At 38.1% G+C, this 57,671-nt stretch carries 39 protein-coding genes, 5 tRNA genes and 1 pseudogene (1 of these 45 running past the window's edge); 37 read left to right on the top strand and 8 right to left on the bottom strand.

What is annotated here, in order from left to right:
* From EKM66_RS04160 to EKM66_RS04130, 7 genes are all read left to right on the top strand, one after another.
* Nucleotides 1–4,507, top strand: the 3' portion of a protein-coding gene (locus tag EKM66_RS04160) for a leucine-rich repeat domain-containing protein (RefSeq protein WP_125761972.1). The gene continues 980 nt to the left of window position 1, outside the view; 4,507 of the gene's 5,487 nt are visible here — the last part of the coding sequence; its start codon lies off the left edge, out of view; its stop codon occupies nt 4,505–4,507.
* Nucleotides 4,508–4,635: 128 nt separating this feature from the next.
* Nucleotides 4,636–5,472 carry a leucine-rich repeat domain-containing protein gene (locus EKM66_RS04155; RefSeq protein WP_125761970.1) on the top strand — a complete coding sequence of 279 codons (837 nt, stop codon included), beginning with the start codon at nt 4,636–4,638 and terminating at the stop codon, nt 5,470–5,472.
* 375 nt (nt 5,473–5,847) lie between these two features.
* A complete protein-coding gene (gene purR / locus EKM66_RS04150) occupies nt 5,848–6,690 on the top strand; it encodes a pur operon repressor (RefSeq protein ID WP_125761968.1) in 843 nt (280 codons plus the stop codon).
* Nucleotides 6,691–6,765: 75 nt separating this feature from the next.
* Entirely contained in the window at nt 6,766–8,154 is a 1,389-nt protein-coding gene (glmU, locus tag EKM66_RS04145; RefSeq protein WP_125761966.1) for a bifunctional UDP-N-acetylglucosamine diphosphorylase/glucosamine-1-phosphate N-acetyltransferase GlmU, read from the top strand.
* Between the two features lie 12 nt (nt 8,155–8,166).
* Nucleotides 8,167–9,147: a ribose-phosphate diphosphokinase gene (locus tag EKM66_RS04140; protein WP_125761964.1), complete on the top strand. Its 981-nt coding sequence runs from the start codon at nt 8,167–8,169 to the stop codon at nt 9,145–9,147.
* Between the two features lie 501 nt (nt 9,148–9,648).
* Nucleotides 9,649–9,843: a hypothetical protein gene (locus tag EKM66_RS04135; protein ID WP_125761962.1), complete on the top strand. Its 195-nt coding sequence runs from the start codon at nt 9,649–9,651 to the stop codon at nt 9,841–9,843.
* 88 nt (nt 9,844–9,931) lie between these two features.
* A complete protein-coding gene (locus EKM66_RS04130) occupies nt 9,932–10,963 on the top strand; it encodes a hypothetical protein (RefSeq protein ID WP_125761960.1) in 1,032 nt (343 codons plus the stop codon).
* A gap of 372 nt (nt 10,964–11,335) precedes the next feature.
* On the opposite strand, the gene mscL is transcribed toward EKM66_RS04130, so the two are convergent.
* The 5 genes from mscL to EKM66_RS04105 all read right to left on the bottom strand — a co-directional run bounded on the left by mscL (nt 11,336) and on the right by EKM66_RS04105 (nt 16,546).
* Complete coding sequence (mscL, locus tag EKM66_RS04125) at nt 11,336–11,755, bottom strand: large conductance mechanosensitive channel protein MscL (RefSeq protein WP_125761958.1); 420 nt, start codon at nt 11,753–11,755, stop codon at nt 11,336–11,338.
* A gap of 89 nt (nt 11,756–11,844) precedes the next feature.
* Nucleotides 11,845–12,522 carry an MmcQ/YjbR family DNA-binding protein gene (locus tag EKM66_RS04120; protein WP_164505030.1) on the bottom strand — a complete coding sequence of 226 codons (678 nt, stop codon included), beginning with the start codon at nt 12,520–12,522 and terminating at the stop codon, nt 11,845–11,847.
* 57 nt (nt 12,523–12,579) lie between these two features.
* A complete protein-coding gene (locus EKM66_RS04115) occupies nt 12,580–14,280 on the bottom strand; it encodes a glycerol-3-phosphate dehydrogenase/oxidase (protein WP_125761954.1) in 1,701 nt (566 codons plus the stop codon).
* A gap of 107 nt (nt 14,281–14,387) precedes the next feature.
* On the bottom strand, nt 14,388–15,728 hold the full coding sequence (locus tag EKM66_RS04110) for an HD domain-containing protein (RefSeq protein ID WP_125761952.1): 1,341 nt from the start codon (nt 15,726–15,728) through the stop codon (nt 14,388–14,390).
* Complete coding sequence (locus EKM66_RS04105; protein ID WP_125761950.1) at nt 15,728–16,546, bottom strand: lipoate--protein ligase family protein; 819 nt, start codon at nt 16,544–16,546, stop codon at nt 15,728–15,730. Before EKM66_RS04105 ends, EKM66_RS04110 begins: the two co-directional genes overlap by 1 nt.
* Nucleotides 16,547–16,612: 66 nt before the next feature.
* Between EKM66_RS04105 and EKM66_RS04100 the strand changes: the two genes are divergently transcribed.
* From EKM66_RS04100 to EKM66_RS04075, 6 genes are all read left to right on the top strand, one after another.
* Nucleotides 16,613–17,053 (top strand): DUF1934 domain-containing protein, encoded by a 441-nt coding sequence (locus EKM66_RS04100; protein WP_125761948.1) that lies wholly within the window; start codon nt 16,613–16,615, stop codon nt 17,051–17,053.
* 46 nt (nt 17,054–17,099) lie between these two features.
* Nucleotides 17,100–17,747: a DNA-directed RNA polymerase subunit delta gene (gene rpoE / locus EKM66_RS04095; RefSeq protein ID WP_125761946.1), complete on the top strand. Its 648-nt coding sequence runs from the start codon at nt 17,100–17,102 to the stop codon at nt 17,745–17,747.
* Nucleotides 17,748–17,908: 161 nt separating this feature from the next.
* A complete protein-coding gene (locus EKM66_RS04090; protein ID WP_125761944.1) occupies nt 17,909–19,522 on the top strand; it encodes a CTP synthase in 1,614 nt (537 codons plus the stop codon).
* 37 nt (nt 19,523–19,559) lie between these two features.
* The gene (locus EKM66_RS04085; protein ID WP_125761942.1) at nt 19,560–20,837 is read left to right on the top strand and encodes a UDP-N-acetylglucosamine 1-carboxyvinyltransferase; all 1,278 of its coding nucleotides are present in this window, start codon (nt 19,560–19,562) and stop codon (nt 20,835–20,837) included.
* 291 nt (nt 20,838–21,128) lie between these two features.
* Nucleotides 21,129–22,622 (top strand): ribosomal protection-like ABC-F family protein, encoded by a 1,494-nt coding sequence (abc-f, locus tag EKM66_RS04080; protein ID WP_125761940.1) that lies wholly within the window; start codon nt 21,129–21,131, stop codon nt 22,620–22,622.
* A 99-nt stretch (nt 22,623–22,721) separates the two neighbouring features.
* The gene (locus EKM66_RS04075; RefSeq protein ID WP_125587969.1) at nt 22,722–22,970 is read left to right on the top strand and encodes a type B 50S ribosomal protein L31; all 249 of its coding nucleotides are present in this window, start codon (nt 22,722–22,724) and stop codon (nt 22,968–22,970) included.
* 25 nt (nt 22,971–22,995) lie between these two features.
* Here EKM66_RS04075 and EKM66_RS04070 read toward each other — a convergent pair whose 3' ends face one another.
* Nucleotides 22,996–24,219 carry a multidrug efflux MFS transporter gene (locus tag EKM66_RS04070; RefSeq protein ID WP_125761938.1) on the bottom strand — a complete coding sequence of 408 codons (1,224 nt, stop codon included), beginning with the start codon at nt 24,217–24,219 and terminating at the stop codon, nt 22,996–22,998.
* Nucleotides 24,220–24,308: 89 nt separating this feature from the next.
* Here EKM66_RS04070 and EKM66_RS04065 point away from each other — a divergent pair, with 89 nt between their 5' ends.
* The 4 genes and pseudogenes from EKM66_RS04065 (at nt 24,309) to alr (ending at nt 28,951) form a co-directional block, all read left to right on the top strand.
* Nucleotides 24,309–25,673 carry a UDP-N-acetylmuramoyl-tripeptide--D-alanyl-D-alanine ligase gene (locus EKM66_RS04065; protein WP_125761936.1) on the top strand — a complete coding sequence of 455 codons (1,365 nt, stop codon included), beginning with the start codon at nt 24,309–24,311 and terminating at the stop codon, nt 25,671–25,673.
* A 79-nt stretch (nt 25,674–25,752) separates the two neighbouring features.
* Nucleotides 25,753–27,082, top strand: a pseudogene (locus EKM66_RS04060) (DEAD/DEAH box helicase); the annotation flags it as partial.
* A 348-nt stretch (nt 27,083–27,430) separates the two neighbouring features.
* The gene (acpS, locus tag EKM66_RS04055; RefSeq protein WP_125761932.1) at nt 27,431–27,799 is read left to right on the top strand and encodes a holo-ACP synthase; all 369 of its coding nucleotides are present in this window, start codon (nt 27,431–27,433) and stop codon (nt 27,797–27,799) included.
* Nucleotides 27,800–27,841: 42 nt separating this feature from the next.
* Nucleotides 27,842–28,951 carry an alanine racemase gene (alr, locus tag EKM66_RS04050; protein WP_125761930.1) on the top strand — a complete coding sequence of 370 codons (1,110 nt, stop codon included), beginning with the start codon at nt 27,842–27,844 and terminating at the stop codon, nt 28,949–28,951.
* A gap of 349 nt (nt 28,952–29,300) precedes the next feature.
* On the opposite strand, the gene cbpA is transcribed toward alr, so the two are convergent.
* Together cbpA and EKM66_RS04040 are read right to left on the bottom strand one after the other, a co-directional pair.
* Nucleotides 29,301–29,963 (bottom strand): cyclic di-AMP binding protein CbpA, encoded by a 663-nt coding sequence (cbpA, locus tag EKM66_RS04045; RefSeq protein ID WP_125761928.1) that lies wholly within the window; start codon nt 29,961–29,963, stop codon nt 29,301–29,303.
* A 186-nt stretch (nt 29,964–30,149) separates the two neighbouring features.
* The gene (locus EKM66_RS04040; RefSeq protein WP_056979753.1) at nt 30,150–31,133 is read right to left on the bottom strand and encodes an L-lactate dehydrogenase; all 984 of its coding nucleotides are present in this window, start codon (nt 31,131–31,133) and stop codon (nt 30,150–30,152) included.
* A gap of 145 nt (nt 31,134–31,278) precedes the next feature.
* On the opposite strand from EKM66_RS04040, the gene pth reads away from it, so the two are divergent.
* The 20 genes from pth to rpoC all read left to right on the top strand — a co-directional run bounded on the left by pth (nt 31,279) and on the right by rpoC (nt 57,545).
* Nucleotides 31,279–31,836, top strand: coding sequence for an aminoacyl-tRNA hydrolase (gene pth, locus EKM66_RS04035; protein WP_125761926.1), 558 nt, complete (start codon nt 31,279–31,281; stop codon nt 31,834–31,836).
* A gap of 280 nt (nt 31,837–32,116) precedes the next feature.
* Nucleotides 32,117–35,656: a transcription-repair coupling factor gene (gene mfd / locus EKM66_RS04030; RefSeq protein WP_125761924.1), complete on the top strand. Its 3,540-nt coding sequence runs from the start codon at nt 32,117–32,119 to the stop codon at nt 35,654–35,656.
* Complete coding sequence (locus tag EKM66_RS04025) at nt 35,637–37,193, top strand: putative polysaccharide biosynthesis protein (RefSeq protein ID WP_125761922.1); 1,557 nt, start codon at nt 35,637–35,639, stop codon at nt 37,191–37,193. Before mfd ends, EKM66_RS04025 begins: the two co-directional genes overlap by 20 nt.
* 2 nt (nt 37,194–37,195) lie before the next feature.
* Nucleotides 37,196–37,438: an RNA-binding S4 domain-containing protein gene (locus EKM66_RS04020; protein WP_125761920.1), complete on the top strand. Its 243-nt coding sequence runs from the start codon at nt 37,196–37,198 to the stop codon at nt 37,436–37,438.
* 95 nt (nt 37,439–37,533) lie between these two features.
* The gene (locus EKM66_RS04015; RefSeq protein ID WP_125761918.1) at nt 37,534–37,926 is read left to right on the top strand and encodes an FtsB family cell division protein; all 393 of its coding nucleotides are present in this window, start codon (nt 37,534–37,536) and stop codon (nt 37,924–37,926) included.
* 22 nt (nt 37,927–37,948) lie between these two features.
* A complete protein-coding gene (locus EKM66_RS04010) occupies nt 37,949–38,359 on the top strand; it encodes a S1 domain-containing RNA-binding protein (protein ID WP_125761916.1) in 411 nt (136 codons plus the stop codon).
* A 75-nt stretch (nt 38,360–38,434) separates the two neighbouring features.
* Complete coding sequence (gene tilS, locus EKM66_RS04005; RefSeq protein ID WP_125761914.1) at nt 38,435–39,766, top strand: tRNA lysidine(34) synthetase TilS; 1,332 nt, start codon at nt 38,435–38,437, stop codon at nt 39,764–39,766.
* Nucleotides 39,763–40,308: a hypoxanthine phosphoribosyltransferase gene (gene hpt / locus EKM66_RS04000; protein WP_125761912.1), complete on the top strand. Its 546-nt coding sequence runs from the start codon at nt 39,763–39,765 to the stop codon at nt 40,306–40,308. Before tilS ends, hpt begins: the two co-directional genes overlap by 4 nt.
* An 82-nt stretch (nt 40,309–40,390) precedes the next feature.
* Complete coding sequence (gene ftsH / locus EKM66_RS03995; RefSeq protein WP_125761910.1) at nt 40,391–42,619, top strand: ATP-dependent zinc metalloprotease FtsH; 2,229 nt, start codon at nt 40,391–40,393, stop codon at nt 42,617–42,619.
* A gap of 68 nt (nt 42,620–42,687) precedes the next feature.
* Nucleotides 42,688–43,569, top strand: coding sequence for an Hsp33 family molecular chaperone HslO (hslO, locus tag EKM66_RS03990; RefSeq protein ID WP_125761908.1), 882 nt, complete (start codon nt 42,688–42,690; stop codon nt 43,567–43,569).
* Nucleotides 43,570–43,652: 83 nt separating this feature from the next.
* A complete protein-coding gene (gene dusB, locus EKM66_RS03985; RefSeq protein WP_125761906.1) occupies nt 43,653–44,681 on the top strand; it encodes a tRNA dihydrouridine synthase DusB in 1,029 nt (342 codons plus the stop codon).
* Between the two features lie 52 nt (nt 44,682–44,733).
* Nucleotides 44,734–46,221 (top strand): lysine--tRNA ligase, encoded by a 1,488-nt coding sequence (lysS, locus tag EKM66_RS03980; protein ID WP_125761989.1) that lies wholly within the window; start codon nt 44,734–44,736, stop codon nt 46,219–46,221.
* Between the two features lie 485 nt (nt 46,222–46,706).
* Nucleotides 46,707–46,779, top strand: a tRNA-Val gene (locus EKM66_RS03975).
* Nucleotides 46,780–46,824: 45 nt separating this feature from the next.
* Nucleotides 46,825–46,907 (top strand) — tRNA-Leu (locus EKM66_RS03970).
* A 50-nt stretch (nt 46,908–46,957) separates the two neighbouring features.
* A tRNA-Thr gene (locus EKM66_RS03965) sits at nt 46,958–47,030 on the top strand.
* Between the two features lie 4 nt (nt 47,031–47,034).
* Nucleotides 47,035–47,106, top strand: a tRNA-Gly gene (locus EKM66_RS03960).
* A gap of 20 nt (nt 47,107–47,126) precedes the next feature.
* Nucleotides 47,127–47,200 (top strand) — tRNA-Pro (locus EKM66_RS03955).
* A gap of 292 nt (nt 47,201–47,492) precedes the next feature.
* The gene (locus tag EKM66_RS03950; RefSeq protein WP_125761904.1) at nt 47,493–49,985 is read left to right on the top strand and encodes an ATP-dependent Clp protease ATP-binding subunit; all 2,493 of its coding nucleotides are present in this window, start codon (nt 47,493–47,495) and stop codon (nt 49,983–49,985) included.
* Nucleotides 49,986–50,241: 256 nt separating this feature from the next.
* The gene (gene rpoB, locus EKM66_RS03945; RefSeq protein WP_125761902.1) at nt 50,242–53,847 is read left to right on the top strand and encodes a DNA-directed RNA polymerase subunit beta; all 3,606 of its coding nucleotides are present in this window, start codon (nt 50,242–50,244) and stop codon (nt 53,845–53,847) included.
* A gap of 29 nt (nt 53,848–53,876) precedes the next feature.
* Entirely contained in the window at nt 53,877–57,545 is a 3,669-nt protein-coding gene (rpoC, locus tag EKM66_RS03940; protein WP_125761900.1) for a DNA-directed RNA polymerase subunit beta', read from the top strand.
* Nucleotides 57,546–57,671: the final 126 nt, after the last annotated feature.

Here is a 57,671-nt window from a genome sequence, read left to right as displayed (position 1 = left end):
TACTAAAGAAGATCTGCTTGGTATAGAAGATTTGTATTTACCTGAGATTGGTATAGCTGATATAAAAGGATTAGAATTTGCAAGAAATTTACAGAGAATAAATTTTCGAACTAATAAAATTAGCAATATTTCAGAATTGAAAAATTTGTCATCACTTTACTACTTAAATCTACAGGATAATAAAATTAGTGACATTTCGGGATTGAATAATTTACCATTACTTTACTACTTAAATCTACAGGATAATGAAATTAGTGAAGTTTCAGGATTGAAAAATTTACCCTCACTTGTCGAATTACGTTTGCAAAATAATAAAATTAACAATATTTCAGAATTGAAAGATTTGCCCAATCTTACGGACTTGATTTTGTATAATAATAAAATTAGTGACATTTCAGGATTAGAAGATTTACCATCACTTCGTTACGTATATTTACATAGTAATAAAATTAGTGACATTTCAGGATTGAAAAATTTACCATCAATTAGTTACTTAGATTTGAGTGATAATCAAATCACAAATTTTGATTATTTAAATGAATATTTGTACTCAGTTTACTTGGGAGGACAGAACGTAACACTTGATGAATTAACTATAGAAAAAGAGGAAGATGGGAGTATTTCTATAGATTATAATTCACTATTTGGTGAAAATAGTGATGTTGAGTATGCAGGTGATGGATTTGATGAAGAAACACGTATCTTGAAGATACCAGCAGAAAATCTTTCAGATGGAATAATTGACTTACAATTTAAACTGTCTGTGCTTGTTGGTGGAATAAGGCGGGAGTCTGCTACCATTAATATCAAGCAACCCGTGGTATTTAAAACTGCGGAACCAGATATCTCTACATGGATGCCAGATGAAAATCTACAAAATGCCATCAAAGAACAACTTGGTGGGAAGGAACTAACTCAAGATAATCTTAAAGAGGTGAAATCTTTAGATTTAACTGAAAAAAATATAGAGAATCTAGAAGGATTAGAATTTGCTGAAAGTCTAACCGATTTGAATTTATCTGATAATCAGATTAGTGATATTACAACATTAGAGAGCTTACCCAAACTTTATAAATTATATTTGAACAATAATCGAATCAGTGATATTACAGCATTAAAGAATTTGTCATCACTTAATTACTTACGATTAGGCAATAATCAAATCAGTGACATTACAGCATTAAGTAGTAATACGAGTCTTCTTACCTTATTTTTGAACAACAATCAAATCAGTGACATAATGCCACTAAAGAATTTGAATGAACTTCTTATCTTGGATTTGGATAATAATCAAGTTGGTGACATTACCGCATTAAAAAATAAAGCAGATCTTATGCGTTTGCACCTGACTAATAATCAAATTAGCGACATTACAGTATTGGAAAACTTATTTTTACATTATTTGCATTTGGGCAACAATCAAATCAGTGACATTTCGGCATTTAAGGATATTTATCGTTTCGGAGAATTACGTTTGGATGATAATCAAATTACTAATTTTGATTATTTGCATGATACCCGTATAAAAACTCTTTCTATTGGAATACAGAATAGGAAACTTGATGAATTAAGTATAGAAAAGAGTTCAGATGGTATTATTTCTATAGATTATAGTTCACTTTTTGGTAAGAACAGTAATATTAATTATCTCGGTAAAGGTGATTTCAATATAAAAGATAATGTTTTAACAATATCTGAAGAAGAATTATCAGATGGAATGATAAAATCGCAATTTGAACTAACTGGAGAAACTATTGATAATGAATATGTTTCAACAGTAAGTATTGAGCACCCCATAGTATTTAAAACTCAGAGTCCAATTATTCATGTCAAAGATCAAACCGTGGATTTTGATTCCGATTGGAATAACAAAATGGGATTTGACGGTGCAACTGATGAGTACGGTTTTGATGTTGATTTTGATAATATAGAATCATCTGCTCCAGTTAATACCAAAGAACCTGGTGAACATGAAGTTAGTTATTGGTTCAAAGATAATCCTGAAAAGAAGTTCATTGCCACAATTACTGTAAGGGAAGATCCTGAAAATCCAGAGCCAAATATTTCTGAATGGATGTCAGATGAAAAATTGCAAGAGGCAATTAAGAAACAATTAAATGGGAAAAAACTAACTCAAGGCAATCTTAGTAAAGTAGAATCATTGGACTTATCTGGAAAAGGAATCGCCAGTATAGATGGCCTAGAGTTTGCTGAAAGCTTAATTGATTTGAATTTATCTGATAATCAAATAACTAACTTTGATGTTTTAGACGGTAAAAGTATTGAAACTCTGAATACTGAAGGACAAAAAGTTGAACTTAAAGAACAATCCGATGTTGAAAAAGGAACTGATGGTTGGATTACTTTGAGTATTGATTTGCCTTTCGGTGAAAACAGCACAGTTAAATATGCTGGTAATGAGGTAGAGTTCAATAAAGATACAGGTAAATTGAGAATTCCAGCGAAGAATTTAGAAGATGGAATAATTGATTTGGAATTCAACGTTAGTATCACTAATAATGACAAACCACATGATATTGTCGTGAATGTAAGTCAACCGGTAATATTTAAAACTCAGGATCCAGTTATTAATGTTGAAAATCAAGCTGTAGATTTTAATTCAAATTGGGATAATAAGATGGGATTCATTAGTGCAACTGATAAATATGGTGTCAATGTTGAGTTTGATGATATAGAATCTTCCGGAAATGTACAGACCAATATTCCAGGTGAATATGAAGTTGATTATTGGTTTAAAGGTGATGGTAATAACAAATTTACGGCTACTGTAGTTGTAAACGAAAATCCGGATAAGCCAGTCGATTATTCATGGATTCCAGATACCAAGTTACGTGAAGCTATTGAAAAACAACTTAATGGTGAGAAACTGACTACGGATAACATTAAAAATGTGAATACTTTAGAATTGTCAGGTAAAGGGATTACAAGCTTGAAAGGTTTGGAATTTGCTGAGAATCTGAATAACTTGAATTTATCTGATAATCAAATAACTGACATTTCAGATTTGAGTGAACTGGGTAGCTTGAATAACTTAAATCTATCAGGTAATGGAATCACTAACTTTGATGCTTTGAACGGTAAAAACATTGAAACTCTGAATACTGAAGGACAAAAAGTCGAACTTAAAGAACAATCTGATGTTCAAAAAGGAACTGATGGTTGGATTATCTTGAGTATTGATTTGCCTTTCGGTGAAAACAGCACAGTTACATATGCTGGTGGTGAAGGGGAGTTCAATAAGAAAACAGGTAAATTGAGAATTCCAGCGAAGAATTTAGAAGATGGAATAATTGATTTGAAATTCAACGTTAGTATCACTAACAATGACAAATCACATGATACTGTCGTGAATGCTAGTCAACCTGTGACATATAGGACTCAAAAATCAAACATTGTGACTGAAAACAAAGATGTAGAGTTTGGTTCAGATTGGAATCCATCTATTGGCTTTGTAAGTGCAATTGATAAGTATGGTGTAAGCCGTTCAGTCGGTGACTTACAAGCTGATGGGGAGGTTGATACTAATAAGCCGGCCACGTATACAATTACATATTCGTTTGCGAATGATCCGGAATACAAGATTGTTGCTTTGATAACTGTGTTGGATAAAGATCCAGATCCAACAGATCCAGATAATCCAGAAGAACCGGAAGATCCAGATCCAACAGACCCAGACAATCCGGAAGAACCAGAAGATCCAGATCCAACAGACCCAGACAATCCAGAAGAACCGGGTTATCCAGATCCAACGGATCCGGATAACCCGGAAGAGCCAGAAGATCCAGATCCAACAGATCCAGATAATCCGAGTGAACCGGAAGATCCAGATCCAACGGATCCAGACAACCCAGGAAACCCAGATCCAGTGGATCCAGAAAAACCAACACCGCCAAGTGTGGAGAATATCACTTCCACAAACATTATGACGGATAAACAATCTCTAAATATTTACGATAGTAATGGTAAGAATACAGGTGTAAAGAATCTAAGTGGAACTACAGATTTCAAGACGACTAAAAAGGCAGAAATTGACGGAGAAGTTTACTTCCAAATTTCTGATGATGAGTGGATCAAGGAAAGCGATACACAAGTCTTCCACGCTAATAAGTCTGTAGTAAGAACACATATTGGTTCATACAAAGAATTAGTAACGTTAACTGGAGAAAAAGTTAAAAACCGTGCTCTATCCTGTTTTAGTAACTGGTCAACGGGACGCTTCATCTATATCAATGGTGAGAAGTACTACCAAGTTTCAACTCACGAATGGATTCATGAAGGTCACGTAATCGAATACACTCCTTTAACAGGTGTAGTTACTCCAAGTGCAGATTCACAATTGTACGATGCAGAGGGTAACAAATCTAATCGTGGTTTGAAGAAGAACGCAAGTTTCTACACAGATATGACAGCCGAGATCAACGGTCAATTGATGTATCGTGTATCAACCAACGAATGGATTCCTGCGGATGCAGTGACGTTTGAATAGTTTCAATAATGAAGATTGCGAAAGCAATCCTTTTTTGCATGCGGTTGTGTTCTGACGTGACAAACTCGCAGGTAATTTTATAAAATTATTTATACGCTAAATAAATCACGATAAAGGAAGTGAACCAGATGAAGAAGATAAAAATAATCCTTATAGCTACAGCAGTGTCATTTGGAATAATATTTCTCGCTGCGGTTGCCACTAATTCACCATTCTTTGATAATGTCAGCCAACAAGCAACAACTCAAGCAGAATCTAATAGGCAAACTAAAACTATCAAAGATGAAGAACTAGACGATATTGATTCATGGATGCCAGACACATCCCTTCAACACGCGGTATCCCAGAACCTGATTGATCAAGTAATCATGACTCACGAACAGACTTTGACTGAAGCTAGGCTTAAAAAGGCAAAGGAATTGGACTTATCTGGTTCCGACATCGGTAATTTAGAAGGATTACAATATGCCAAGAATTTGAAGACATTAATAATCGAGGATACATCAGTAAAGAATATTACCGTTCTTTCTAAATTAAAAGGTCTCAATGAATTAACGTTGAGAGATAATCCAATCACAAATTATGATGTCCTAAATAAGACAAAAATAAACAATGTTTCAATTGAAGGCGAAGTCTATATAGACAGGTCAACAGTAACAAGCATGGATGGTAAAAGTATCAATCTAGATATGAATGATTACATAGGTAAGAAAGCCAAATATGACAAAGAACCAACAGTCACAATAAATGGAACAAATACACAAGCAACAATCAAACTAACTAAAAAAGAACTAAAAATCTCAAACTTCACGAAATACTCAGAAGTAGTAGGAGAATCATATGTAGGAACACTAACAGTAGATTTCACACAGAAATTCAAAGTAAAAGGTAATGACAACTACAAAAAAGTTGCAACAACAATAGAAATCCCATACCGACTACCGGTATCAGAAGTATCAAATTAAAAAGCTGCGACTAGCCGGAAGATGGGAGAGAATGAGCCAGCAGTTGTGGTGGTGTAGGACGGCAAAAGCCGGACGTACAGCACAGGACGAGTTTTGAAATTTGCGGTCCATGCAAAGTTCAAAATCGAGGTGAGAGACAACGGCTCGAACCGGTCCAAACAGCAGGCTCATTCTCTCCCATCTGGAGGCGGCAACAAAACAATATAATAGAAGAAACCATCTGTATTGAATCAAAAAACTCAATACAGATTTTTTATTTATCATAAAATCCACAAAAACACTTGAAAATCTTAACTTATTAGTGGAAAATGAATTGATTGTTGCGTAATTTACTTTATAATTTGAATTGATATACGTTTTTTAGGAGAGATATATATGAAAACACGAAGAAGCGAACGATTAATTGACGAAACGCGTCATTTACTAGAACGACCACATACATTAATTTCGCTGGCATTTTTTGCCAAAAGATATGAATCAGCTAAGTCATCCATCTCAGAAGATTTGGGAATTCTGAGAAGAACCTTTATGATTCGCGGAATCGGTGCCTTGGAAACATTACCAGGTGCCGGCGGTGGTGTGATTTTTACACCAGGAATCTCAAAGAAAGAAGCCACTGACTTCGTTGAAACAACTACTAAGAGATTAGAAGAACCTGACCGTATTTTGCCAGGTGGCTACTTGTATCTAACTGACTTGTTGGCTGATCCAGAAGTATTGAGGACTATCGGCCGCATGATTGCCACACAATATTCTCAAAGTTCGATCGACGTTGTTATGACAGTCGCAACTAAGGGAATTCCCATCGCTCAAAGTGTTGCCAATTTCCTAAATATTCCATTCGTAATGGTTAGACGTGATTCAAAAATCACTGAAGGTTCAACTATCAGTGTTAACTATGCTTCTGGTTCATCTGACCGAATCGAGAAGATGGAGTTGTCAAAGCGCAGTCTTCCAGAAGGTTCACGTGTGCTAGTTGTTGATGATTTCATGAAGGGTGGCGGTACTATCAATGGTATGCGCAGTCTGATCACTGAATTTAATGCGATTTTTGCCGGGGCAACTGTATTCGCAGAGAACATCAACGTTAAGTCCGAATTCAGAGATAATAAGGTAACTTCAATTTTCAAAGTTAACCAAATCGATACAATCAACCGTATTCTAAAGATGGAACCCGGCGATTATTTGGCAAAAACTGATTTTAGTTATTTTGAATAAAAACATAATTGAGTAGACTACCTGAATAATGCTATTATATATAAGGATATTTGAGTGACTGAAAGGGAGTTTCCAATGTCGAATCGTTATGTAATAATCCTTGCTGCTGGTAAGGGCACAAGAATGAAATCAAAATTGTACAAAGTATTGCATCCAGTAGCTGGTAAAGCTATGGTTGACCATGTTTTGACACAGGTTGAAAAAATGAATCCTGAAGTTGTTGAAACTGTTATTGGTAGTGGTGCAGAAAAGGTCCGTGATCTACTTGGCGACCGTACTAAGTACGCATTACAAGAAGAACAACTGGGTACTGCCCATGCTGTCCTACAAACTGAAGATGTTTTGGCTGGTAAGGAAGGTACGACATTGATTGTCAATGGCGATACTCCTTTGTTTACCGCCGAAACTTTCGAAAAACTATTTGCTTATCACGAAAAAGAACAAGCAGCTGTTACTATTTTGACAGCTCATGCTGACAATCCATTCGGATATGGTCGTATTGTTCGTGATGCAGATGGTAGTGTATCAAAGATTGTTGAACAAAAAGATGCCTCTGAAGATGAGAAGAAAATTCAAGAGATCAACACTGGTGTTCTTTGCTTCGATAACAAGTTATTGTTCGATAATTTGCATAATGTTAAGAATGATAACGCTCAAGGCGAGTACTACTTGCCAGACTTGATTGGTATGTTCAATGAACAAGGCAAGAAAGTCGCAGCTTATCAAATGGCTGACTTGAGTGAATCAATGGGTGTTAACGATCGTGTTGCTTTGTCACACGCTGAGAAGTTGATGCAAACTCGCATCAATGAAGCACATATGCGTGACGGTGTAACTATCGTTGACCCAGATAACACTTATATCGACGCTGATGTTCAAATCGGCAACGATACAGTTATCGAACCCAATACTAAGATTTTTGGTAAGACCGTAATTGGTTCCAACTGTTTGGTTGGTTCTGGTTCAAGACTTGAAGATGCTACTATTGAAGATAATGTCAAAATTATCAGTTCAACTATTGAAAGTGCAATTATGCATGAAGGTAGTGATATTGGTCCAAATTCACATTTGCGTCCAAAAGCTGAAATTGGCAAAGAAGTTCATGTTGGTAACTTCTGTGAGATCAAGAATGCTACAATCGGTGACCGTACTAAGGTTGGACACTTAACTTATGTTGGGGATGCAACTTTAGGTACAGATATCAATGTCGGCTGTGGTGTCGTATTCGTTAATTACGATGGTGTTAAGAAGTGGCACAGTAATATCGGTGACCACTCATTCATCGGAAGTAATTCTAATATCGTTGCTCCAGTTGAGATGTCTGATCATTCATTCATCGCTGCTGGTTCAACAATTACTAACGACATACCTAAGCATGCCATGGCAATTGCTAGACAAAGACAGACTAACAAAGAAGATTTTTGGAATAGATTACCATTATCAAAAAGTGAAGATTGGAAATAAGGGTGGAAATTAATGTCAGATCAAAATAACGAACGACCAATGAAAATTTTTGCGTTGAACTCTAACAAACCTTTGGCTGAAAAAATTGCTAAAGAAGTTGGAATTCCGCTAGGAAAGTCATCAGTTACACGTTTTAGTGATGGTGAAATCCAAATCAATATTGAAGAAAGTATTCGTGGTGCCGAAGTCTTCTTGATTCAATCAACTTCAGCTCCAGTTAACGATAACTTGATGGAACTTTTGATCATGGTTGATGCTTTGAAGCGTGCTTCAGCTCACTTGATCAACGTTGTTATCCCTTATTATGGATATGCTAGACAAGATAGAAAGTCACGTTCACGTGAACCTATCACTGCTAAGTTAGTTGCTAACATGTTGGAACGTGCCGGTGTTAACCGTGTTCTTGCACTTGACTTGCATGCTGCACAAATCCAAGGATTCTTCGATATTCCAGTTGATCACTTGATGGGTGCTCCACTTCTTGCAGATTACTTCTTAACAAATCATCTAGAAGAAGACGCAGTCGTTGTTTCACCTGATCACGGTGGTGTTACACGTGCTAGAAAGTTAGCCGAATTCTTGAAGACACCAATTGCTATCATTGATAAACGTAGACCTCGTGCTAATGTTGCCGAAGTTATGAACATCATTGGTAATGTTAAAGGCAAACGTGCCATCATCATTGATGATATGATCGATACTGCCGGTACAATTTCATTAGCATCACAAGCATTGATCGATGCCGGTGCTACTGAAGTTTACGCATGTTGTACACACCCAATCCTTTCAGGTCCAGCTATCGAAAGAATTGAAGCTTCACCAATCAAGAAGTTGATCGTTACAGATTCAATCAATCTTCCTAAAGAAAAGATCATCGACCGCATGGTTCAAGTTTCAGTAGGACCACTTATCGGTGATGCAATTCGTCGTATTCACGACAACGAACCAGTAAGTCCATTGTTTGATACACGTTTTAAGAGTAATGCTAAATAATAAGAGAGTGGAACAAGCCGGGAGATTTTGAGCACTGCCTAGAGTAACTAAAGTACCACGTAGTGGTGCATTAGTTGTTCGTAGCAGGCGCAGAAATCTGGTTTGTGTTTATAAGAGAGTGGAACAAGCCGGGAGATTTTGAGCACTGCCTAGAGTAACTAAAGTACCACGTAGTGGTGCATTAGTTGTTCGTAGCAGGCGCAGAAATCTGGTTTGTGTTTATAAGAGAGTGGAACAAGCCGGGAGATTTTGAGCACTGCCTAGAGTAACTAAAGTACCACGTAGTGGTGCATTAGTTGTTCGTAGCAGGCGCAGAAATCTGGTTTGTGCAACTCGTTTAAGAGAGTGCGCAGAATGTTGTCATTCATGAGCACGTTTGAGAGAACTCATTTGAGTTCTCTTTTTTTATATCCAACTTGTATTATTAGGCTCAGTTATTTGCTTAAAACACGCCAAGATAGTATTTTCTATTAAAAAATACAAATGATACTGGTGGTGTTGATGATGATTCCTATGTTCTGGACTCTTACATTTATTGGAGTAATTGTTGTATTGTGCTTGAATAATCAGAAGTATGCTAGAAATATTAAACGGTACAAGTATGATCTAATGAAAATCGGTATCGCCATTGGCATTACCCTGGTTATTTGTTTGGGGTTAGGTATTGTTACTGGAAGTGGATACATGTTCTTTTAATTAAATCGATTATTTTGTGTAAACAGGTTTAATACTCCATCACTTCGTGATATGCTGAGCATGAAAATACAAGTAATGGGGTGATTTGATGAAGAAGTATAAGGTAATAGTTTGGGGTCTTGGAAACGTTGGTCGTGCAGCAATTAGAATGATTCAAGATAAGGAATCATTAGAGTTAGTCGGTGCAGTCGATGTTGATCCGAAGAAAGTTGGCAAGGATGCCGGTGAAATCTTCGATTTTCCTAAGACTGGTATCACGGTAATTGATAATATCGACGATGCATTGAAACTAGATGCTGATGTTGTTCTTGATTACACGCCACTTGTTCGTGATGAAAAGGGTGGATTCACACCTAGTGCGGAGGGAATCTGCAAAGTATTGAAGGCAAAGAAGAATGTCATTACGACTTTGCCAATTTATTATTCACAAGTAACGACACCTGATCTGTATAATATGATCAATGACGCTGCCAAAGAAAATGGTGTCTCATATTTGCCAACTGGACTTCTACCAGGTGCATATGCATCATATATTCCAACTGTTCTAGCTGGACTAATGGGCAAAGTTGACAAAATCGTTGTTCAATCTGGTGAAGATGACCAGCATAACTTCTCAAGCTGGGTAAAAGTATTCGGTTATGGTATGGATCCTGACAAGTTCCCACAAGATAGATTGAAGATGGGAATTGCTTCATACTATGTTTCTGGTGTTTACGAAATGGGCGAGAGATTAGGATTCAAGTTCGATGATATGAAGATCGAACACGAATGCTTCACAGCCCCAGAAGATTTACATCCAATCTTTGGTACAGTTAAGAAAGGTACCATCAGTGGACACAGATTCACTATGACCGGAATGGTCAATGGTGAAGAAAAGGTAAGTTTGGTATATGTTCACAAGATTTGTGATGACGTTGCTAAGACACCTGAGATCGATAATAAGATTCACATCGAAGGAATTCCTAAGACATTGGATATTAGTATCGATGGTATGATGCCGTTGGACGAAAGCTATGTAACTAGTGCTGCACCAAGTGTCAACGTAATTCCAATGGTAGTTGATGGAGACAGTGGTTTCTTACAAGCTCTAGATTTGAAAGTCGTTACACCACTTAAATAGATAGTAAAAGGTCCTGCATTTACATTGTAAATGCAGGACCTTTTGTAATTTGTATTCAGTTTTATTCGCCTACGGTTGAAAATAATAAGTCTGCTGTGGGACCGACCTCAGCCAAAAGGCGGTCTTCGGTCTCGTTTTTGAACTCTGCATAAATCGCAGATTTCAAAAATCGCCCTGTGCTGTATGGACGGCGTTTCGCCGTCCGACAGCACTATCACAGGTGACTTATTATTTTCAACCTCCGGCTAGTTAGATGTACTATTTTTTAAGCCGAAGGATATTAAAAAAATATTTTCTATCGATATTATGTAAAATCAGCTGCAGATGAAATATTTCATACCCGGAAGCGACAACAGAACACCAAACAAACAATTAACGTCTACGACGCTTATCAGCTTTCTGATCACGTAATTGTTGATATCTCAATAAATCACGAATTTGTTGTAAGTATTCTAATTGAGGATCAAGTTCTTCGACACTTTCGTCAAACTTACTCTTAGAACCATCACGGCGCATCTTATTCATCAATTTAACAATTGTGAAAATAACGAACATGATGATCAAAAAGTTGATAAGAGCATTGACAAAATCACCGATTTGAAAACTTGCTCCTAAGACTACGAACTTCATTTCGGATAAGTTAATTTGTCCAATAAAAATACCAAGTAATGGGTTAATGATATAAGTGGTTAACGCTGATACCAAGTTGTTAAAGGCAGCACCAACGATAACACCAACGGCTAGGTCGACGACACTACCACGAGAGATAAACTCTTGAAATTCTTTAAACATTAAAGTGGCTCCTTTACAGTTTTCAATATACGACTACTTTACTATAATTTCACAAATTTGTAAGTGTGTAATTATAATTTAATCTTTTACTATTTTGTAGCAAGCTCATAACTTTCGTCGATTCTTTCTAATATTTCTTTGTCAGGAACAGTTCCATCCAAATAAATAGTGATCCAATGTTGTTTGTTCATATGATAAGCGTGGAAATAATTTTTGCCATCAACGATTTGGTCGATCTTATCTGGATCAATTCTGACAACTAGTATTTCGATGTCTTGATCTAAGCCCAGTCCAACTTTTTTTGCATTAACACCAACCATCAAAGCGTACCATTTATTATTATCAACTCGGCGCATGATGGCATTTGTAGGAAACTTTTTCCATAAGAATTCCAGTTTACTGCCATAGTTGTTTTTTCCATAGTCGCTGACTAGTTTGGATTGTTTGGTTTTGAAAATATCAGAATCGTAGCACGAGTTAGAAATATCTGTGAGTGTGGTAAGAAATTCATTTTTTACCATACTTACAAACTTTCCAGTTGCTTTTGGGTCTAAGTGCAATCTATATTCGATACCGTTGCTGATATCGGTTAGTTTTGTAGTAGGAATGTCCTTTGCGTTGGTTTTGACTAATAATTGGAATTGGTCGTCGACAATATTAGTTTGATATGAATAATTATTACCATCTTTCTTGAAGCCAAATTCTAAGGCTTTATCAGGATTAAATTTTTTGTTTTTGAATAAATCATCAATAATTGTAGTTTCCAAAATATTCCTTTCCAAAATAAAAAATCTGCCATTTAGATAGACAGATTTTTTTAATAGTTAAATTTCTGTGGCTATATGTTCATGATAAGCCTTTTTGATGTCACTCAGGTCAGTTAATTTAAGTTTCTCATTAACTTCGTCAGTCATGGTTTGTTTTGTTTCTTCGCTCCAATCGTAATAACTACTCATGTAGTTAATAACTTCATCTTCGATTGCCTTCATGTGGTTGATGTCGAAGAGCATTTGACTGCTGCGGCGAAGTAGGTAATCGATAGGGTGTTCGACCATTTCGGCCTTTAATCCATATTGCAACATGGCCCAATCGATGCGTGGAAGATTGTCTTTGAAATCTTCATCAGGGATTAGATCGTAAACATCAACGACATTTGAACCATATCTTTGAACCAGTTTTTCGGCATCTTCACGTTCTAGCTTATAAGTGACGATTCCGAGTTCTGTCATTTCTTCACGATAGAGTTCCCAGCCTTCATCGCCACCGACATCACCACCGGATAATGTTAGATTCTCAGTCTGTTGTGATTGATATTCATAGTCAGTTTCTGACGCTAACTCAAAGGCTACTTCGTTGACGATCTTTTCAGCCATCTTTCGATAACCAGTTAATTTACCACCAGCAATTGATAGCAGGCCAGATTCTGCGTGGAAGATTTCATCTTTACGTGAAATTTCTGAAGGTGATTTGCCTTCTTCTTGAATCAATGGACGAACTCCTGACCAGCCAGCTTCAACATCATCTGGTGTCAGTTGTTCTGGTAAGTCAAACATTTGATTGGCAGCAGCTAAGATATATGTCACATCTTTAACAGTGATATCTGGTTCTTTTGGATCTTCGTTCCAAGTTGTGTCGGTTGTTCCAATATAAGTTTTACCTTCACGTGGAATGGCAAACATCATTCGTCCATCGTGGAATGGAGTATCGAAGTAAATTGAATTTGAAATTGGGAACTTTTCATGATCAATAACTAAGTGAACGCCTTTAGTTAGGTGAAGATGTTTTCCTTCGTTAGATCCGTCCATATCTCTGATTTCATCGACCCAAGGTCCACAAGAATTGATGACTTTTTTGGCATGGATCTCACCAGTTGTTCCACCGATCATATCTTCAAATTTGACGCCGTTGATGTGATTGTTCTCGTCATACAATAGTCCAGTGACCTTAGTATAATTAGCAATCAAAGCACCGAGCTCACTAGCTTTTTTGACAACTTCAAGCGTTAGTCTGGCATCATCAGTTCGATATTCAACATAAACACCAGAGCCTTTGAGATTCTCACTCTTGATGAAAGGTTCACGGTCAGTTGTACGTTGTGGATCAAGCATATATTTGCGTTCAGATGATTTAACTTGCGCTAGTCGGTCATAGACATCAAGCCCGATAGCGGTACTGAATGGTCCAAAAGTTCCACCATCATAAAATGGCAACATCATCTTTAAGGGAGTAGTGATCTGTGGGGCGTTGTTATAAACAATGGCACGTTCGCTACCGACTTCATGAACTTCATTAATTGCTGCTTGCTTCAAGTAGCGCAGTCCGCCGTGAACAAGTTTGGTCGAACGGCTGGAAGTTCCAGATGCAAAGTCACGCATTTCAACTAGTCCTGTCTTGATACCACGTGTTTGTGCATCAAGGGTGATTCCGGATCCGGTAATACCTCCACCAATAACCAATAAGTCGAGCTCTTCGTCTTGCATTGCCTGAAGGTTATTTAGTCGAGTCTGTTCTGAGAATTCTTTCATCAAAAATGCCTCCTAATAATAGAGTGTTTTTAAATCGTTTAAATACATTCTATTAAATATAGGTAAAAACTGAAAGCGTTTCAACTTGAACTGAGTGATATTAATTTCTAAATAATTTCATCGTTGTGAATGTGTTCTTGGAATTCAACGTAGGCGTTACTGAAGATGTCATCTGGGTGCTCGATCAGCATTGATTTGGGGAAGTAGAATCTTTCATCACCAGAGATTTTTCCGGTTAGCGCATTGACCAAGCCACTAATAGTTGAGAGTTCGATCAATGAACCATCATCGCGCATGATCTCAATTTGAGTTCTACTCTTATTGCTGTTGGGACTGTAAATATCGTATGGTAAATCATAGCTGGTATTTTTGGCGGTGTAGTATTCTTTGGCAAATCCAGCACTTTCAACAATGTTAGCTAAGTCGGGAAGCATTTTTTCAGTTTCCTGGTTGTACTCAGCTGACTTGAAAGGCTTGCGGCTCAAGAATCTATATGCCAAGTCTTTGAGGATTTCGTCTGGATAACTTTGCCACATAGTGAAGTAAGTATTCAGAATCCCATCGTCTAATGATAAGTAGTCGTCAATACTGACATGGTTTTCGAAGAATGGAATCAGCAAGCTGGGCATTTCAAAGTCGTTCATGTGGTTGTGTTCGTATAGGTCCTTGGCACGTTGGAGAAGCTTGGTAAGGACAACTTCCATACCACGTGATACGGGGTGGAAGTATACTTGTTGATACATTTGGAAACGGCAGAGTACGTAATCTTCAACGGCGTGCATCCCATCATAGTCGAAGGCAATACCGTTCTTGTAAGGGCGCATAACTCTGAGAATTCTGGTTAGATCAAACATCCCGTATTTTGTTCCTGTGAAGTAGGCATCACGTAATAGATAATCCATTCTGTCGGCATCAATTTGACTAGAGATCATTTGAACAACTTGTGGATTGTCGTAAGTATGGGCAATAACGCTAGCGACTTTTTCGGGGAAGTCATCTGATACTTGTTTGAGAACATGATTGATCTCTGTTTCTGGAGATGTGATTATTTCACGTGTCCATTGTTCGTGATCAGTATTGAAGATATGTTCAAAAGTATGTGAATAAGGACCATGTCCAACATCGTGAAGAAGGGCGGCACAGAGTGCAACGATTCGTTCATTGTCATCCCACAGACCGTCACCAGGTTCTTTAGTAGGATAGTTTCGTTGGAAGTTATCACAGATTTGACGAGTTATTTCATAGACACCCATGCAGTGTGTAAATCGTGAATGTTCAGCACCTTGAAAAGTAAATGATGCAGTGCCGAGTTGCTTAACACGACGCAAGCGTTGGAATTCTTTGGTATTGATCAAGTCTAGGATGACACGATGTTGTACGTGAATGTAATTGTGGATCGGGTCACGAAAAACCTTTTCTCTTGGTAACATTTCTAAGTGATAAGTCATTATTTATCTCCCATTAATAGTTTTTTATTCTTGTAGATCAAATCTTCCATTGTTTGGTGATAGGCATCTTTGTATGGTAATGATTCTTTGACGATATTAAAATCTTTTTGATTAATTTCGTATCCATCCGTGGTCAGGGTCTTCAATATTTTGTCTTTGGCATAGTCGATCGTAAATGGTGAATTCAACGCTTGATCCAAGTCAGTCATGCAATGAACATCGATATCTGGATACTCGATATTTTCGTGCTTAGGATAATTACTGATTTCGTAAAAATCTTTCATTAATTGCGAGCGTTTCTTCTGATTGCCTGTTACACTGATATAGGCCATAATAGCTACGGCATCACCTGAACGTCTTTGAGATATTCCGGCAATTTTTTTGCCATCGATACTCAAGTCGTATGTTCCAGGACAATATGAATGAACTACTTCACCAGTTTGAATTTTGTCAGAAAAAGTTTTTTGCATAATTTGGTGCATCTGTTCATATGCTTGGTCAATTGTGATATTGTTTTTATTTGGTAAAAACAATGTGAAGTTCAAGATTCCTGAGTCAGTGACGACCCCAAGTCCACCAGAATTTCTGACATAGTAGATATATCTTTTTTCGGCCAGACGTTTCATACCGCCAGAGATATTTTTGAGTCGTTGATCTTGTAGCCCGAGGATAACGGTTGGTGGTGTCGTCCAAAAATGTGCTACAGGGATGGAATTTTCAGAGACGAATTTTAAGATTGCTCCGGTATCCGCGAAGGGATTGAGCATATCTTCGTCTCTAGTTATTTCTTGATTGTATAATAGAATTGTATTGTTCATTTAAGTTAATCACTTCTTTGAAATATAATTGTTATTTTAATTTTATCATGTAAGAGGCGTTGCATATTGGAAAATAACAGTGTGAATGTAAATGTGGAACTAAATATGGAAACTCTCCAAGCTGGAGAGCTGACTCATACGAAGATTGCTGAGCCTGGTAAGTTTACCAAGATCGGCAAGTCGATGTATTTGAGATTCGATGAAAGTCTAGAGAATAATGATAAAGCGTCGATACTTGTCAAGATCGGTGACAATGGTGAGATCCATCTAAAACGTGTTGCCGAATCAACCAAGCTTGCATCTCTACTATATTTTACTCATAAAAAACACAATAGTGGACACTTACAGACAGAATATGGAGTCATGCAATTAGGAACTTTTACGAAAGATTCTGAAGTTGAAATTGTAAATAAACCTCTGTCTGGAAAAATAAACATTGATTATGACTTGATTTATGATAATAATGTAGTAGGTAATTACAAGTTTCGATTGATTTTTAAGGCTTGACAATCTATCATTATAAGTAAGACGCTGCGAAAGGACGTGTACCCGTTTGGAATTTGAAAAACTCAAGAACCAAAACAAAGATGAGCTATCTCTAATCGAGGTTGCTTATGAAATTCTTGATACAAGTAATAAAGAGGCAATGAACTTTTCTAACATTGTCAATAAGATTCAAGACTACTTAGGTAGATCTGATGAAGATGTTAAGGATTCACTCCCTCAATTTTATACAGATTTAAATAATGACGGTAGTTTTCTTTCATTAGGTGAGAACGTTTGGGGATTACGTAAGTGGTATCCATTTGATTCTGTTGATGAAGAGGTCAACCATCCAGAAGATAACGGTACTGAAAATACTCATAAGGCTGCCCAAAAGGTTAATGCCTTCATGAGTGATGATGCTGAAGACGATGATGTTGTCGATTATGACGACGATGCTGACTTAGACGTAACAGATATGGATGATGATGACGATGAGAGTGATGGAACAACAAGTAATGGTCCTGATCTTTCTAAGTTCACAAACTCCGATCTTTCAGTAGATGATGATAGTGATGATGAGCAAGATACTGGCTTGGATGACGGTATTGAAGGTCAATTATCTGAATTTGATGCTGATGACGAAGACGACAGTGACATCGATCTTAGTGATGAAGATGATGACGACTCAGACGATGATGAAGACGACGATATTTAAATTTGTGAATTTAAAGTTTGACGATTTGGATAGATAACAGTATTATATTGTTTGGGCTCTATTAGATTGTCTAATTACAAGTTCCCTGTTCAGTAGAATAGGGGACTTTTTTATTTTTGGTTGAGTAGGAATTCCCTAGAAAGAATATGTGGAGGAAAGCTATGACTAAGTATATTTTTATTACAGGTGGAGTTGTTTCATCTCTTGGTAAGGGTATTGTTGCGGCATCCCTTGGTAGATTATTAAAGAACCGTGGGCTTAAAGTAACAATGCAAAAATTTGATCCTTATATTAATGTGGATCCAGGAACTATGAGTCCATATCAACACGGTGAGGTTTACGTTACTAACGATGGTACAGAGACTGACCTTGACTTAGGACACTATGAAAGATTTATTGATAACGATTTGAACAAGTATTCAAACGTTACCACAGGTAAGATTTACTCTGAAGTAATTCGTCGCGAACGTCGTGGAGATTACAATGGAGCTACAGTACAAGTTATTCCACATATTACAGATATGATTAAGCAAAAAATAATGCGTGCTGCTACAACAACTGATTCTGACGTTATCATTACAGAAGTTGGTGGTACAGTTGGTGATATCGAATCACTTCCATACCTAGAAGCACTTCGTCAAATGAAGTCAGAAGTCGGTTCAGAAAATGTTGTTTACATTCATACTTCACTAGTACCTTACTTAAAGGCTGCTGGCGAAATGAAGACAAAACCAACACAACACAGTGTTAAAGAATTACGTGGAATTGGTATTCAACCAAACATCTTGGTTGTTCGTACCGAAAAACCTATGCCACAAAACATGAAAGACAAGATTGCATCATTCTGTGATGTTGATTCAGAAGCTGTTATCGAATCTCGTGATGCTAGTTCACTTTATGACATTCCTTTGAACTTACAAGCTCAAAACTTCGATGATATCGTATGTCGTTACTTGCATCTAGAAACACCAGAAGCTGATATGACAGACTGGAACAAGCTTGTTGATCGTGTACATAGCTTGAAACATACAACAAAGATCACACTTGTTGGTAAGTATACTAAGTTACAAGATGCTTATATTTCTGTTACAGAAGCACTTCATGCTGCTGGTTATGCTTATAATACAGATATTGAATTAAAGAAGATCTCTGCTGATCTTATTACTGAAGACAATGTTGAAGAGATGCTTGGCGATGCTGATGGTATCCTTGTTCCTGGTGGATTTGGAAGCCGTGGACTTGAAGGTATGATCACAACTATCAAGTATGCTCGTGAAAACGATGTTCCATACTTTGGTATTTGTTTAGGTATGCAAATGGCAAGTATCGAGTTTGCTAGAAACGTTGCTGGTATCAAAGATGCTACAACTGGTGAAGTTGCTCCAGATGCAGCTAACAAAGTTATCGATATTATGGCAGATAAGAAGGATGTTGAAGACCGTGGTGGTACACTACGTTTGGGTGCATATCCATGTAAGTTGAAGCCAGGTTCAAAGACTGCTGCTGCCTATGATAATCAATCAGTAATTCAAGAGAGACACAGACACAGATATGAATTCAACAACGAATATCGTAAACAATTTGAAGATCTAGGATTAGTATTCTCAGGTGTTTCACCAGATAATCATTTGGTAGAAATCATTGAAGTTCCTGGCAATAAGTTCCACATTGCTGTTCAATACCACCCAGAATTCTTATCAAGACCTACAAAACCAGAAGGTCTATTCAAAGCATTTATCGGTGCAGCTTCAGGGTTAGATGAAGAGAATATGTAATTTCCTGAAGTAGTTAAAAATAGTTAGGGAAAAGCTTATGCAAAAACTTGTAATCAATGGTGGAAAAAAGTTATCAGGTGAAGTAACAATTGGCGGTGCAAAGAATAGCACTGTGGCGCTAATTCCAGCTGCCATTTTGTCTGATACACCTGTAGTGTTAGATTCAGTTCCACAAATTAGAGATGTAAAAAATTTACGTTCTATTTTGAAAGATATGAACGTTTCTTCAGAGATGAAGGATGATGTATTAAAGATCGATCCGACAAAGATTCAATTTGCCGAACTACCTAGTGGTAAGGTAAGCAGTTTGCGTGCTTCATATTACTTTATGGGGGCTATGCTGGGCCGATTTGGCAAAGCAATCGTTGGGTTCCCAGGTGGCGATGACATTGGACCTCGTCCAATTGATCAACATATCAAGGGATTCGAAGCACTAGGTGCGAATGTTGAAAATAAACACGGTCAGATCATTATTACAACTCCAAAAGAGGGTCTAAAAGGAGCAAAAATCTTCTTAGACATGGTTTCTGTTGGAGCCACTATTAATGTTATCTTGGCTGCTGTTAAAGCAAAAGGTACTACCATCATTGAAAATGCTGCTAAGGAACCAGAAATTATCGACTTGGCAACCTTCCTTAACAATATGGGAGCCGTTATTCGTGGAGTTGGTACGGAGACAATTCGTATCGAGGGAGTAGATAGTTTGCGTTCAAATAACGCACACACTATTATTCCAGATCGAATTGAAGCTGGTACATATCTTAGTTTGGCTGCTGCCAATGGCGGTGGTATCTTAGTTAAAAATATCATCAGTGAACACTTGGATGCTTTCCTAGCAAAGTTAGATGAAATGGGAGTTAATTTGGAGATTGGCGAAGACAGTATCTACGTCAAGAATTCTCCAAAACTCAAGGCCGTAAACATCAAGACTATGCCATACCCAGGCTTTGCGACTGATCTTCAACAACCAATTACACCACTTCTTATGAAGGCCGAAGGCGAAGCAATGGTAATTGACACGATTTATCCAAAGCGTGTTAAGCATATTGCTGAATTGAATAAGATGGGTGCTAATATTACAAGCGAGAACGATTTGATCTTCGTTCGTGGCGGTGCCGAGTTAAAAGGTGCCACTGTTTCAGCTGAAGAAATTCGTGCTGGAGCTTGCTTGATGATTGCTGGATTACTTGCAGATGGACAGACAACTATCAATAATGCTGAGAATATTCTTCGTGGATATGATCAAGTAGTTTGGAAGTTGCATTGTCTAGGCGCTGATGTAAAATTAGTTGGTGAAGACGATTTAATCGAATAAAATATTGACAGATGATTAATTTGTTGGTAGATTATTAAATAGTTTATGACAGGAAAGGGAGTGCAGCCGTTGAGAAATTAAGTTGAAATTTTAAATTATACAAAATAAGTGTGTAATTTGACTTCGACTTAGTGTGTCTCAATGGCTGTCCCTTAAAAGATAGAGAGTGAAGAAAACTGGTATATTTACAGCAATGTAAGAGTCTGGTTTTCGTAACTTGTTTAAGGGACGCTATTATGTAGTGTCCTTTTTTTGTTGGGGTCAAAACACCGTAAACGAGGTGTTGTATTTATGGGAACAATTCAAATAGAAAATGTAAGTTTCAAATATGATCAAATGGTGAATAACTTGTTTGATTCATTAAATCTTAGAATCGACGAAAGCTGGAAATTAGGTCTTATTGGACGCAATGGTCGTGGGAAAACGACCTTAATGCAAATGCTACAGGGCAAATTGCAGTATTCAGGACAGATAGTTTCAAACTTGAACTTTTATTATTATCCACAACCGGTTGCGAATAAAAATCGTCCAACAGTTGAGATAGTTAAAGAATTAACTGACTTGGAAGATTATGATATGTGGAAAGTTGAAGTCGAACTTGATAAACTTCAAGTTAAGCCTGATATTCTTGATCAAGAGTTTTCCACACTCAGTCCTGGTGAACAGACTAAGGTATTATTGGCAATTCTTTTTATTGATGATTATGGATTTCAATTGATCGACGAACCGACTAACCACTTGGATATTGTCGGTCGTGAGATAGTTGCTGATTACTTGAAGAGCAAGAAAGGTTTCATCGTCATTAGCCACGACAAGACATTCTTGAATCAAGTTATCGACCATGTTATTTCAATTAATCGTCAAAATGTTGATGTCTATAAAGGCAATTATGATACTTGGGAACAAGAGAAGACTCAACAAGATCAATCAGAGATGGCTGAAAAGAGTCAGCTGAAAAAGGATATTAGTAGGCTGCACGAGACGGCTGTCAAAAGAGAAAATTGGTCACGTCAAACTGAGAAGGGTAAATTCAAAACTGGTTTGCAACAAGTTAACTTGGATAAGGGATTCATTAGTCACAAGTCTTCCAAGATGATGAAGAAGGCTAAGACGATAGCCAAACGTGTTGATGGTGAAATTGATGAGAAACAAAGTCTTCTGAAAAATATTGAGATTGAGGATCCCATCAAATTAAATTACGTGGAAGTTAATCACCCAAAAAATTTAATTACTGTGGATAACTTGCAGTTGGTTCACGATGACGTCACAACTCCAATCGTAAGTTTTAAACTGCCTGTGAATAAAGTTGTGTCGTTGGTTGGTCAAAATGGTATTGGTAAGACGACAATCTTCAAGCAAATCTTAGGCATTAAGCAGCCCTTTACACAGACTGGTGAGTTACATGTTGCACCAAGTGCAAAAATCTCTTATTTGGCTCAAGAAGATGAATTAGAAGGTAATATCAGACAACTTGCCATCAACAAACACATTGATGCTGAAGATATTTTCTCAAATTTGCGCAAATTAGGTTTTGAACGTTACTTATTTGAACAGCCAATTGAAGATATGAGTCAAGGACAAAAGCGTAAGGTTGCGTTGGCTGTCAGTCTTTCGGAAGAGGCGAATATTTATCTGTGGGATGAGCCGCTGAACTTCTTAGACGTCATTACTCGGCAACAAATTATCGATGCAATAAAAGAACAGCATCCAACGATGCTGTTGATAGATCACGATCAGGATCTGATAGATGAGGTTTCTGATCAAAAAATAATTTTACAAAAATAAATGGTATTGAATAAAGTTGTAGTTCATGTTAACATTTAATACCGTTAGTAAATTAATCTCTATTTCTGCAAAAGATTTAGGGCAAAGGAGCGACATAGAATGAAACAAGGAATTCATCCAGACTATCACCAAGTTGTATTCATGGACTCATCAACAGGTAAGAAGTTCTTAGCTGGTTCAACAGTTCAATCAAGTGAAACAACTGATTATGAAGGTACAGAATACCCATTAATTCGTGTTGAAATCTCATCAGATTCACATCCTTTCTACACTGGTAAGCAAAAGTTTGCTCAAGCAGATGGACGTATCGACCGTTTCAACAAGAAATATGGTTTGTCACAAAAATAAAAAGCCATCCTATATTAGGAGGCTTTTATTTTTTTGCCCTTTTTTTAAAGTGTGTCGATACCCAAGCCAGGTTTATAGCAGCTAGACAACTAGTGCTGATGAAGACGGCTGAGTAACTTAGTGTGCTGGAAATGAATGAACCAAGTAATGGCCCGCAGACATTACCAACAGACTGGAATGACTGGTTATATCCGAAGATTCTACCGGTGTATTTGGCATCAGTATATTTTGCCAACAGTGTTTGTACTTGTGGAACTAAGCAAGCATCTGAGATTCCGACAAAGAATCTCAGAATTGCTAGTTGCCAGACGTTAGTAACAAAGGCCTGTGGAATATATACCAAGACGGCAAAAATCAATCCACCGATCAAAATCTTACTGGTACCGATCTTATCACCCAGTGCACCGAAACGTGGAGCAGCGATGATATTGGCAATACCAGGAACAGCAGCGACGAAACCAGCAATCAAAGTAACTTTATCAGAGCCGTGCATCAATTGTTTAACGTACAAACTGATGATAGGATTGATGGAGTTATTTGATGTTTGGATGATCATAGTTGTGACGAACATAGCTAGGATCAAATTAGGATTTTTCAACTTGTGAAAAATTTCTTTGGTTGATTCTTCTTCCCCTTTTGGAATAGGAGTGAAATCTTCCTTAATAAAGATAGTAACCATGATGAATGCCAAGAATAATAATGATCCAGTAATCATGAATGGGATTCTGTATCCGAAGTACTGAGCAATTGCACCACCGACCAATGGTCCTAGTAACGTACCAGAGATAACTCCAGTGTTCAGGGTACCTAGTGCTTTACCACTTTCGGCACGTGGCGCAGTCGATGCAATCAAAGTATTGGCATTACTTACAAAGCCTGAGAAGACACCTTGCAATAGTCGTAAAACGACAATCTGCCAAGCTGCTGTAGCAAAGGCTTGAAGTGAGATGACGATGGCCATACCTAACGCAGCACGGATAAGCATGAGCTTACGACCTCTACGGTCAGCAATTTTTCCCCAGATGGGAGAAACAATCGCCATAACTAAAAAGGTTGAAGAGAATGCAATACCATTCCAAATGACAAGTTGGTTTTTTGTGAAATTCCCTAGTTGATTAATGTATAATGGCAAAAAGGGTGTTATCATACTAAAGCCAATACCTGTCATGAAAGTACTGAACCAGAGAACAGTTAGATTACGTCTCCAGTAACTATTCTCTCCAGGTACTTTTGGTGATTTAGATGTCATAGTGCATCAATTCCTTTCTAAATAATATACTATACTCTTTTTATTTAGTGTGGATTAAAATAATTTTTCAGAATTGGGGAAAAATATTCATGAAAATGAAGTTAAAAGAAGTTTATTCTGCTTTAAAAATCAACGCGGAGGATGTTCCAGATGTTGATATTACGGGCGTTTGTTTCGATAGTCGTAAAGCTAAGGATGGGGACTTGTTCTTCCCGTTAAAAGGAGAGCGTGATGGACACGAGTTCATTAGCAGTGCTATCTCGAATGGTGTAAGTGCGACCGTTTGGCAAAGTGATCATGAAATCCCTAATGATGAGATTCCATATGTAGTAGTCCAAGATGTTTCGAATGCTTTTGAAACTTTGGCTAAGTATTATTTGGCTAAGGTCAATCCGAAGGTTATCGCTGTGACTGGTAGTAATGGTAAAACAACGACCAAAGATATGATTGCTGCTATTTTAGCTACCAATAATAATGTTGCTAAGACACCAATGAACTTTAACAATGAGATCGGTGTACCATTCACTATTTTGAATATGCCGATCAATACTGAAGTATTAGTCGTTGAAATGGGCATGGACCGTCCTGGTCAGATCGATCACTTGAGCAGTTTAGCCAATCCAGATATTTCTGTTATTACAATGATCGGTGAAGCACACATCGAATTCTTTGGCACACGTGATAAAATCGCTGATGCTAAAATGGAAATAGTCGATCACTTGCAAGAAGATGGTCGTTTTATCTATGATGGAGACGAACCATTATTGGAAGAACGTGCTGCAAAAGTTGAACAGCGAAAACTAACTTTTGGAAAAAAAGATGTGAATACGCTTTACTCTACGTCAATCAAGGCGGGGAAGACGACAACTTCGTTCAAAACCAACCTTTGGCAGGACTTAGAGTTTGATATTCCGATGATGGGCGAATATAATGTTAAGAATGCCTTGGCTGCAATTTTAGTTGGTCAAGCCCTTCATGTTAAGCCAGAGGCTATGGCAAAAGCTTTGGCTGACCTATATGTTACCGAGAATCGAACAGAATGGTTGAAAGCACAAAATGGCGCAGACATTTTAAGTGATGTATATAACTCAAACCCGACTGCTGCAATAGAAGTTCTAGAAAGTCTCAAGAATATTTCCACCCCTGGACGCAAGATCATCGTTCTAGGAGACATGCTAGAACTAGGAAGTGCATCAAAACGATTGCACGAATCACTTGCGGACCACATCAATACAAGGGACTTTGCGAAAGTTTATCTTGTAGGGGATGAAATGAAGGCTCTGAAAGCTAAGTTAGATAAGAAGTATTCTTCTGATGACCTAACTTGGTATAGCAAGGATCAATTAACGGAACTAACAAATAATATAAAGAAAGAATTAAACTCAAGTGACACTGTCTTATTAAAGGCTAGTCATGGCATTCATCTGGAAAACGTTTTAAGTAATTTAGTTTAAAAGTGTTATTTGAGAATGATTGATGAACGCATACATGCTGTCGGTTACAGCGTCAGTGCGTTACAACTGGAGGATTTTTGTGAAATTTAGCGAATTAGATTTAGATTCAAGATTATTAAAGGCTGTGGACGATGCAGGTTTCGAAGAAACTACACCTATCCAAGCAGAAACTATCCCAATGGTATTAGCTGGGGATGACGTAATTGGACAAGCACAAACAGGTACAGGTAAGACAGCTGCCTTTGGCCTTCCAATTCTAGATTCAATTGATACAACATCAAGTGAGATCCAAGCTCTTATCATTTCTCCTACTAGAGAATTGGCTATTCAAACTCAAGAAGAGTTATACAGATTAGGCCGCGATAAGAAAGTTAAAGTACAATCTGTTTATGGTGGTTCTGACATCAGAAGACAAATCCGTGCTTTGAAGAGTCACCCTAATATCATTGTTGGTACACCAGGTCGTATGCTTGATCATATCAACAGACACACTCTTAAATTAGGACATGTTCAAACCGTTGTTTTAGATGAAGCCGATGAAATGCTAGATATGGGATTTGTTGAAGACATTGAAAGTATTCTTTCAAATGTTCCTAACAAACACCAAACTCTATTGTTCTCAGCTACAATGCCAAAGCCTATCATGCGTATCGCTGATAAGTTCATGACAGAACCAAAAATTGTTAAGATCAAGTCAAAGGAATTAACAGCTGACAAGATTGATCAATACTTCGTTAAAGCTCGTGACTTTGAGAAGTTTGACCTTATGACAAGAATCTTCGATGTTCAAGGACCAGAACTAGCCTTGATCTTCGGTAGAACAAAGCGTCGTGTTGATGAATTAACACGTGGTTTACAAGCTCGTGGATACAATGCTGAAGGACTTCATGGTGATTTGTCACAAGACAAACGTACTAGTGTTCTTCGTAAGTTCAAAGCTGGAAAGCTAGAATTCCTTGTTGCAACTGATGTTGCTGCTCGTGGATTGGATATTTCTGGTGTATCACATGTTTATAACTATGATATTCCTCAAGATCCAGATAGCTATGTTCACCGTATTGGACGTACAGGACGTGCCGGACATTCTGGTGTTTCTGTAACTTTCGTTACACCTAACGAAATGGGTTACTTACGTACAATCGAAAACTTAACTAAAAAACGTATGAAGCCACTTTCACCTCCAACTGATACAGAAGTTCTTAAGGGACAACTTGAATCAGTTAAGGAAGAAGTTAAGAATACAATTGCTACAGATACTAACTTGGGCCGTTTCGATGATGCTGTTCAAGAACTACTTAGCGAATATTCAGCTGAAGACTTAGTTAAGGTTTACCTAACAACAACTATCAAGGATGCTGAAAGTGTTCCTGTTAAGATTGCTCCTGAAAGACCACTTCCTTCACGTAAGGTTAGTCACAGTCGTTCAGGTCATGGTAGACGCAGTGGCGGCCGTGGTGGTCGTGATCGCAATCGTGGCGGACGTAATGGTGGTGGAAACCATCATTCAAGAAGAAATGATGATCATCGTGGTGGCAACCATGGTGGTAAGTCAGGCGAAAAACGTCATGAAGGCAAAAATAATTCTAAATCAAAACCATCAAAGAAGAACTTTAAGATCAGAACAAATCTATAATCTATCTTTTTGATGCAGATTGTTTGGAAAATAAAACATTTGTTTTATAATATAACTATTGAGGGACGAAGTAATTAATTTTACTTTGTCTTTTTTTTCAAAAAAATTATGGAGAGATATAAGAATGATTAAAGGATTGGGAGTAGACATTGCTGAAATAGATCGGGTCCGTAAAATCTATGGTCGTCATCCTAGATTTGCTGACAAGATTTTGACAAGTGAAGAAATGGAAGTATTCTTGACCAAAAAGACTGAAAAGGCTAAAATGACTTACTTAACGGGCAGGTTTTCAGCAAAAGAGTCGTTTACCAAGGCTATGGGCACGGGACTTGGTAAAATTGGCTTTCATGATTTGAGCGTATTGAATTATGAATCTGGTCAGCCTTATATTAAGACTGATATTTTTGAGGGGAACATTCAAATTTCAATTTCCGATACCGACGAATTGGTTATTACGGAAGTTATTATCGAAGATAGTGATGAAGACAAGTAATGTTGAGGTACTTGTTTTCTGAGCATAATCAGGAGGCACAAAATGTTACCATCAATTCATCGCCCCGCATATGTCGAGGTTAGTTTAGATAATCTAAAAGAAAATTTACAAAACGAGTTAAATGCTGTGCCAGAAGGCACAAAAGTTTTTGCCGTTGTAAAAGCTAATGCTTATGGTCATGGGCTTGAACAGGTTGCCAAGGCTGAAATAGAGTTTGGAGCAACTGGTCTATGTGTTGCAACATTGGATGAAGGCCTAGAAATCCGTCAAAGCGGCGTGATAGCTCCTATATTGGTTCTGGGTATAACTAGTACCGAATACGTTAAAATTGCTTCACAGGCTAATATTTCGCTAACTGTGGGTGATTTGGACTGGCTCAAAGAAGCTTCGAAGCAAGACATCTCTGGATTAAAGGTTCATTTGGGTATTGATAGTGGAATGGGACGTATTGGATTCCGTGAAAAGTCTGATTTGATCGAGGCATGTAATTTCTTGAAGGATAATCCTAAGAAGTTCATCGCTGAAGGGTTGTTCACTCATTTTGCTACAGCTGACAGTCCGGATGAAAAATACTTTGAAAAACAAGTCAAACGTTTCAAAGAGATGAAGTCGGATCTACCAATTGATTTTAAGTATGTCCACTGTGCTAATTCTGCTACAGCATTGTGGCACAAAGAGTTGGCTATCAATATGGTACGTGATGGAATAGCTCTGTATGGATTGAATCCATCACAGACAGATATTCTTGATTTACCTTATGAATTGAAGCCAGCATTGAGTTTTCGTTCTGAGTTAGTCTTTGTTAAGAAGATTGAATCAGGTGAAAGTGTTGGTTATGGTGCAACGTATACCAGTGATGAGCCTGAGTGGATCGGTACTGTTCCAATTGGTTACGCTGATGGATGGTTGCGCAGGATGCAGGGATTTGAAGTGTTGATCAATGGCAAACGTTATCCAATTGTTGGACGTGTTTGCATGGATCAGTTTATGGTTAAGTTGCCAGGTAAATTGCCGGTTGGAACGAAAGTTACTCTGATTGGTAAGGATGGTGACGATGAAATCACTGCTACCGATGTTGCTCAATATGCTGGGACTATTAATTATGAAGTTCTTTGTTGCTTGAGTGAGAGATTGCCTAGGTTTTATGATTAAAAATTAGAGAGTGGAGAAAGCCGGGAGATTCTGAGCACTGCCTAGGATAACGAAGGTAGCGCGAAGCGATGCATTTGTTATCCGTAGCAGGCGCAGGAATCTGGCTTTTGCAACTCGTTTCCACTATGCTGCAAAGTAAGTAAATTTTTAACAAAAAAAGGAAGAAACCACTATTATTAATGGTTTCTTCCTTTTTTGTGTTCATTCTATTCAAAATAGCGTAAACGCGTTACAGAAGTCAGATTCCTGCGCTTAACTACGATTTACAAATCGCCCACTGCGTGTGCAATTCGTAAACCTAGGTTAATGCTCAGAATCTCCCGACTTCTTCCACGCTCTGGGCTTCGCCCTATAGTGTATCCTTATTCAAAATCTTACCAGACTTCAAATCATCGATTTCAGAAACAACAAAACTCTTCTTTTCCAAACGTTTGATGATTTCTTTCAAAGTTTCTACGCTTGTTCCTGAAGGTAATGTGAACAATGTGCGGCGAACTACTTCATTCGACTTCGCGTCTAATGTCACACAAGCTGAAACAGAAACAAACTTAGACATGATCTTCGACATCTTTTCTAGATCTCCACGATCGCCTGATGAACTAACAGTTAGAACATAGCTACTGATATCCAAGTTCCATGCATCTGACAACATGCTTAATAATCTAGCGTGAGTTAGGATTCCATAGAACAAGTTGGATTCATCAAGAACGGCAATGTATGGCAAATCCTTGATATTGAAGAATACTTTGAAGAAAGGTGAGTCGACATTGATTGTCTTAGTTGCATTCTTCATCAATGTTGTTACGGGCAAACTCATATCTCCACCACGTGATTTGTGACGATAAATGTGCATCTTGTAAATATTTCCCCTAAATATTTGACCGCTTTCATCTAGAATGGGCACACAACGGAAACCTGAATCTTCAAGAACCTTCAAAGCTTCTTCAAGAGTGACTGTTTCCTTGACGGTTGTGAGTTTTTCCTTTTTTAAAACTAATGATTTAACTAACATATATTCACACATCCAATCTTCTCTAATTGCATTAATGATACAGTAAAAAATCATAAAAAAAAAGAGAAGTAGCTAAAACAAAGAGATATATTTAATTTTCTTTTAATTTAATTAGTTATAATATTATTTTTGGACACAAAAAAAGAGTTGAAACCTGAGTTTCAACTCTAAATTAGGAATTAAGGATTATTGACGACCCTTGATACCTGTAGCTTCAAAACCATCTTTAAGGATCTTTTCAAGTTCTGCAGCTGACTTCTTCATTTGTGTTGATTCTTCATCATTCAATGGAACTTCAATAATTTGTTTTAGACCTTTACGGTTGATAATAGCAGGTGAACCGATATAGATGTCTGAAACGCCATATTGACCAGTCATCATGTTTGATAATGGAAGAACAGTGTTTTCGTCGTTTAGCAAAGCCTTGCAGATTCTTGCAAGTGCAGTACCGATACCATAGAATGTAGCACCCTTAGTATTGATAATGTCGTAAGCAGCGTTAACAACCTTCTTGTAGATTGCATCAAGAGTATCTTGTGTAACCTCTGGGTGTTGTTCCATCCATTCGGCCATTGTAACGCCACCGATTGATAGATGTGACCATGCAGCGAATTCTGAGTCACCGTGTTCACCCATGATGTAACCATTAACGGCACGAGGGTCGATGTCTAATTCTTCACCAACGAATTTTTGTAATCTAGCTGAGTCAAGTGATGTACCTGAACCAATTACACGTTCCTTAGGGAAGCCTGAAAGTTTCCATGTAGCGTATGTCAAGATATCAACTGGGTTAGCAGCAACTAAGAAGATACCATTGAATCCTGATTCAACGATTGGGTCAACGATTGTCTTCAAGATGTTCAAGTTCTTGTTAACAAGGTCAAGTCTTGTCTCACCTGGTTTTTGTGGAGCACCAGCAGTGATAACAACGATGTCAGCATCTTTGGCATCTGAGTATTCACCAGCGTGAATGTTCTTAGGGAATGAGAATGGAAGTGCATCAGCAAGATCCATTGCGTCACCCTTAATCTTATCTTTAGCGATATCGCAGATTACTAATTCTTGTGCAATACCTTGAAGTGTCATTGCGTAGGCAAAAGTTGAACCTACAGCACCGTCACCAACTAGAAGTACCTTTTGGTGGTTCTTTTCATTTGTTGGAGTTGTCATTTTTTATAATCATCCCTTCGAAAATAAATATGTTTCGTATCCAATTATACAAATAATATTTGCAAATAAACAGGGTGATAATGAAAAAAGTGAAAATTTCACACTTTTTGCATGATATAATTACAACTTGAAATGGGGTATTAATATGAAACTTATCGTTGGATTAGGAAATCCAGGCAAGAAATACGACCGTACAAAGCATAATATGGGCTTTATGACGATTGATAAATTAATGGAAGAATATAATCAAACACAAATGAAAAAAGATTTTGAAGCTGAATACTGCAAATTCAAAGTCGATGGCGAGACAGTTTTCTTAGTTAAACCTTTAACGTTTATGAATGAGTCCGGTCGTGCAGTGAAGTTCTTGACTGGATATTATCAAATACAACCAGATGAAATTATGGTGATCCAAGATGACCTTGATATGCCGATCGGTAAAATAAGATTGCGCGCCAAGGGTTCAGCTGGTGGACATAATGGAATTAAGAGTATAATTTCGTCTATGGGTACTAAAGAATTCAAACGTATTAAAATAGGAATTCAACATCCTGATAAACAGACCGTGGTTAACTGGGTTTTGACACCATTTACCAAAGATGAAGAACCAGTTGCATTGACAGGTATTGATAATGCAGCTAGTGCCGTTAAGGATTGGATTGCTGGAGATACGTTTGACCAATTAATGAATAAGTATAATTAGGGAAAGAGAGTGCAGGAGAGACGGGTAAACCTTGAGCATTACCTAGATTAAGGATTGTGCCAACGAAGTTGGTGCGATTCTTAATCGTAGTAAGCGCAGAGGTTTGTCTCTCCGGAACTCGTTTATGCGAACATAGCTCTATTGCCAAAACGAGTTCCGAAGCCCAGATTCCTGTGCTTGCTACGAACAACAAATGCGACACTTCGTGTCACCTTTGTTGTCCTAGGCAATGCTCAGAATCTCCCGGGCTTCTCCACTCTCTACAGAAAGAGGTCAATCCTTGAATCTAATAGATTTTATAACAGATAAATTAAATCTTGGGGAATTTATAGACCAAGTCAAACCTGATACTAAGAATATGTTGACGGGATTGACTGGATCGACGATTTCCCTATTTGCATTGCAAACATTAAAACGTAAGAATCACAAAATATTAATAGTTGAAAATACTAATTTCCATGCCAATCGCTTATACGATGATTTGAACTTACTAGACAGTGAACACACACATATTTTTCCAGTGGAAGAAGCTATCTCAACGGAAATTGCTACAAGTTCACCAGATGAATTAAGTCAAAGACTTGATGCAATGAGCTTTTTGGCTAGTGATGAACCGGGAATCGTTGTTACTTCAGTTGCGGGAATCGAATATGCATTGCCATCCAAAGAATTATTCAAGGCATCGCAGATGAAGATCGTAAAGGATGAAGAATACGATCTTGAGAACTTGAATAGTGTCTTCGTACAAATGGGTTATAAAAAGGACAAACTTGTTGCTAAACCGGGCGATTTTGCCATTCGTGGGGATATTGTCGATATTTATCCGTTAAATGTGGATAACCCATTGAGAATTGATTTCTTCGGTAATCAAGTTGAAAAAATCAAATTTTTCGATACTGAAACACAACGTAGTATGGAAGAATTGGATGAAATTGAGATTCTACCGGCTAATGACCGTGTTATAACCGAAGACCAAGTTCAAGCTGGTTTGAAAAAACTTCAAAAAAGTTATGACAAACAATTAAAGGCTGCCGATAAGGATACCAAAAATAATCTGGAGCTGACTTTTGCTCAGATGATCGAAGAATTGTCAGAAGGAATGCGTCCAGATAATCTTGGAAGCATTATTGATTATTTGATGAGCAATCCTGATAGTTTAATGGATTATTTGGATAAAGATGATGTGTTGATGTTCGACGAATACAGCCGTTTGATTGAACAATCTAATGACAATAATGCTGATAATCAAGCATGGTTAACTAGTCAGTTAGAGTACGGTAAGGCTTTGCCAGAACAGACTATCAGACAGAGTTTCATTGAACTGGTCAAAGATAATAAGGCTCCACAAGTGTATGTATCTGCCTTCCAACAAGGTATGGGACATGTCAGATTGAATCAGTTGCATAATGTTGCGGTCAGAAGTATGCAACAATTCTTCAGTCAGATGCCGCTATTGAAGTCTGAGGTCGAACGTTGGCAAAAGCAAGAATACACAGTTCTTCTACTAATAAGTAACAAGAAGCGAATGGATGCCATCAACAATACCTTGATTGATTTTGGTATCAAAGCTACTTTGACAACTTTTGATAAGGTTATTGACGACCAAACACAAATAATGAATGCCAATATTGGATCAGGATTTGAAATACCTGATGAAAAAGTTGCCATTATAACTGAAAAAGAATTATTCAATAAACAACCTAAACGTCGTCGTCATCAAACGTTGGCCAATGCTGAACGTTTGAAGAGCTATAACGAATTGAAGCCAGGCGACTATGTGGTTCATGTTAATCATGGTATTGGTAAGTTTATCGGCATGCAGACGATGGAAGTTGATGGTAAACATCAAGACTATATTACTATTGAATATCGTGATGACGGACGTCTGTTCATTCCAGTTTCTCAATTGGATATGGTGCAGAAGTATGTTTCTGCTGAAGGTAAATCGCCACGTGTTAACAAGCTAGGTGGTAATGAATGGCAAAAGACTAAGCGCAAGGTTCAATCCAGTATTGAGGATATCGCAGATGATTTGATTGATCTGTATGCCAAGCGTGAAGCTGAGAAGGGTTATCCATTTCCAAAGGATGACGATATGCAGCATGACTTCGATAATGCCTTCCCATATCCTGAAACTCCGGACCAGTTGCGTTCAATTGATGAAATTAAACGTGATATGGAAAAGGCACATCCAATGGATCGCTTATTAGTTGGGGATGTTGGATTTGGTAAGACTGAAGTTGCATTGCGTGCAGCATTCAAGGCCGTTGAAGCAGGCAAACAAGTGGTTTTCTTAGCTCCAACCACTTTGTTAGCTGAGCAGCATTATCAAACAATGAAAGATCGTTTTGAAGGATTTCCAGTTAATATTGCCGTATTATCGAGATTCCAGACGCGTAAACGTAGTAAGGAGATCGTTCAGGAACTTTCTGAAGGCCAAATAGATATTGTTGTGGGAACGCATCGACTATTATCAAAAGACGTTAAGTTCAATGATATTGGATTGTTGATAATTGATGAGGAACAACGATTTGGTGTTAAACATAAGGAAAAAATTAAGCAATTAAAGGCTAATGTCGATGTTTTGACACTGACGGCCACACCTATTCCAAGAACGTTGAACATGTCAATGCTTGGTGTTCGTGACTTGTCTTTGATCGAAACAGCTCCAAGTAATCGTTATCCAGTTCAAACATACGTTATGGAACAAAATTACGATGTGATTGCTGGTGCCATTCGTCGTGAGATGGAACGTGGCGGTCAAGTATTCTATCTGCACAATCGTGTTGATGATATGGATCAAGTTGCTAGTCAATTACAGGCATTGATTCCAGATGCTAGGATTGCGACGGCCCATGGTCGTATGACTGAGACTCAAATGGAAGGTGTCATCGCTGATTATCTTGCCGGTGAGTATGATGTTCTGGTTACAACTACGATCATTGAAACAGGTGTTGATATGCCTAATACCAACACATTGATTGTTGAAAATGCTGATCGTTATGGACTGTCACAGTTGTATCAGATCCGTGGACGTGTTGGTCGTTCTAATCGTGTTGCGTATGCATACTTAATGTACAAGCCAAATAAGGTTTTGACAGAAGTAAGTGAACAAAGACTAGAAGCCATTAAGAACTTTACTGAGTTAGGTTCAGGATTCAAGATTGCCATGCGTGACTTGTCAATTCGTGGTGCAGGTAACCTTCTAGGTAAACAACAACACGGATTCATTGATTCTGTTGGATTCGACCTGTATACTCAGATGCTTAACGACGCTGTCGCTAAGAAACGTGGACATACTAAAGCTGAGAAGACTAACTCTGAGCTGAACTTGGAATTAGATGCTTATATTCCATCAAGCTATATCAGTGATGAACGTCAGAAGGTTGAGTTGTACAAGCGAATCAGACAGATCGACTCGGATGAGAATTATCAAGAAGTTAGATCTGAATTGCTGGATAGATTCGGAGATTATCCACAGGAAGTTTCTAATCTATTGGATGTCAGCTTGTTGAAGACTTCATTGGATGAATCATTAGTCAAGAATGTCATTATGAAGAGTGGCATGATCGTGATAAAATTCTCTGACAAAGCCAATGATTATTTGACTGGAGACTTAGTGTTCAAGTTCTTAGGAAACACAACTATGAAAGCAACAGTTCATAATAATAAGAATGAGTTCAGTATTTCATTAGATTCAGGCAGCGTTGACAAGAAAGAATGGTTCAAACAGTTACAGACTTTTGCCGTGGATATGGCAAAAGAGTTCGATAAACTAAAGAAAGCAAAAGCTAATACCGATGAAAAGAGAAGTATCTAAGGCCATCAAGGGGACTTGGATTCTGACAATTGCCTCACTTTTCTCAGAATTGTTGAGTGCAATTTATCGAATTCCACTTCAAAATATTGTTGGTGATAGGGGATATTTTATTTATCAACAGGTGTATCCCATCTATGGTATTTTTTCAGTTCTAGCATTATCGGGATTACCAGTAATTATTTCTAAGACTTTTGCACAGCAGGATAGTCTTGCTGCAAAGTCTAAGTTAATGAAGGTTACTTTTGTAGGATTACTAGTTGGAAGTTTGGTTCTAACAGTTATGTTATGGATCTCCGCCAGAAGTCTGGCTTTGTTTATGGGAGACCCTAATTTGTACCACGAGATCCGCGCGGTTTCGTTGACATTCTTGCTGGTTCCATTTGAAGCCAGCTTTCGTGGTTATTTCCAGAGTGATTTGGAAATGACTCCAAGTGCTATCTCACAAATATTGGAACAATTCATTCGTATTGTTGTAATAATTGGATCGGCAATTTTATTTGGCAAAGGCTTTTTGAATATTTACCAAATGGGTACGATAGCCAACTCGGGTGCATTTATTGGTGGATTATTCGCTGCAGCAATTTTGATGATAATTTATTTGCGACAGCGTAAAACGTTACTAGAGGATGACAAGTCTGTTAATATCAAAGTTGAACGTGGTTTGGCTTTGGAAGTATTGCTGATAGTTGTATTCACAGGTATCACGATTTTTTATCAGTTTATTGATTCATTCAGTATGTTGCGCTTATTGATGCGTGGTGGGATACCGCTTGGTCAAGCAGAAATACTCAAAGGAGTATTTGATCGTGCTCAACCATTAATACAGTTAGGAATTGTCATCTCATTATCATTTGTTTCAACAATAATGCCACAGCTGCGTGAGGCCAATCAGACGAGTGCTAATAGGACTATCATTCAAAAAATGATGCGAGTCTGTCTGTGGCTGGCAGTCGCAGAGACCGCAGGTCTAATTGCTTTGATGCCAGAGATCAATACAATGCTGTTTACCAATCCAGATGGTTCAGTTGCTTTAGCAATTTATATGGTATCGATCATGTTGGTATCATTCATTAATTTGCTGGTGGCGATTACTAGTGGCGATGATGAAAAGAATTTGGCAAAGTTGATCTTATTTGGAGTTTCACTGATATTTAAGGTGGCTTTGAATATTATTTTGATTCCTAGAGCCAATATCGTTGGCGCTGCTTTGGCAACGGTCATCAGTGAATGTGTGATTTTGGTAGGGGTGTATTTGATCTATGACAATGGTGTTTTCTTATTAAGCCGAGATTTTATTGTCAAATTGGTATCAGTCGGTTTGTTTATGGGAGTTACAGTCAAAATATTAGCCGTGTTGTTTTCACGTCAGGTGATTTTAACTCGTGGACACAGTATTTTGATCAGTTTGGTGTTAATTCCAATTGGGGTAATTATTTATTTGGGATTATCGAAGAAGTTAAATATATTAACTAAAAGTGAATGGGAAATTTTGCCAATGGGCAAGTTCATTGCAAAATTTATGAAAATTGAGGAATAAAAATGAGATTAGATAAGTTTTTGAAGGTAAGTAGAATTATCAAGAGAAGAACAGTTGCTAAGGAGTTTGCTGATAATGGTCGTGCTTTGATCAATGATCGTGTTGCAAAGTCATCAACTGAAGTTTCAGTTGGAGATACCTTGGAATTGCACTTCGGTGAAAAAACAATGAAAATTAAGGTTCTAAATATTAAAGAAACTACTAAGAAAAATGATTCTGCTGATATGTTTGAGGAAATTGATTAAAACTATTTCAATTAGGTTAAAAAAAGTGAAAACCTGTTCAAAACATTCTCTAAAATTGTTATACTCAAAGTAATAATTTCTAGGGGAGTAGTAGCATGGAAGTACGTAAATTAGCAAATTCCAACGTTTCAGTAATTGAACCGAAACAGAAAAAAACTTCTACACAACCTGGTCGTCATAACTATGAAATGAAAGTTCATAGACGTCGACTAGCTGCTATTGGCGTTCTCTTTGCTATTGTTTTGTTCGTATTAGGTTCACAGATCGTAAAAGCTCGTATGACATATTCGTCAACGCAACAGAGTATTGTGGTCAGCCAAAAGAAACTAAACAAGCAAAAGGCCGTTCAAAGCGACTTGAAAGTAGAAATAAATCAGCTTAAGGATACAAACTACTTGGAAAAGTTTATTCGTGAGAAGTATATGTATTCTAAGCCAGGCGAATTAATTTATAATCTGCCTGATAGTGTAAACAAGATTCAAAAATAGGGGAAGGAACTATTATATCTAGATGACAGTTGAAGTAGGATCCAAAGTAGAAGGTAAAGTTACCGGAATCACAAATTTTGGGGCATTCGTTGACCTTGGTGAAGGACAAAGCGGAATGGTACACATTAGTGAAGTTGCTAATGGCTTCGTTAAAGACATTCACGATGTTTTGAAGGTTGGGGATACTGTTAAGGTTTTGGTTCTCAACGAAAAAGACCATAAGATTGCACTTTCAATCAAACAAGCTACAGAACAACCAAGAAAGCCTAAGTATCAACATCGCGAACACCGCGAAAGAAAACCTCAACACAAACCTGTTGAAAGTTTTGATGATATGATGTCTGGATTCATGAAGGAAAGTGAAGAAAGAATGAGTGTCATTCGTAAGAATACCGAAGGCAAACGTGGTGGTCGTGGCGGCCGCCGAAGCTAGATTTAATATTAATATTTGAATATATAAAGGCTGTGACAAGTTATGTCCAGCCTTTTTTGGTAGAAACGAGGAAAAATGGAATCAGATAAAGTAATTCTTGGAACTGTTCGTAAAGTTCTAAAGAAATATCATGCTAAGAGAGTTTTAGTAGCTGTTTCTGGTGGGATCGATTCAATGGTTCTATTGGATGTTATTGCTAAGATTATTCCGGCAGACAGTTTTGGTGTTGTTAATGTAGATCATGATTTGAGGCCAAGCAGTGCATCTGAAGTCGAGTTCGTACGGGCTTACTGTGATGATCATGGGTACAAGTTTTATACAACCAAATGGACAAATAAACCAGATGATGAAGTAGGCATGGAGGCTGCAGGAAGAGATTTCCGATATAATTTTTTTGCAACGATAATGAATAGTGATAATTTTGATACATTACTGACTGCACATCATGCTAATGATTTAGCGGAGAACATCTTAATGAAGATGATTCGTTCAGGAAATATCTATGAAGTTGTTAGTTTGAAGCAAGAGCGCAAGTTTGCCTCAGGACAATTAGTCCGACCACTGTTGGATTTTTCTAAGCAACAATTGAAGCACTATGGAAAAGACCATGATATAAATCATGTTCAAGATGAGACTAATTTTGAGAATATAACTATGCGCAATAGATTACGCAATAATATCTTTCCTGAATTACAATCTGAGAATGGCCAGCTGCTATCACACTTTCGATTGTTTGATCGACAGTTGGTGGCGTTGATCGATTTGGCCGTTAGTCAATTTCAACAGATCGAACAAAATATGGAGATAAATTCTGACAATTCCAGCATTAGAGGACTTTTAAATCCAGTTAAAGTTTTAGATTCCGAACAACAAACGCTGTTTTGGGGCAGCTTCTTTACTAGAAAGCTAGATGTCTCTGTTAGCAATCGCCAGATTGAACAAATAATTACGGTTATTTCTGGTGCCGATCCCAATGCTGAGATAGATTTGGAAGATGGTTGGCGTTTTATACGTTCATATAATAATTTCTTGATCAATAAACCTGAGAAGATTGAACAATCACAAGTCGAGATGGTTTTGAATCAACCAGTGATCTTTCAAAATAGACAATTTGTATTAAAGGAAGCAACAGTTGATGACGCAACATTTTCAGTTAGTAAAATTCCTAAGCAAATTGTTTTGAGAAACCGTAACGATGGCGATAAATTATTAATTAGTAATGGAAAGCATCAAAAAATCAGTAAAAGGTTTATCAACGAAAAGGTGCCAGAATATCAACGAGACAAATTTCCAATTATATTATTCGATAATCAGGTAGTTTGGGTTGAAAAAATCTACAAGATAAGCGATTATTTAAAAAAAGGTAATTATTTTTTTAAAATTGACATTGACGAGGTAGAAGGATGAATTCGGATATTGAGAAGGTATTAGTTTCAGAAGAAGAGATCAACGAGGCAAATAAGCGCCTCGGTAAGGAATTGATGGAAGAGTATGCTGGCAAGAATCCATTGTTTGTATGTATTTTACGTGGTGCAGCCATGTTCATGATGGATCTTATTCGTCAGGTCGACATTCCAATGGAATATGACTTTATGGATGTTTCTAGTTACGGTGGCGAGAATACTAGTACTACTGGGGATGTAAAGATCGTCAAAGATCTCGATACTTCATTAAAGGGACGTGATGTCGTTATAGTTGAAGATATTATCGATACTGGGTTCACATTAGACCGTTTGATCAAGCTATTTGAAACACGTGAGGCAAACTCTATCAAGATCGTTTCATTCTTGGATAAGCCAGCACGTCGTATCAAGCATGTAGATGTTGATTTTATCGGTGTTCAGATACCAGATGCATTCGTTGTTGGATATGGTATGGATTACAATGAGCAGTACCGTAACCTTCCTTATGTAGGTGTATTGAAGCCAGAAGTTTATAACGCAAAATAATTAACTTAGCGGTACAATTATTATTGTGTTAATGCTTGTCAATGTTACAATATGTAACGTCTAAGTAATTAGGAGGAAATATATGAAAAATAATCGAAATAGGTTAATCAATAATAGCCTGTTTTATATCTTGCTCTTTGTCGTTTTAGTACTCGCAGCAAGTTGGTTTGCTGGTGGTCAATCCTCAGATCAATCTAAAACGCTCAGCCAAGATCAATTTATTACACAGTTAAAACAAGGAAAAGTTAAGAGCTTTAAGATCGAACCTGTTAGTGGTGCTTACCAAGTTACTGGTCAGTACAAGAAGGCTCAAAGTACAGAAACAACACGTTCTGTATCAATCTTCAACAGAAGCCAAACTACAAGTTCTTCTAAAGTTACCCAATTTACTTCGACTGTATTACCAAATAACGATACGCTGAAGAGAATCAACAATGCCGCTTCAGCTGAGAAAGTTAAGACGACCGCAACCGCTAAGTCACAATCGTCTCAATGGATCTCGATAATTCTTACTTTGGTACTACCATTTATTCTTTTCTTCTTTATCATCTTTGCGATGATGGGGCGTGGAGGACAAGGTGGCGGTGCAAACCGTGTTATGAACTTTGGTAAATCCAAAGTTAAACCTGAAGACCCTAAGAAGAATAAAGTTAGATTTTCAGATGTTGCTGGTGCTGAGGAGGAGAAACAAGAGCTTGTTGAAGTTGTTGAGTTCTTGAAAGATCCTCGTAAGTATGTATCTCTAGGTGCTAGAATTCCATCAGGTGTTCTTCTAGAAGGACCACCTGGTACTGGTAAGACTTTGCTTGCCAAAGCCGTTGCTGGTGAAGCTAAAGTTCCATTCTATTCAATTTCCGGTTCTGATTTCGTTGAAATGTTCGTTGGTGTCGGTGCTTCTCGTGTTCGTGATTTATTCGAGAATGCTAAGAAAGACGCCCCATCAATTATCTTCATCGATGAAATCGATGCTGTTGGTCGCCAACGTGGTTCTGGTACCGGTGGTGGAAATGATGAACGTGAACAAACACTTAACCAATTACTAATTGAAATGGACGGATTTACTGGTAATGAAGGTGTCATTGTTATGGCAGCTACTAACCGTTCTGATGTCTTGGATCCTGCTTTACTACGTCCAGGCCGTTTTGACCGTAAGATTTTGGTTGGTAGACCTGATGTTAAGGGACGTGAAGCTATTCTTAAAGTTCACGCCAAGAACAAGCCATTTACTGATGACGTTGATTTGAAGCAATTAGCACAAACAACTCCTGGCTTCGTTGGTGCTGATCTTGAAAACTTACTTAACGAAGCTGCCTTGGTTGCTGCTAGACGTGGTAAGCAAAAGATCGATCCATCTGATATTGATGAAGCTGAAGATCGTGTTATTGCTGGACCAGCTAAGAAGAACCGTGTTATCTCTGATAGAGAACGTCACATGGTTGCATATCACGAAGCTGGACACGCTTTGATCGGTCTTGTACTTAATGATTCTCGTGTTGTTAGAAAGGTTACTATCGTTCCTCGTGGTAAGGCTGGTGGTTATGCCATCATGCTTCCTAAGGATGATCAAAACCTTATAACAAAGAAAGAATTCACAGAACAAATTGCTGGATTACTTGGTGGTCGTACAGCTGAAGAGATAATCTTCGGTACACAATCATCAGGTGCATCAAATGACTTTGAGCAAGCTACACAAATTGCTCGTACAATGGTTACTGAATATGGTATGACTGACCGTCTAGGTACAGTTCAACTTGAAAAAGATGGACAACCATTTAGTAGTGGTGGCTATCGTCAAATACCTGCTTATTCAGAAGATACAGCTAAAGCAATCGATCAAGAGGTTAAACGTCTTCTTGATGAAGGTCACGAACAAGCTAGAGAGATTATCGAAAGCCATCGTGCACAACATAAGTTGATTGCTGAAGCATTGTTGAAGTATGAAACACTTAACGAAAAGGAAATTTTGAGTTTGTTCAATGATGGCAAGATGCCTGATGGCGATGCAAACACAGAATTCCCAAGTGAAAGTGCAGCAACCTTCGAACAAGCAAAACGTGCTGTTGAAGCCAAAGATGCTGAAAAGCAAAAGACTGGTGCTAAGGCCGATGACAAGAGTGAAGTTGACGAAACTCAATTCCCATCAGAAGCAGAGCACAAAGAAGACACAACTACACCAACTGACAAGTCAGAAGACAAACCTTCAGAGACTACTCCAGAAGATGCAGCTAAGTCTGATAAGCCTGATGAAACTCACCATGAAGATTCATCTTCAGATGACAACAATTCAGATAATAATGATCAAGATAAATAATGCTAATAAAAGCGATTCGAAAGAAGCGACTCATATGAGTCGCTTTTTTCACGGAAAGGAATTTTTAAATGACTGATAAATTAACTAAAGCCGTTTCTAAAAATGGAAAATTCAGAGTTTATGTAGTTAATGCTACAGAAACCGTATCTGAAGCCCAAAAACGCCATGATACTTGGAGTAATTCAACTGCTGCACTTGGTCGTACAATGGTCGGTTCAATTCTTGTGGCAACTTCAACTTTGAAAGAAGATGAAGTTCTTACTACTAGGATTCTGGCTGATGGACCAGCCGGAGCCATCGTTATTGACGCTAATGCCAAGGGTGACGTCAAAGGTTATATTCAGAATCCACATGTAAGTCTTCCACTAAATGATAATCACCATATTGATGTTAAGGGTGCAGTGGGGACTCAAGGTACACTGAGTATCACCAAAGATATGCATCTAAAAGAACCATTTACAGGACAAGTTCCAATCGTATCTGGTGAAATCGGTGCAGACTTTGCATATTATATGGCTAAGTCAGAACAGATTCCTTCAGCTGTTGGAGTGTCGGTTTTTGTACAACCTAATGAAACTGTTGGAGCCGCTGGTGGTTTCTTGATTCAGACACTACCTGGTGCAGGTGATGCAGATATCGACAAGATTGAAAATAATCTAAAAATCATTCCTAATCTTTCGACATTATTGAATGAAGGCTTGAGCAATGAAGAAGTTATGAGCAAGATAATGAATGGTATCGACATGAAGATTTTGGAAGATATGTCAGTTCAATTTAAATGTGATTGTTCAAAAGATAAGTTTTCAAAATCATTAGCAACGCTTTCCGATAAAGAATTACAAGATATGATCGATGAGAATCATGGTGCAGAAGCTGTCTGCAAGTTCTGTAATAATAAGTATCAGTTTAGTGAAGATGAATTAAAAAATATTATTTCTGAAAAAGGGTAATGATGTTTGCCAACTAAATATAAAATTTGTTATCATGTCAAGTTGTAAATAAAAACGTGAGAAGTTTTTTTGAGGTAGACAGTATGGAGTGGAAAATAGGTAACGTTACAATCCCTAATCAGATTGTCGTTGCACCTATGGCAGGTGTTACTAATTCATCCTTCCGGGTCACTGCAAGGGAATTTGGAGCTGGATTAGTTGTCTGTGAAATGATCAGTGCTCAGGGCATCAAATATCATAATTTAAAGACTTTGGGCATGATGTTTGTGAATCCGTTGGAACATCCAGTTAGTATTCAAATTTTTGGTGGTACGACTGAATCATTGGTCAGTGCTGCTCGGTATGTAGCTGAAAATACTGCTGCCGATATTATTGATATCAATATGGGATGTCCAGTGAAGAAGGTTACCAAAATTGGCGCTGGTTCCAGTTGGCTCCGTGATCCGGACAAACTGTATGGGATGGTAAAGGCTGTCAGTGAATCAGTTGATAAGCCAGTCACAGTTAAAATGAGAACCGGTTGGGATAATGATCATATTTTGGCAGTTGAAAATGCAGTGGCTGCTCAAGAAGCTGGTGCTTCAGCTGTAGTAATGCACGGTCGAACTAAGGCACAGATGTATAATGGTCATTCCGACTGGGAGCTTTTACACGAAGTGGCGCAACATCTAACTATTCCTTTTATTGGCAATGGGGATGTTGTGACACCTCAAGATGCGAAAACAATGATTGATGACGTCGGTGCGGATGCTGTAATGGTAGGTCGAGCTGTCCTCGGAAATCTTTGGCGTTTGAACGAAATAAATCATTATTTGGAAACAGGCGAACTGCTTCCTGAACCGACTGTTAGAGAAAAAATTAATATAGCTAAACTTCAACTCCAACGTCTGGTAGACTTAAGAGGTGAGCATGTTGATGTTCCAGAATTTCGTCAACAAGCAGCATATTATCTAAAGGGGATTCCCCATGCAGTCAGAACTCGTGCTAAAGTAGTGAATGAAAATTCAATACAGGGAGTTTTTGACGCACTAGATCAATTTGTTGAAAGTTACGAACAACGAGAAGCGAGATCTTCAAAAAATTTCGTAGACAGGGGGAAAAATTTTGAGTAACGATAATAAGAAGAAGCAACCAACTAAAGAAGATATAAAGAAGACAAGGGTCATGAATGACCAACTACGGGTCAGACGTGAAAAACTCCAAGAACTTTATGATGAAGGAGTTGATCCATATGGTTCACGTTTTGTCAGAACTGACTTGGCACAAACACTTCAAAGCAAATATAGCGAAGAAGCTAAAGATGTCTTAGAGGAACAAAACACACCAGTTATCATCGCAGGTCGTATGATGACTAAACGTGGTAAGGGTAAAGTTGGATTTGCTGATATCAAAGATAGAAGTGGCAAGATCCAAATTTACGTACGTAAAGACGAAGTCGGTGAGGAGAACTATCACATCTTCAAACGTTCAGATATCGGTGATAACTTAGGTATCGAAGGTCACGTTATGAAGACTGATATGGGTGAACTTACTGTCAAAGCAACTAAGGTTACGATGCTAGCTAAGTCACTACGTCCATTACCAGACAAATTCCATGGTTTAACAAACGTTGAGCAAAAGTATCGTCAAAGATATCTTGATCTTATTGCTAACCAAGATAGTTTTGATCGTTTCAAGAAGCGTTCAAAAATCATTTCTGCTGTTCGTGAATACTTAGATGGTGAAGACTTCATGGAAGTTGAAACACCTACTTTGAATGCACAAGCTGGTGGTGCCAATGCTAAGCCATTTATCGCCCACTACAATGCACTTAATGAAGATATGTACTTGAGAATTGCTCTTGAATTGCCATTGAAGAGACTTATCGTTGGTGGTTTCGAACGTGTCTATGAAATTGGCCGTGTATTCCGTAATGAAGGATTAGATACACAACACAGTCCTGAATTTACATCACTTGAAACATATGCTGCATACTTTGATTTCAATGATGTTATGGATGAAACTGAAGGAATCATTAGACACGCTGCTCAAAAGGCTCTTGGAACAACTGAGATCACTTATCAAGGTGAAGATGTTGATTTAGGCAAGCCATTCAAGCGTGTGTCAATGGTTGACGCTATCCAAGAAAAGACGGGTATCGACTTTACTCAAGAAATGACAGTTGATGAAGCTCGTAAATTGGCTGATGATAACAACGTTCACTATGAACAATATTGGAAAGTTGGACACATCATTAGTGAGTTCTTTGAAACATTTGTACAAAATGACATCAAGGAGCCAACATTTATCTATGGTTATCCAATTGAGGTTTCACCACTTGCTAAGAAGAACAAGAAAGATCCACGTTTCACTGACAGATTTGAATTGTATATCTTAGGTAACGAGTATGGTAATGCCTTTACAGAATTGAATGATCCAATTGACCAACGTCAAAGATTTGAAGCTCAAGTTGCTGAAAGAAATGAAGGTAATGATGAAGCTGAAGGTATCGACGATGATTATGTTGAAGCATTGGAATACGGTATGCCACCAACTGGTGGACTAGGAATCGGTATTGATCGTTTAGTTATGCTATTGACTGATGCACCAACTATTCGTGATGTTGTGTTATTCCCAACTATGAAACCGGAAGATAATTCTAATAACGAATAATAGTGGGCGTGGGCCTACGGTAAAAAGTAACGAGTCTGCTGTGGGACCGACTTCAGCCTTGGTCTGAAGTCTCGCATTTGAACTCTGCACAAAACGCAGATTTCAAATGTCGTCCTGTGCTGTACGAACGGTAAACCTCCGTTCTACAGCACTATCACAGCTGACTCATTACTTTTTACCTCCGGCTAGTTGAATTGGTACTATCTAGATTGAATTTATGTGCTACCCAAAAAACGGAGGTTGCAAAATATTTCATCAGCCGTGTAAGTGGCGAAGCCACAGGACGAGCTTGGAGATTTGCGAAGCAAAGCTTTAAGTCGAGGTGAGAGACCGCACCCAAGGCTCGAACCGGTCCCACGGCAGATGAAATATTTCGCAACCGAAGTAAACCGAATATAATTAATTTAAAAAAGTTAACGAATTTTCGTTGACTTTTTTTATTTGTATTGGGTATAATAATATAGTTGTTTGTTACAAGAACACATGGAGGATTAGCTCAGCTGGGAGAGCATCTGCCTTACAAGCAGGAGGTCACAGGTTCGATCCCTGTATCCTCCATTAAACTTTTAAGTAAGTTTAGTGGTATTAAGTAATCACACTTTTGCGGGTGTGGCGGAATTGGCAGACGCGCTAGATTTAGGTTCTAGTGTCCAATGGACATGAAGGTTCAAGTCCTTTCACCCGTATTTCGATATTTAAGATATTGAATTGGTTTTACAACAAGTGTTATACTGATGCCGACTTAGCTCAGTTGGCAGAGCATCTGTCTTGTAAACAGGGGGTCGGAGGTTCGAATCCTCTAGTCGGCATTATGCGGAAGTAGTTCAGTGGTAGAACATCACCTTGCCATGGTGGGGGTCGCGGGTTCGAATCCCGTCTTCCGCTTCATTATTAACAGATTGTATCGGGAAGTAGCTCAGCTTGGCAGAGCATCGCGTTCGGGGCGCGGGGGTCGCAAGTTCGAATCTTGTTTTCCCGATCCAAAACAATTAAAAGAGTTCATCGATTCTATACAATGAGTCGATGAACTCTTTTGTTTGCGTCTAATTAGTAATGAGATTATGAAAAATGTGTAATAATAGTGGTAAGAAATCATTTTGTTAATCAATAAGTGATTTTGTAACAAATTAATTTATAATCGTGTTAATATAGAAACCAAACTTTTTTGTGGAATTGGTGGTTAGTTCCCACTTTGAGCTTAATCACTTGCATTTTTACACAACAGAATTATACTTTCTACACTAAAGAATTTATAAGTCGAGGTAGTTATCATGGACAAAGTATTTACCGAAAGCGCTAAAAACGCACTTGTTTTAGCCCAAGATCAAGCTAAAACATTTCATCATAATGCTGTTGGTACAGAACACATTTTATTAGGTCTAACAATGGAGAATGATGGTATCGCCGGTATTACTTTACGAGACTTGGCTGTTAGCGATAAGGATGTTTCAGAGGAAATTGAACATCTAACTGGCTACGGAGATGTCTCATCTAATACCGCTAAAGGAATTTATCTACCATATTCACCTAAGGGACAAACAATTCTTGCTAGTTCCGAGGAAATTTCAAATCAGTACAATACAAGTCGTATTGGAACTGAACATATCCTACTTGCTATCTTGGACGATGCTGATAATTTGGCAAATCGTATTTTATCCAATTTGGGATTAAGTCTCACAAAGACAAAGAGTCTACTACTCAATAAGATGGGCATGTCTAACAAGACAACTCGTCGTGGTATGGGAATGAATCAGAAGAAAAAGGAAGTTGCTGGTACACCTACACTTGATTCACTTGCTCGTGATTTGACAAAAATTGCTGCAGAGAATCAAATCGACCCTGTTATCGGACGTGAGAAGGAAGTTGAACGTACAATTCAGATCCTTAGCCGTAGAACTAAGAACAATCCAGTTCTAGTTGGTGAGCCTGGTGTTGGTAAGACTGCGATTGCTGAAGGCTTAGCTAATGCTATCGTCAAGAAGGAAGTTCCACTTGATATGCAGAACAAACGTATCATGATGCTTGATATGGGTTCACTTGTTGCTGGTACTAAGTATCGTGGTGAGTTTGAAGATAGATTGAAGAAGATTATCGAAGAAATTTATAAAGATAAGCATGTTATTTTATTCATCGATGAATTACACACTTTGATCGGTGCCGGTGGTGCTGAAGGTGCTATTGATGCTTCTAATATTTTGAAGCCAGCACTTGCTCGTGGTGAGTTGCAATTGATCGGTGCTACTACATTAAATGAATATCAAAAGTACATTGAAAAAGATACTGCTTTGGAACGTCGTTTTGCTCAAGTACATATTGAAGAGCCAAGCGAAGAAGAATCAGTTAAGATTCTTGAAGGCTTGCGTCCTAGATATGAACAACATCATGGCTTAACAATTTCTGATGAAGCAATCCATGCAGCCGTTAAATTGTCATCACGTTATCTAACTAATCGTTTCTTGCCTGACAAGGCAATTGACTTAATGGATGAGGCTTCTGCTAAAGTTCGTATTCATAATGTTTCGAAGAATAATGAACTTGAGAAGTTGACTGATGAGTCAATGAAGTTGATTAATGATAAGAACAACGCAATTTTGGATCAAGACTTTGAAAAGGCTGCTCAGATTCGTGAACATGAACAAGATGTTCAAGAGAAGATTGCCAAGATCAAAGAGGACCAGGACAATGGACGTTTGAAGAAGCCTGTTGTTAAGGTTGATGATATTGCCGAAATCATCGCTGAATGGACTGGTGTTCCAGTTAAGCAGATTACTCGTAAAGAGAGCGAACGACTACTTAACCTTGAAAAAGAACTCCACAAGCGTGTTATTGGTCAAAATGATGCTATTAGTGCTGTTTCACGTGCTATCCGTCGTGCCAGAAGTGGTATGAAGGATCCAAGTCGTCCAATTGGTTCATTTATGTTCCTTGGACCTACTGGTGTCGGTAAGACAGAGCTTGCTAAGTCAATTGCCGAAGTAATGTTTGGATCAGAGGATAATCTGATTCGTGTTGATATGTCAGAATACATGGAACAATACAGTACTTCTAAGTTGATTGGTTCAGCACCCGGATATGTTGGATTTGATGAAGGTGGTCAATTAACTGAAAAAGTTAAGAATGAACCATATTCAGTAATCCTACTTGATGAAGTTGAAAAGGCTCACCCTGATGTCTTCAACCTACTATTACAAGTACTAGATGATGGTATCTTGACAGATGCTAAGGGTCGCAAGGTCGACTTCAGAAACACAATTATTATCATGACATCTAACTTGGGTGCTCGTGCATTGCAAGATGACAAGTCCGTTGGATTTGGCGCCAAAGATGTTCACGATGATTATAAGGAAATGGAACAACGTATCAATACTGAATTAAAGAAATTCTTCAGACCAGAGTTCCTGAACCGTGTTGACGAAACAATCGTCTTCAAGGCTCTTGATAAAGACCAACTTAAGGCAATTGCTAAGATCATGAGCAATAATCTTAAGAAACGTCTTGAAGAAAGAAAAATTGAACTTGTTATTTCACCATCTGCTTATAGCGACTTGGTTAAGGACGGATATAATCCAGAATATGGTGCTCGTCCAATGAGAAGAACAATTCAACGTGAGATTGAAGATCCAGTAAGTGAATTATTACTGATGAATAAGGTCAGTGAAGGGGACACAATCAAGGTTGGTTCTAAACAAGGCAAGCTATCTATCAGTGTTGCTGAGAAGAAAGATGTTAAAGATAAAAAAATCGGTAAGTCATTAACTCATTAAAAAATACTTGACTATTGACAATGATAATGATTCCGAGTATTATCTTTCTATGAGATTTAAAGTTCAAAACGTAAGCCGCGATCTATTGTCCGTGGTGATGCCGTATAGAAGAAATCGAAAATAGAAGTAAGTTCTATTTTTGGTTTTTTTTTGCCTAAAAACCGGTATTTAAACCGTTTTCTTACAATTTGTAACACAATTGTAATATTACTGGTTAAGTTATTTTTTGAACAAATTATATGTTGAGGTGAAAAATTTGACTTATCATAACGTTAATTATGGTGCACACCGTGTTCGTCGTAGTTATGCAAAGATCAAGGAAGTACTTCCACTGCCAAATTTGATAGACATTCAAACAAACTCATACAACTGGTTTTTAGATGAAGGTCTAAAAGACATGTTTGATGATATTATGCCTATTGATGATTTTGCTGGAAATCTTTCATTGGAATACGTTGACTACAAATTACTAGAACCTAAGTATACCGTTGAAGAAGCAAGACAACATGATGCTAACTTTTCAGCACCATTGCATGTCACTTTGAAATTGACTAACCACGAAACTGGTGAAATCAAGACTCAAGATGTTTTCTTCGGTGATTTCCCAATCATGACTGAACAAGGTACTTTCATTATTAATGGTGCCGAACGTGTTATTGTTTCACAATTAGTACGTTCACCTGGTATCTATTACAATCAAGATACTGATAAGAACGGTCGTGTTAACTTCGGAACAACTGTTATTCCTAACCGTGGTGCTTGGTTGGAATATGAAACAGACGCTAAGGGTCTTGCATATGTAAGAATCGATAGAACTAGAAAGCTACCTATTTCTGAATTGATCAGAACATTAGGTTTCGGTGAAGATTCTGAAATTCTTGATATCTTTGGTGAGAACGATACATTGAACGCCACTCTTGAAAAAGATGTTCACAAAGATACAAGCGACTCACGTGTTGAAGAAGCATTGAAGGATGTTTATGAAAGATTACGTCCTGGTGAACCTAAGACTGCTGACAGTTCTCGTTCATTGCTCTATGCTAGATTCTTTGACCCACGTCGTTACGATATGGCATCTGTTGGTCGTTACAAGGTCAACAAGAAGCTTAACCTTAAGACTAGATTATTGAATAAGACATTGGCTGAAACATTAGCTGACCCTGATACAGGTGAAGTTATCCTTCCTAAGGATACTGTTTTGGACCGCGATGCTATGAGCAAACTTAGCCCATACCTTGATCGTGAAGACTTCAAGACTGTTACACTTCAACCTTCTGATGAAGGTGTCCTAACAGACCCAATCACTGTTCAAATTATTAAGATCTACTCAGAAGCTGACAATGAAAAAGTTGTTAATATTATCGGTAACGGTCATATTGATGAAAAGCTTCGTGTTATTACACCTGCTGATATCTTGGCTGGAATCAACTACTTCTTGAACCTTAAAGAAGGCATTGGTTCAACTGATGATATTGATCACTTGGGTAACCGTCGTATTCGTTCAGTCGGTGAATTACTTCAAAATCAATTCCGTATTGGTTTGTCACGTATGGAACGTGTTGTACGTGAAAGAATGTCAATTCAAGACTCAGCTACTGTTACACCTCAACAATTGATCAACATTAGACCTGTTGTGGCTTCAATCAAGGAATTCTTTGGTTCATCACAATTGTCACAGTTCATGGATCAGACTAATCCGCTTGGTGAGCTAGAACACAAGCGTCGTCTATCTGCCCTTGGACCTGGTGGTTTGACTCGTGATCGTGCCGGATATGAAGTTCGTGATGTTCACTATACTCACTATGGTCGTATGTGCCCAATCGAAACTCCCGAAGGTCCTAATATCGGACTTATTAATAACTTGGCCAGTTATGCCATTATTAATAAATATGGTTTCATCGAAACACCATATCGTCGTGTTTCATGGGATACACATAAAGTTACAGATAAGATCGACTACTTAACAGCCGATGAAGAAGATAATTACATTGTTGCTCAGGCTAATACTCTATTAAACGATGATGGTTCATTTGTTGATAACACAATTTTGGCTCGTCACAAAGATGACAATATTGAAACAACACCTGAAAAAGTCGATTACATGGACGTTTCACCTAAGCAAGTTGTTTCCGTTGCTACTGCATGTATTCCTTTCTTGGAAAACGATGATTCTAACCGTGCTTTGATGGGTGCCAACATGCAACGTCAAGCTGTTCCTTTAGTTAATCCACACGCACCACTAGTTGGTACAAGTATGGAATATATTGCTGCGCACGATTCTGGTGCTGCCTTGTTAGCTAAACATGCTGGTACTATCGAATATGTTGATGCTAAGAAGATCACTATCAAACGTGACGATGATGGAACAACTGATGAATATAAAGTTACAAAATTCCGTCGTTCAAATAATGGTAAGAGTTACAACCAAAGACCTATTGCTCGCAAGGGTGAAGTAGTTAAGGCCGGCGATATTATTGCTGATGGTCCTGCTATGGAAAATGGTGAATTAGCTCTTGGTCAAAACCCACTTATTGCCTTCATGACATGGAACATGTACAACTACGAAGATGCCATTGTGCTTTCAGAGAAACTTGTACGTGAAGATGCTTATACTTCAATCCATATTGAAGAGTATGAATCAGAAGCTCGTGATACAAAACTTGGACCTGAAGAGATCACACGTGAAATTCCTAACGTTGGTGAGGAATCACTTAAAGATCTTGATGAGTTCGGTATTATCCGTATTGGTGCCGAAGTACGTGATGGAGATATCTTAGTTGGTAAGGTTACACCTAAGGGTGTTACAGAATTATCAGCCGAAGAAAGACTATTGCATGCTATTTTCGGTGAAAAAGCTCGTGAAGTTCGTGATACTTCACTCCGTGTACCACATGGTGGTGGCGGTATTATCCAAGACGTTAAGGTATTTACTCGTGAAGCCGGCGATGAATTAGACCCTGGTGTTAACATGCTTGTTCGTGTTTACATCGCTCAAAAGCGTAAGATTCAAGTTGGTGACAAGATGGCCGGACGTCATGGTAACAAAGGTACTGTTTCAATCGTTGTACCTCAAGAAGATATGCCATATATGCCAGATGGTACTCCAGTAGATATTCTATTGAACCCAATGGGTGTTCCATCTCGTATGAACATTGGACAGGTTCTAGATCTTCACTTGGGTATGGCTGCTAGAAAACTTGGTATCCACGTTGCAACACCTGTTTTCGATGGTGTTCAAGATGATGAATTATGGGATATTGTTAAAGAAGCCGATATGGATTCAGATGGTAAGTCGATCCTTTATGATGGACGTACTGGTGAACCATTCAAGAACCGTGTTGCCGTTGGTGTCATGTACTACATGAAGTTAGCCCACATGGTTGATGATAAGTTACATGCTCGTTCAATCGGACCATACTCACTAGTTACTCAACAACCACTTGGTGGTAAAGCACAATTTGGTGGACAGAGATTTGGTGAAATGGAAGTTTGGGCACTTGAAGCTTATGGTGCTGCTTATACACTTCAAGAAATCTTGACATACAAGTCAGATGATATCGTCGGTCGTGTTAAGACATACGAAGCTATCGTCAAAGGTGAGAGTATTCCTAAGCCAGGTGTTCCGGAATCATTCCGTGTTCTGGTTAAAGAATTACAAGCCTTAGGACTTGATATGAAGGTTCTTGATTCTCATAACAAAGAAATCGAACTTAGAGATATGGATGAAGATGAAGATACAGTAAGTATTGACGCTCTATCTAAGTTTGCTAAACAACAAGAACAAAAACGTGCTGAAGAAGAAGCTAAGAAGCTTGAAGAACAACAATCAGCCGAATCAACAAGTACTAAATCAGAGAAATAGTCATAATTTAGATTTAGGGAGGTAACCTTTTGATAGACGTTAATAAATTTGAAAGTATGCAAATTGGTTTAGCATCTCCTGACAAGATTCGTAGCTGGTCTTATGGAGAAGTTAAGAAACCTGAAACAATCAACTACCGTACTTTGAAGCCAGAAAAAGATGGTCTATTCGATGAAAGAATCTTTGGACCAACTAAAGACTGGGAATGTGCCTGTGGTAAATACAAACGTATCCGTTATAAGGGTATTGTTTGTGACCGCTGTGGTGTTGAAGTTACACGTTCAAAAGTTCGTCGTGAACGTATGGCCCACATCGAATTAGCTGCACCAGTTACACATATCTGGTACTTCAAGGGTATCCCATCACGTATGGGACTTGTATTGGACATGAGCCCAAGAAACCTTGAAGAAGTAATCTACTTTGCTTCATATGTTGTTATCGACGCAGGTGATACAGACCTCGAGAATAAACAACTACTAACAGAGTCTGAATATCGTAAGAAACGTGAAGAATTTGGTAACAAGTTCGTCGCTAAAATGGGTGCAGAAGGTATCAGAGAACTTCTTGCCAATGTAGATATGCCAGCCGAAGTTAAAGAATTACGTGAAACATTGAAGACTGCTCAAGGTCAAAAACGTACACGTGCTATCAGACGTTTGGATATTATCAGTGCTTTCCAAAAGTCAGGTAACAAACCAGAATGGATGGTAATGGAAGCAATTCCTGTTATCCCACCTGATTTACGTCCAATGGTTCAACTAGAAGGTGGCCGTTTCGCTACTTCCGATTTGAACGATTTGTACCGTCGTGTAATTAACCGTAATAACCGTTTGAAGAGATTGTTAGATCTACATGCACCTAACATCATCGTTCAAAACGAAAAGAGAATGCTTCAAGAAGCTGTTGATGCCTTGATCGATAATGGTCGTCGTGGCCGTCCTGTTACAGGACCAGGTAACCGTCCATTGAAGTCACTTTCACATATGCTTAAAGGTAAGCAAGGACGTTTCCGTCAAAACTTACTTGGTAAACGTGTTGATTACTCAGGTCGTTCAGTTATCGATGTTGGTCCTACATTGAAGTTCTATCAATGTGGACTTCCTCGTGAAATGGCTCTTGAATTGTTCAAACCATTCGTTATGCACGAATTGGTTAAGCGTGAAATTGCTTCTAACGTTAAAAACGCTAGAAGAAAGATCGATCGTCAAGATGACGATATTTGGGATGTACTAGAAGACGTTATCAAAGAACGTCCAGTATTACTTAACCGTGCCCCTACACTTCACAGACTTGGTATTCAAGCCTTTGAACCTGTATTGGTTGATGGTAAGTCAATCCGTCTTCACCCATTGGCTTGTGAAGCTTACAATGCCGATTTTGATGGTGATCAGATGGCCATTCACGTTCCTTTATCAGACGAAGCCCAAGCTGAAGCACGTATGCTTATGCTTGCTGCTCACCATATCCTTGCTCCTAAAGATGGTAAGCCTATCGTTACACCATCACAGGATGTTGTTTTGGGTAACTACTACTTAACAATTGAAACAAGACATATGACTGGTGAAGGTAAGATCTTCAAGGATTCTAACGAAGTTCAAACTGCATTGCTTAATGGTGATGTTCATTACCATACAAGAATTGGTTTGGCTGTATCATCTATGCCAAACAAACCATTTACAGATGAACAACGTAAGAGAATCTTGATGACAAGTGTTGGTAAGGTAATCTTCAACGAAATTCTTCCTGAAGACTTCCCATACTTGAACGAACCAACAGATGATAACTTGGAAAACGGTGTTCCTGATAAGTACTTCTTAGGTAAAGGTGAAGACATTAATGCTAGACTTGATGAAATGGATCTTGTAGACCCAATCAAGAGTGGTTACATGTCAGATATCATTGCCAAAGTATTCAAGGTATATCGTGTTCAACGTACATCATCACTTCTTGATGATATGAAAGAATTAGGTTACACAATCTGTACAATTTCTGGATTAACAGTTGGTGTTACAGATGTTCCTAACTTACCTGAAAAGCCTCAAATCATTGACAAGGCCCACAAACAAGTTGCTTCAATTTCTAAGCAATTCCGTCGTGGACTTATCACTGATGAAGAACGACATGATCGTGTTATCAGTGTATGGAATGATACTAAAGATGAAATTCAACAATTACTAATTGATTCATTTGATCCAACTAACCCTATCTCAATGATGTCGGACTCTGGTGCCCGTGGTAATATCTCAAACTTTACACAGCTCGCAGGTATGCGTGGACTTATGGCTGCCCCTAATGGTGGTATGATGGAAATCCCTGTTATTTCTAACTTCCGTGAAGGACTATCAGTCTTGGAAATGTTCATGTCAACCCACGGTGCTCGTAAAGGTATGACTGATACGGCTTTGAAGACAGCCAACTCAGGTTACTTGACTCGTCGTCTAGTTGATGTTGCGCAAGATGTTATCGTTCGTGAAGAAGATTGTGGTACTGACCGTGGACTTCTAGTAAGTTCAATTATGGAAGGTACAGATATGATCGAACCATTGTACGATCGTCTAGTTGGACGTTACACACAAAAGACAGTTAATGATCCTAAGACTGGTGAAGTTCTTGCTAAGCGTGGAGTTCTTATGGACGAAAACTTGGCACAAAAGATCGTTGATGCTGGTGTTAAAGAAGTTACAATTCGTTCAGCATTTACATGTGATACAAAACATGGTGTATGTAAGAAGTGTTACGGTCGTAACCTTGCTACTGGTGAAGAAGTTGAAATTGGTGAGGCAGTTGGTACTGTTGCTGCTCAATCAATCGGTGAACCAGGTACACAGCTAACTATGCGTAACTTCCATACCGGTGGTGTTGCTGGTGGTGACGATATTACACAAGGACTTCCTCGTGTTCAAGAAATCGTTGAAGCTAGAAACCCTAAAGGTCTTGCAATTATTTCAGAGGTTGATGGTACTGTTACAGCAATCGATGAAAACCCTGCAGAACACACTAAGGAAATTACTGTCGAAGGTGACATTGATTCTAGATCTTATAGTGTTCCTTATACATCAAGTGTCGCAGTCGCCGAAGGCGACCATGTTGACCGTGGTGGTAAGTTAACACAAGGTTCAATTGATCCTAAGGAATTGATCAAGGTTACAAATGTTCAAACAACAGAAAATTACCTACTTGCAGAAGTTCAAAAAGTTTACCGTATGCAAGGTGTTGATATTTCTGATAAGCATTTCGAGGTTATGATCAGACAAATGCTACGTAAGATCAGAATCCTTGATCCAGGTGATACTGATGTATTGCCAGGTCAATTAATGGATATTTCTCAATTTACAGATCACAACCGTGAGACATTGTTCAACGGTGGTATTCCTGCTACAGGACGTCCAGTATTGCTTGGTATTACTAAGGCATCTCTTGAAACTAACAGTTTCTTGTCAGCTGCTTCCTTCCAGGAAACAACAAGAGTTCTTACTGATGCATCTATCAGAGGTAAGAATGATCCACTTCTTGGACTTAAGGAAAATGTTATTATTGGTAAACTTATCCCTGCCGGTACTGGTATGGCTAAGTACAGCCACATGGAGCCTAAGAAGACTGGTCCTATGGCAGATAACTCACTTAATGGTGCCTACACAATTTCAGATATCGAAGCCCAAATGAAGGCTAACGATGCTGCAAAAGAAGAAAAGCATTAGAAAGTAATTGATAAATATAAAAAGGTTCCTGTCACTTTTTGAATAGTGACAGGAACCTTTTTTAGTAGTCTAATAAATCAATACATAATGTATATCGTTTTAATTTTTTTAATAATTAAATATAAT

This window comes from Companilactobacillus hulinensis (assembly GCF_003946555.1).
In the GTDB taxonomy this organism is placed as follows: Bacteria; Bacillota; Bacilli; order Lactobacillales; family Lactobacillaceae; genus Companilactobacillus; species Companilactobacillus hulinensis.
This window is presented reverse-complemented; position numbering and strand designations above follow the sequence as displayed.

Excerpts from the sequence above, each read along its gene's own strand:
- EKM66_RS04110 (WP_125761952.1), bottom strand. The coding sequence starts at position 15,728 with ATGACTTATCACTTAGAAATGTTACCAAGAGAAAAGGTTTTTCGTGAC.
- EKM66_RS04105 (WP_125761950.1), bottom strand. The coding sequence starts at position 16,546 with ATGAACAATACAATTCTATTATACAATCAAGAAATAACTAGAGACGAA.
- EKM66_RS04020 (WP_125761920.1), top strand. The coding sequence starts at position 37,196 with ATGAGATTAGATAAGTTTTTGAAGGTAAGTAGAATTATCAAGAGAAGA.
- EKM66_RS04070 (WP_125761938.1), bottom strand. The coding sequence starts at position 24,219 with ATGACATCTAAATCACCAAAAGTACCTGGAGAGAATAGTTACTGGAGA.
- abc-f (WP_125761940.1), top strand. The coding sequence starts at position 21,129 with ATGGGAACAATTCAAATAGAAAATGTAAGTTTCAAATATGATCAAATG.
- EKM66_RS04090 (WP_125761944.1), top strand. The coding sequence starts at position 17,909 with ATGACTAAGTATATTTTTATTACAGGTGGAGTTGTTTCATCTCTTGGT.
- EKM66_RS04075 (WP_125587969.1), top strand. The coding sequence starts at position 22,722 with ATGAAACAAGGAATTCATCCAGACTATCACCAAGTTGTATTCATGGAC.
- ftsH (WP_125761910.1), top strand. The coding sequence starts at position 40,391 with ATGAAAAATAATCGAAATAGGTTAATCAATAATAGCCTGTTTTATATC.
- EKM66_RS04015 (WP_125761918.1), top strand. The coding sequence starts at position 37,534 with ATGGAAGTACGTAAATTAGCAAATTCCAACGTTTCAGTAATTGAACCG.
- dusB (WP_125761906.1), top strand. The coding sequence starts at position 43,653 with ATGGAGTGGAAAATAGGTAACGTTACAATCCCTAATCAGATTGTCGTT.
- EKM66_RS04115 (WP_125761954.1), bottom strand. The coding sequence starts at position 14,280 with ATGAAAGAATTCTCAGAACAGACTCGACTAAATAACCTTCAGGCAATG.
- pth (WP_125761926.1), top strand. The coding sequence starts at position 31,279 with ATGAAACTTATCGTTGGATTAGGAAATCCAGGCAAGAAATACGACCGT.
- purR (WP_125761968.1), top strand. The coding sequence starts at position 5,848 with ATGAAAACACGAAGAAGCGAACGATTAATTGACGAAACGCGTCATTTA.
- alr (WP_125761930.1), top strand. The coding sequence starts at position 27,842 with ATGTTACCATCAATTCATCGCCCCGCATATGTCGAGGTTAGTTTAGAT.
- EKM66_RS04010 (WP_125761916.1), top strand. The coding sequence starts at position 37,949 with ATGACAGTTGAAGTAGGATCCAAAGTAGAAGGTAAAGTTACCGGAATC.
- cbpA (WP_125761928.1), bottom strand. The coding sequence starts at position 29,963 with ATGTTAGTTAAATCATTAGTTTTAAAAAAGGAAAAACTCACAACCGTC.
- tilS (WP_125761914.1), top strand. The coding sequence starts at position 38,435 with ATGGAATCAGATAAAGTAATTCTTGGAACTGTTCGTAAAGTTCTAAAG.
- EKM66_RS04155 (WP_125761970.1), top strand. The coding sequence starts at position 4,636 with ATGAAGAAGATAAAAATAATCCTTATAGCTACAGCAGTGTCATTTGGA.
- EKM66_RS03950 (WP_125761904.1), top strand. The coding sequence starts at position 47,493 with ATGGACAAAGTATTTACCGAAAGCGCTAAAAACGCACTTGTTTTAGCC.
- EKM66_RS04130 (WP_125761960.1), top strand. The coding sequence starts at position 9,932 with ATGAAGAAGTATAAGGTAATAGTTTGGGGTCTTGGAAACGTTGGTCGT.
- glmU (WP_125761966.1), top strand. The coding sequence starts at position 6,766 with ATGTCGAATCGTTATGTAATAATCCTTGCTGCTGGTAAGGGCACAAGA.
- mscL (WP_125761958.1), bottom strand. The coding sequence starts at position 11,755 with ATGTTTAAAGAATTTCAAGAGTTTATCTCTCGTGGTAGTGTCGTCGAC.
- EKM66_RS04085 (WP_125761942.1), top strand. The coding sequence starts at position 19,560 with ATGCAAAAACTTGTAATCAATGGTGGAAAAAAGTTATCAGGTGAAGTA.
- EKM66_RS04025 (WP_125761922.1), top strand. The coding sequence starts at position 35,637 with ATGAAAAGAGAAGTATCTAAGGCCATCAAGGGGACTTGGATTCTGACA.
- lysS (WP_125761989.1), top strand. The coding sequence starts at position 44,734 with ATGAATGACCAACTACGGGTCAGACGTGAAAAACTCCAAGAACTTTAT.
- hslO (WP_125761908.1), top strand. The coding sequence starts at position 42,688 with ATGACTGATAAATTAACTAAAGCCGTTTCTAAAAATGGAAAATTCAGA.
- hpt (WP_125761912.1), top strand. The coding sequence starts at position 39,763 with ATGAATTCGGATATTGAGAAGGTATTAGTTTCAGAAGAAGAGATCAAC.
- EKM66_RS04040 (WP_056979753.1), bottom strand. The coding sequence starts at position 31,133 with ATGACAACTCCAACAAATGAAAAGAACCACCAAAAGGTACTTCTAGTT.
- EKM66_RS04065 (WP_125761936.1), top strand. The coding sequence starts at position 24,309 with ATGAAAATGAAGTTAAAAGAAGTTTATTCTGCTTTAAAAATCAACGCG.
- acpS (WP_125761932.1), top strand. The coding sequence starts at position 27,431 with ATGATTAAAGGATTGGGAGTAGACATTGCTGAAATAGATCGGGTCCGT.
- EKM66_RS04140 (WP_125761964.1), top strand. The coding sequence starts at position 8,167 with ATGTCAGATCAAAATAACGAACGACCAATGAAAATTTTTGCGTTGAAC.
- EKM66_RS04135 (WP_125761962.1), top strand. The coding sequence starts at position 9,649 with ATGATGATTCCTATGTTCTGGACTCTTACATTTATTGGAGTAATTGTT.